50 protein-coding genes (1 of these 50 cut by a window edge) are annotated in these 57,671 nt (G+C 34.2%); 42 read left to right on the top strand and 8 right to left on the bottom strand.

Annotation, left to right across the window (positions count from 1 at the left end):
* Positions 1 to 1,722 (top strand): N-acetylmuramoyl-L-alanine amidase (locus CDIMF43_RS04335; RefSeq protein ID WP_162532910.1); only part of this gene is annotated, 1,722 nt, incomplete at its 5' end.
* A 59-nt stretch (positions 1,723 to 1,781) separates the two neighbouring features.
* On the opposite strand, the gene CDIMF43_RS04340 is transcribed toward CDIMF43_RS04335, so the two are convergent.
* A complete protein-coding gene (locus CDIMF43_RS04340) occupies positions 1,782 to 3,209 on the bottom strand; it encodes a flippase (protein WP_109841284.1) in 1,428 nt (475 codons plus the stop codon).
* A gap of 21 nt (positions 3,210 to 3,230) precedes the next feature.
* Entirely contained in the window at positions 3,231 to 4,064 is an 834-nt protein-coding gene (locus CDIMF43_RS04345; protein WP_074401343.1) for a glycosyltransferase, read from the bottom strand.
* 169 nt (positions 4,065 to 4,233) lie between these two features.
* Between CDIMF43_RS04345 and CDIMF43_RS04350 the strand changes: the two genes are divergently transcribed.
* The 13 genes from CDIMF43_RS04350 to CDIMF43_RS04410 all read left to right on the top strand — a co-directional run bounded on the left by CDIMF43_RS04350 (position 4,234) and on the right by CDIMF43_RS04410 (position 16,766).
* Positions 4,234 to 5,154: a glycosyltransferase family 2 protein gene (locus tag CDIMF43_RS04350; protein ID WP_109841285.1), complete on the top strand. Its 921-nt coding sequence runs from the start codon at positions 4,234 to 4,236 to the stop codon at positions 5,152 to 5,154.
* Positions 5,155 to 5,169: 15 nt separating this feature from the next.
* Positions 5,170 to 5,952: a glycosyltransferase family 2 protein gene (locus CDIMF43_RS04355; protein ID WP_109841286.1), complete on the top strand. Its 783-nt coding sequence runs from the start codon at positions 5,170 to 5,172 to the stop codon at positions 5,950 to 5,952.
* 87 nt (positions 5,953 to 6,039) lie between these two features.
* Complete coding sequence (gene rfbA, locus CDIMF43_RS04360; RefSeq protein WP_074401346.1) at positions 6,040 to 6,912, top strand: glucose-1-phosphate thymidylyltransferase RfbA; 873 nt, start codon at positions 6,040 to 6,042, stop codon at positions 6,910 to 6,912.
* A gap of 18 nt (positions 6,913 to 6,930) precedes the next feature.
* Positions 6,931 to 7,491, top strand: a complete 561-nt coding sequence (gene rfbC, locus CDIMF43_RS04365; RefSeq protein WP_074401449.1) for a dTDP-4-dehydrorhamnose 3,5-epimerase — start codon at positions 6,931 to 6,933, stop codon at positions 7,489 to 7,491.
* Positions 7,492 to 7,493: 2 nt separating this feature from the next.
* Positions 7,494 to 8,480, top strand: coding sequence for a dTDP-glucose 4,6-dehydratase (gene rfbB / locus CDIMF43_RS04370; RefSeq protein WP_074401448.1), 987 nt, complete (start codon positions 7,494 to 7,496; stop codon positions 8,478 to 8,480).
* Positions 8,481 to 8,549: 69 nt separating this feature from the next.
* The gene (rfbD, locus tag CDIMF43_RS04375) at positions 8,550 to 9,392 is read left to right on the top strand and encodes a dTDP-4-dehydrorhamnose reductase (RefSeq protein ID WP_074401347.1); all 843 of its coding nucleotides are present in this window, start codon (positions 8,550 to 8,552) and stop codon (positions 9,390 to 9,392) included.
* Positions 9,393 to 9,508: 116 nt separating this feature from the next.
* Positions 9,509 to 10,987 carry a nicotinate phosphoribosyltransferase gene (locus CDIMF43_RS04380; RefSeq protein WP_074401348.1) on the top strand — a complete coding sequence of 493 codons (1,479 nt, stop codon included), beginning with the start codon at positions 9,509 to 9,511 and terminating at the stop codon, positions 10,985 to 10,987.
* 110 nt (positions 10,988 to 11,097) lie between these two features.
* Complete coding sequence (gene nadE, locus CDIMF43_RS04385) at positions 11,098 to 11,925, top strand: ammonia-dependent NAD(+) synthetase (RefSeq protein WP_109841287.1); 828 nt, start codon at positions 11,098 to 11,100, stop codon at positions 11,923 to 11,925.
* A gap of 95 nt (positions 11,926 to 12,020) precedes the next feature.
* Positions 12,021 to 12,434, top strand: a complete 414-nt coding sequence (locus CDIMF43_RS04390) for a GtrA family protein (RefSeq protein ID WP_109841288.1) — start codon at positions 12,021 to 12,023, stop codon at positions 12,432 to 12,434.
* Between the two features lie 17 nt (positions 12,435 to 12,451).
* A complete protein-coding gene (locus tag CDIMF43_RS04395; protein ID WP_193553776.1) occupies positions 12,452 to 13,387 on the top strand; it encodes a glycosyltransferase family 2 protein in 936 nt (311 codons plus the stop codon).
* Positions 13,388 to 13,643: 256 nt separating this feature from the next.
* Positions 13,644 to 14,375: a glycosyltransferase family 2 protein gene (locus tag CDIMF43_RS04400; protein WP_074401351.1), complete on the top strand. Its 732-nt coding sequence runs from the start codon at positions 13,644 to 13,646 to the stop codon at positions 14,373 to 14,375.
* 169 nt (positions 14,376 to 14,544) lie between these two features.
* Positions 14,545 to 15,957 carry an O-antigen ligase family protein gene (locus CDIMF43_RS04405; protein WP_074401352.1) on the top strand — a complete coding sequence of 471 codons (1,413 nt, stop codon included), beginning with the start codon at positions 14,545 to 14,547 and terminating at the stop codon, positions 15,955 to 15,957.
* Positions 15,954 to 16,766, top strand: coding sequence for a glycosyltransferase (locus CDIMF43_RS04410; protein WP_109841290.1), 813 nt, complete (start codon positions 15,954 to 15,956; stop codon positions 16,764 to 16,766). Before CDIMF43_RS04405 ends, CDIMF43_RS04410 begins: the two co-directional genes overlap by 4 nt.
* 35 nt (positions 16,767 to 16,801) lie before the next feature.
* Here CDIMF43_RS04410 and CDIMF43_RS04415 read toward each other — a convergent pair whose 3' ends face one another.
* On the bottom strand, positions 16,802 to 17,419 hold the full coding sequence (locus CDIMF43_RS04415) for a TetR/AcrR family transcriptional regulator (protein ID WP_074401354.1): 618 nt from the start codon (positions 17,417 to 17,419) through the stop codon (positions 16,802 to 16,804).
* 267 nt (positions 17,420 to 17,686) lie between these two features.
* Here CDIMF43_RS04415 and CDIMF43_RS04420 point away from each other — a divergent pair, with 267 nt between their 5' ends.
* The 4 genes from CDIMF43_RS04420 to CDIMF43_RS04435 all read left to right on the top strand — a co-directional run bounded on the left by CDIMF43_RS04420 (position 17,687) and on the right by CDIMF43_RS04435 (position 24,670).
* The gene (locus tag CDIMF43_RS04420; protein ID WP_109841291.1) at positions 17,687 to 21,970 is read left to right on the top strand and encodes a 2-hydroxyacyl-CoA dehydratase; all 4,284 of its coding nucleotides are present in this window, start codon (positions 17,687 to 17,689) and stop codon (positions 21,968 to 21,970) included.
* Positions 21,971 to 22,069: 99 nt separating this feature from the next.
* Positions 22,070 to 23,209, top strand: a complete 1,140-nt coding sequence (gene nagA, locus CDIMF43_RS04425) for an N-acetylglucosamine-6-phosphate deacetylase (RefSeq protein WP_109841292.1) — start codon at positions 22,070 to 22,072, stop codon at positions 23,207 to 23,209.
* A 29-nt stretch (positions 23,210 to 23,238) separates the two neighbouring features.
* Complete coding sequence (locus tag CDIMF43_RS04430) at positions 23,239 to 23,943, top strand: glucosamine-6-phosphate deaminase (RefSeq protein ID WP_074401357.1); 705 nt, start codon at positions 23,239 to 23,241, stop codon at positions 23,941 to 23,943.
* A 13-nt stretch (positions 23,944 to 23,956) separates the two neighbouring features.
* Entirely contained in the window at positions 23,957 to 24,670 is a 714-nt protein-coding gene (locus CDIMF43_RS04435) for a GntR family transcriptional regulator (protein ID WP_074401358.1), read from the top strand.
* A gap of 20 nt (positions 24,671 to 24,690) precedes the next feature.
* On the opposite strand, the gene CDIMF43_RS04440 is transcribed toward CDIMF43_RS04435, so the two are convergent.
* Positions 24,691 to 25,773, bottom strand: coding sequence for an LCP family glycopolymer transferase (locus CDIMF43_RS04440; RefSeq protein ID WP_109841293.1), 1,083 nt, complete (start codon positions 25,771 to 25,773; stop codon positions 24,691 to 24,693).
* 137 nt (positions 25,774 to 25,910) lie between these two features.
* Here CDIMF43_RS04440 and CDIMF43_RS04445 point away from each other — a divergent pair, with 137 nt between their 5' ends.
* Positions 25,911 to 26,996 (top strand): glycosyltransferase family 4 protein, encoded by a 1,086-nt coding sequence (locus tag CDIMF43_RS04445; RefSeq protein ID WP_289847135.1) that lies wholly within the window; start codon positions 25,911 to 25,913, stop codon positions 26,994 to 26,996.
* A 70-nt stretch (positions 26,997 to 27,066) separates the two neighbouring features.
* Here CDIMF43_RS04445 and CDIMF43_RS13955 read toward each other — a convergent pair whose 3' ends face one another.
* The 3 genes from CDIMF43_RS13955 to CDIMF43_RS04460 all read right to left on the bottom strand — a co-directional run bounded on the left by CDIMF43_RS13955 (position 27,067) and on the right by CDIMF43_RS04460 (position 29,704).
* Positions 27,067 to 27,246, bottom strand: a complete 180-nt coding sequence (locus CDIMF43_RS13955) for an IS3 family transposase (protein WP_109841295.1) — start codon at positions 27,244 to 27,246, stop codon at positions 27,067 to 27,069.
* Between the two features lie 621 nt (positions 27,247 to 27,867).
* Positions 27,868 to 28,974, bottom strand: coding sequence for an LCP family protein (locus CDIMF43_RS04455; protein WP_074401362.1), 1,107 nt, complete (start codon positions 28,972 to 28,974; stop codon positions 27,868 to 27,870).
* 85 nt (positions 28,975 to 29,059) lie between these two features.
* Complete coding sequence (locus CDIMF43_RS04460; RefSeq protein ID WP_109841296.1) at positions 29,060 to 29,704, bottom strand: YigZ family protein; 645 nt, start codon at positions 29,702 to 29,704, stop codon at positions 29,060 to 29,062.
* 307 nt (positions 29,705 to 30,011) lie between these two features.
* Here CDIMF43_RS04460 and CDIMF43_RS04465 point away from each other — a divergent pair, with 307 nt between their 5' ends.
* The 12 genes from CDIMF43_RS04465 (at position 30,012) to pnpS (ending at position 44,752) form a co-directional block, all read left to right on the top strand.
* On the top strand, positions 30,012 to 30,875 hold the full coding sequence (locus CDIMF43_RS04465; protein WP_074401364.1) for a DegV family protein: 864 nt from the start codon (positions 30,012 to 30,014) through the stop codon (positions 30,873 to 30,875).
* Positions 30,876 to 30,961: 86 nt separating this feature from the next.
* The gene (locus CDIMF43_RS04470; RefSeq protein WP_109841297.1) at positions 30,962 to 32,317 is read left to right on the top strand and encodes an ATP-dependent helicase ComFA; all 1,356 of its coding nucleotides are present in this window, start codon (positions 30,962 to 30,964) and stop codon (positions 32,315 to 32,317) included.
* Complete coding sequence (locus CDIMF43_RS04475; RefSeq protein WP_074401366.1) at positions 32,311 to 33,003, top strand: ComF family protein; 693 nt, start codon at positions 32,311 to 32,313, stop codon at positions 33,001 to 33,003. The genes CDIMF43_RS04470 and CDIMF43_RS04475 overlap by 7 nt, the downstream gene beginning before the upstream one ends.
* A gap of 138 nt (positions 33,004 to 33,141) precedes the next feature.
* A complete protein-coding gene (hpf, locus tag CDIMF43_RS04480; RefSeq protein ID WP_034571442.1) occupies positions 33,142 to 33,678 on the top strand; it encodes a ribosome hibernation-promoting factor, HPF/YfiA family in 537 nt (178 codons plus the stop codon).
* Positions 33,679 to 33,959: 281 nt separating this feature from the next.
* On the top strand, positions 33,960 to 36,488 hold the full coding sequence (gene secA, locus CDIMF43_RS04485) for a preprotein translocase subunit SecA (RefSeq protein ID WP_074401368.1): 2,529 nt from the start codon (positions 33,960 to 33,962) through the stop codon (positions 36,486 to 36,488).
* A 96-nt stretch (positions 36,489 to 36,584) separates the two neighbouring features.
* A protein-coding gene (gene prfB / locus CDIMF43_RS04490; protein ID WP_135014770.1) for a peptide chain release factor 2 occupies positions 36,585 to 37,695 on the top strand; the annotation gives its coding sequence in 2 pieces (ribosomal slippage) (positions 36,585 to 36,656 and positions 36,658 to 37,695; 1,110 coding nt in all).
* 354 nt (positions 37,696 to 38,049) lie between these two features.
* Complete coding sequence (gene ftsE / locus CDIMF43_RS04495) at positions 38,050 to 38,736, top strand: cell division ATP-binding protein FtsE (protein WP_034571436.1); 687 nt, start codon at positions 38,050 to 38,052, stop codon at positions 38,734 to 38,736.
* Positions 38,726 to 39,613, top strand: a complete 888-nt coding sequence (gene ftsX, locus CDIMF43_RS04500) for a permease-like cell division protein FtsX (protein ID WP_074401370.1) — start codon at positions 38,726 to 38,728, stop codon at positions 39,611 to 39,613. Before ftsE ends, ftsX begins: the two co-directional genes overlap by 11 nt.
* A 51-nt stretch (positions 39,614 to 39,664) precedes the next feature.
* Positions 39,665 to 40,837: a C40 family peptidase gene (locus tag CDIMF43_RS04505; RefSeq protein WP_074401371.1), complete on the top strand. Its 1,173-nt coding sequence runs from the start codon at positions 39,665 to 39,667 to the stop codon at positions 40,835 to 40,837.
* A gap of 193 nt (positions 40,838 to 41,030) precedes the next feature.
* Positions 41,031 to 42,227, top strand: a complete 1,197-nt coding sequence (locus tag CDIMF43_RS04510) for a PDZ domain-containing protein (RefSeq protein ID WP_109841299.1) — start codon at positions 41,031 to 41,033, stop codon at positions 42,225 to 42,227.
* 36 nt (positions 42,228 to 42,263) lie between these two features.
* Positions 42,264 to 42,980, top strand: coding sequence for a response regulator transcription factor (locus tag CDIMF43_RS04515; RefSeq protein ID WP_109841300.1), 717 nt, complete (start codon positions 42,264 to 42,266; stop codon positions 42,978 to 42,980).
* Positions 42,977 to 44,752 (top strand): two-component system histidine kinase PnpS, encoded by a 1,776-nt coding sequence (gene pnpS / locus CDIMF43_RS04520; protein WP_233218291.1) that lies wholly within the window; start codon positions 42,977 to 42,979, stop codon positions 44,750 to 44,752. Before CDIMF43_RS04515 ends, pnpS begins: the two co-directional genes overlap by 4 nt.
* 334 nt (positions 44,753 to 45,086) lie before the next feature.
* Here the strand turns inward: pnpS and CDIMF43_RS13875 are convergent, their stop codons facing one another.
* Positions 45,087 to 45,215, bottom strand: a complete 129-nt coding sequence (locus CDIMF43_RS13875) for a hypothetical protein (RefSeq protein WP_255309222.1) — start codon at positions 45,213 to 45,215, stop codon at positions 45,087 to 45,089.
* Positions 45,216 to 45,489: 274 nt separating this feature from the next.
* On the opposite strand from CDIMF43_RS13875, the gene CDIMF43_RS04525 reads away from it, so the two are divergent.
* The 11 genes from CDIMF43_RS04525 to uvrA form a co-directional block, all read left to right on the top strand.
* Positions 45,490 to 46,356: a phosphate ABC transporter substrate-binding protein PstS family protein gene (locus tag CDIMF43_RS04525; protein WP_074401374.1), complete on the top strand. Its 867-nt coding sequence runs from the start codon at positions 45,490 to 45,492 to the stop codon at positions 46,354 to 46,356.
* Positions 46,357 to 46,511: 155 nt separating this feature from the next.
* Positions 46,512 to 47,411: a phosphate ABC transporter substrate-binding protein PstS family protein gene (locus tag CDIMF43_RS04530; RefSeq protein ID WP_074401375.1), complete on the top strand. Its 900-nt coding sequence runs from the start codon at positions 46,512 to 46,514 to the stop codon at positions 47,409 to 47,411.
* 200 nt (positions 47,412 to 47,611) lie between these two features.
* Complete coding sequence (gene pstC / locus CDIMF43_RS04535) at positions 47,612 to 48,532, top strand: phosphate ABC transporter permease subunit PstC (RefSeq protein WP_034571423.1); 921 nt, start codon at positions 47,612 to 47,614, stop codon at positions 48,530 to 48,532.
* Entirely contained in the window at positions 48,533 to 49,417 is an 885-nt protein-coding gene (pstA, locus tag CDIMF43_RS04540; protein ID WP_074401376.1) for a phosphate ABC transporter permease PstA, read from the top strand.
* 81 nt (positions 49,418 to 49,498) lie between these two features.
* Positions 49,499 to 50,266 (top strand): phosphate ABC transporter ATP-binding protein PstB, encoded by a 768-nt coding sequence (gene pstB / locus CDIMF43_RS04545; RefSeq protein WP_074401452.1) that lies wholly within the window; start codon positions 49,499 to 49,501, stop codon positions 50,264 to 50,266.
* A gap of 12 nt (positions 50,267 to 50,278) precedes the next feature.
* Positions 50,279 to 51,043, top strand: a complete 765-nt coding sequence (pstB, locus tag CDIMF43_RS04550; RefSeq protein ID WP_034571417.1) for a phosphate ABC transporter ATP-binding protein PstB — start codon at positions 50,279 to 50,281, stop codon at positions 51,041 to 51,043.
* Positions 51,044 to 51,069: 26 nt separating this feature from the next.
* The gene (phoU, locus tag CDIMF43_RS04555) at positions 51,070 to 51,738 is read left to right on the top strand and encodes a phosphate signaling complex protein PhoU (RefSeq protein ID WP_034571415.1); all 669 of its coding nucleotides are present in this window, start codon (positions 51,070 to 51,072) and stop codon (positions 51,736 to 51,738) included.
* A 121-nt stretch (positions 51,739 to 51,859) separates the two neighbouring features.
* The gene (locus tag CDIMF43_RS04560; RefSeq protein ID WP_109841301.1) at positions 51,860 to 52,168 is read left to right on the top strand and encodes an ArsR/SmtB family transcription factor; all 309 of its coding nucleotides are present in this window, start codon (positions 51,860 to 51,862) and stop codon (positions 52,166 to 52,168) included.
* Positions 52,169 to 52,182: 14 nt separating this feature from the next.
* A complete protein-coding gene (locus CDIMF43_RS04565; RefSeq protein ID WP_109841302.1) occupies positions 52,183 to 54,297 on the top strand; it encodes a heavy metal translocating P-type ATPase in 2,115 nt (704 codons plus the stop codon).
* 147 nt (positions 54,298 to 54,444) lie between these two features.
* Complete coding sequence (locus CDIMF43_RS04570; protein WP_074401379.1) at positions 54,445 to 55,086, top strand: HD domain-containing protein; 642 nt, start codon at positions 54,445 to 54,447, stop codon at positions 55,084 to 55,086.
* A 130-nt stretch (positions 55,087 to 55,216) separates the two neighbouring features.
* Positions 55,217 to 57,671, top strand: partial view of an excinuclease ABC subunit UvrA gene (gene uvrA / locus CDIMF43_RS04575; protein ID WP_074401380.1) — the 5' portion only. The gene runs 389 nt beyond the window's last position; 2,455 of the gene's 2,844 nt are visible here — the first part of the coding sequence; its start codon is at positions 55,217 to 55,219; the stop codon falls past the right edge of the window.

The following is a 57,671-nucleotide window of genomic DNA, read 5'->3' on the forward strand; positions in this document are numbered from 1 at the left end:
CCACACTATAAAAATAAGAATTCAGGTTTTAGTTACAAGTTGGATATAGGTAAAGTAAGTGAAGGAAAACACGTCTTCACAGTAAGAATGACAACTGGGAACGGACAAGTGGTCGAGAATAAATACAACGTTGAAAAACCTAAAGTAGATATATTAAGTTCGATTGATAGTCCACAAAGAAATGAAACGATTTCTGGAATCTATAAAATTAGAGGTTGGGCAATCGCAAGCGAAAAAATTTCAACAGTTAAAGTGGCTGTAGATGGCAAAGAAATGGGAATAGCTACGTATGGACTCCAAAGAGACGATGTCTATCATGCCTATCCCTCATTCAATCAAAAAAATGGAGGGTATGAGTATCAATTAGACACCTCAACACTTACTGGTGGCGACCATAAGCTAGAAGTGATTACAACAACCGTAAGTGGAAAAACAGCCACTTATCGTATTGATATGAAAATTTCAATTTTAACGTATAGAAGTCAATTAGATACCCCAAAAAATGGCGGATATATTTCAAAGAATCAATTAATAAAAGGTTGGGTTTTGAATAAAAGTGAAGTGAAATCAATTTCTGCTTCGATAAATGATACTTTTGTAGGAAATGCTTATCCAGAATACAATAATGCAAATAGTGGTTTTGAATTAAAACTTGCAAATGCCAACTTAAAAGTTGGACTGAATACGTTAAAACTGAAAATCACGTTTATGGATGGCAGTGAAAAAATAATTTCCACTACAGCAACTTATTCAGAAAATTTACTTCCTATCACAGGGTCAATTGATGAGCCTAGCGCCAATCAAGCGAACAATAGTAACGATATGTTAGTTCGAGGTTGGTTCTTAGCTGAAGAAGGAATTGATCAAGTGGATGTATATGTGGACAATGTCTATCAAGGCAAGGCTAATTATGGACAGCTTAGAACAGACGTCGCCAATGCGTATCCACAATATAAAAATTCAAACTCTGGTTACAGTTTATCTGTTTCAACTAGAGGATTAACAGCTGGTAAACACACCGTAAAAGTCATTGCAACATCAAATGTAAGTGGCACTAAGACCTATGAGCAAACTTTTCTTCGTGGAGGTCTTGCAGGTAGAAAAGTGTTCGTTGATCCAGGACATGGCGGCACTGACCCTGGAGCTGTTTCAGGTGGTGTTCAAGAAAAAGATTTGAATTTAAGTGTCTCTCTTAAAGTTCAAGCATTATTAGAATCAAAAGGCGCTGAAGTAATTATGTCGAGAACGGGAGATCAATTTATTCCGTTATCTACGATTTCATCAAAAGCAAATGCATCGAACGCAGATATTTTCGTCAGTGTTCATACAAATTCAGCTGTTGCAAGTGCAACTGGTATTGAAACCTATTCATATAGTGGAGCTTCAAGATCGTTTGGAATGTTTAGTCTTGATTTAGATAAGCAAAATGAATCATTAAGTGAAGGCGATTTTTCAACATTTGGTATTGATCGACTAACTCAAAGTGTAAAATTATCTGAGTTTGTACAAAAATCAATGGTTAATTCAACAGGTGCTGTAGATCGTGGAGCTAAAAAACAAGACTTCCATGTTATTCGTGAAACGAATATGCCTGCGATTCTAACTGAAATAGGGTTTGTCACAAATCCAAGTGAACGAGCTAAGCTTGTTACGGACTGGTATCAAAACCAATTAGCAACAGGTATCTTTAATGGTGTAGAGAATTATTTTAAAACAAATTAAAAAAACAACGGACATTCTAGTTACTAGAGTGTCCGTTGTTTTTTTATTGAATAGAATGATTAATTTCTTGAAAGTACTTTTCCAACTAAGGTATAAAATAATTTGTTTTTAGTAACAAGTAAGAGTGTAAAATACACAATTGCGCCAATAAAAATTTGTAAAATTAATCCCATTGTTCGTGGCCAGCCAAACAATGTTGGTAAATAATTAATAGAAAGAAACATAATGAAACCAAAAAATGCGTAGGTGAACGTGTTTTTTAAGAAAGAACCAAAATCAATAACTTTATAAACAAAGTAGATTTGAATAATTAGGCCAATTAATTCAGCAGCTAATTCGGCATATGATGTAGCGATACTGCCGTAACGACCTACAAAAATATAATTAATAATCAAGCTCAGGATTGCGCCTAGCGTTACTGAAAAAGTGTATTTTTTTGGTTGATTTGTTGCTAATAGCAATTGAACACCAAAAACATTGGCTAAACCAACAAGCAAAATGGAAGGAGCTAGTATTTTTAATACTGGAATGGAAGGTAAAAAATCAGCGCCAAGAAATAGTGCGATAAAGTCATCTCCGATAGCGAATAAACCGAATATAATAGGAAAAGAAATAAGGCAAACAAAACTTGCAGATACATCCATATACCTTCGTACTTGAACATGATTTTTATTGTCAAATTCATTAGCAATTCTAGGGAGAAAAACAGCACTTAAAGGAGTAATAAAACCAATGACCATTCGTACAATCTTACTTGCTTGGCTATAATAACCAACCTCTGTCGGTCCTGCAAATGAATTTAAAATGATTCTGTTTACATTTAAATAAATTTGAGAAGCTATTAAAGGTAAAAAATATTGAATCATTGGCCAAAAGTGATTTTTAAGTTCACTTTTTTGAGGTTTCATAAATTGGATATCTTTTAGTGCAAATTTCCATAAAACAATTTGACCAATAAACGCAGATAAACTGTTGATTAGTATATATTTCCATAAATCATCAGGACTTTTAATAAACAAAAAGATACAAATTAAAGTTACAACACGAACCATGATATTTCTAGTAGTGGTTTTTTTCAATTCTTCTTTTCCATAAAAATACCAAGAAATATCTAACAAAGAAGATCCGAGTGTAAATAAATGGATTAAGTAATAAACATGATTCTGTTTAACAGTACTAATAAAAACTAAGTAACAAAGTATAACTGCCACAGATGCTAAAAATTGAATGGTGTAGATGTTCCAAAAGACTTGCGATGTTTGTTCTTTTGATTTTGTTGTAGCAATTGCGCGACTTCCGTAATTGGCAACATTTAAAATACAAAAAATGGCGAATATTTGAACATAAGCCATAACAGAAGCATCTATTCCAATCATTTTATCTCCCAAAACCCTAGAAGTATACGGAAGAGTTACAATAGGAATTGCCGTAATTAATAGTTGATAGACTAATGAATATAAATAATTTGAAATCATTTTATTTTTCATAGCTGAGTGTTGCCTCCAATTCTATAGAGTGAAATATTTTTTGAGTGTATACATAAAAATTTTCTTGTCTTTAATTACAATGGATTGTTTTAACCCTTGGATTAATAAATGCTTTTTATAAGGTTTCAACAGGTTAGATTTGTAATTTTTATAGAAGGAAGATTCAGAGTCTAAGATACTGCGGTAACGATTGATAGTGATTTGTTCAAAATTTAAAATGGAAAGTTCATGCTGTAATTTTGAATGTGCCACCATAACCGATTTATTTTTTTCATAAATTTTATGGAATAACCAGTGGTCTAAATAATCCAATGGGAATTCATCTGTAAAGCCGTTAATCTCAGTTAAAAAACTGACACGCAAAAAACTTCCTGAATTAATCGCGGTAATCGGGTCGCTGTGAAGTCCTTCAGCAGGCCGAGGTTCGTTTAAGGGATACATAGTATTGGTTGCAACAGGTGAGACAATAACGTCATTAGAAACTACTTGTGGAACCATTGCTACAACATTTTCAGAAAAACTGTCAGCTGTATTTAAAAACTCATTAATATAAGTTTCTGATAACTCTGTATCGTGATCAAATAATAACAGCCAATCAAAATGATGCTCAACTGAATAGTGATACGCATAATTATAAGCATTAGATAAGCCTAAATTTCGCGCATCATGAATGTAGTGAACATTTTCTATCCCAGCAAGATCAGAGGACTGATCAATAGGGCCATTATCATAAACCGTTAACATGTAGTGCTGGAATTTTTCGTTAAAATGAGGGAAAAGTTTTAGGATAGATTGAATTGCAATTGAATCTATAGGTTTTAATTGATAAAGAACAATAATAATATTTAATTTCATAAATTGGATTCCTTTCTACTTTAAAGAGATAAATGGATTAAATCAACTTTCTAAGTATAGCATTTTATTGTTAAGAATATCTAAAAAAACCAACAAATAAAAAACTTTTTTTACTTAATGTGCTATTATGGAGTTAATTGATTTCTAAATATGTCTTGGAGGGAATAATTTGAAAAAAGTACAAATTTTATTATCTACGTACAACGGTGAAAAATTTGTTGAAGAACAAATTGAGAGCTTGCTAAATCAAGATTATAAAAACATTGATATTTTAATACGTGATGATGGGTCAAAAGACCAAACTAAGTCCATCATTAAACGTTATGAAATGAATTATCCAGAAAAAATAGTTGTCATGGATGACGACAATATTGGTGTGAAAAAAAGCTTTATGAAATTGATTGAAAAAGCATCAAAAGCAGCTGACTATGTTGCGTTTTGTGATCAAGATGATTACTGGGAACCTCAAAAAATCAGTAGACTAGTTGAAGTGATGGAAGCAGAATCGCAAGAAGTTCCATTGATGTATTTTTCAAAATTAAATATTGTTGACAGTCAATTAAACTATCTAAGACAAAGTCCTGATCCTGAGATGGGGATTGGGTTTGAAAATGCTTTAATTCAAAACATAGCAACTGGTTGTACGATGGGAATTAATCAAAGTCTATTGAATTTAGTTAAAAGTAGCATGCCAGATCCAGACCTGATTGTCATGCATGACGCATGGTTGTATTTAGTGGCGTCAGCATTTGGGAAAAATTTATATGACAAAGAGTCATACATTTCTTACCGTCAACATGAATCTAATGCTGTAGGCATGTCAACGAGTAAATTAAAAAGTGTCCAAAAAAGATATGAATACTTTAAAAAAGAACGAAAGACTAAACCTTATACAGCACAAGCGAACGAATTTTATAAATGTTTTTACAACCAGTTAGATTCTGACAAACAAAAATTAGTATATGCTTTTTTGTTTTCAAGAAAAAATATGATGCAACGAATGGCTTTTGTCAAAAAAACAAATTTGTATCGTCAAACTGAAATGGACACGAAAATATACAAAATATGCTACATTAAAAATTGGTATTAGGTAGGTTATGAAAAAATGGAAAAAAAAGTAGTTATTAGTATTGTTACTTATAACAGTAGACATATTTTTGATGTGTTAGATTCATTAAAAAGAGAGTTAGCCAATAAACCCAATTACCGAGTGGTTATTTTTGATAATCACTCGGAACCAGATTTTCAAAATAAGTTAAAAAAATACGCAGATATTGCAACAATTCATTTTAACGATGAAAATAAAGGATTTGGTTTTGGCCATAATATAAATTTAATGAATGCGCCGGAAGATTATTATTTAGTGTTTAATCCAGATATTCTATTTAAAGAAGAAGAGATTGTTAAATTAGTTCAATTAATGGAAGAAACGCCAAAAGCAGGAATCTGTGTTCCAAAAGTTTTAAATGATGATGGAACGACGCAATACATTGTTCGTCAGCGCTTTACTTTGTTTGATTATTTACTTAGATTTGTTCCATTCAAGTTTATTAAAAAGGTATTTGATAAACGTCTAAGGTCTTACGAATGTAGAGATTTATCAGAAACGAAGATTACAAAAGTAAAAAGTGGTTCAGGTTGCTTCATGTTGATTCGAGGAAGCCTTTACAATAAAATTGGTGGATTTGATGAGCGCTATTTTATGTATTTTGAAGACAATGACATTTGTTTAGAGACTTGGAAGAATGGCTATGAAGTCATCTACACCCCATTTGCAGAAGTGACTCATTTTTATGAAAAAGGTGCTCATAAAAGTAAAAAATTATTCTTAATTTTTATGAAATCAATGAGACAATTTTTCAATAAGTGGGGTTGGAAATTCTTTTAATTAAATTATTTGAAAATGTGAATTTAACAAATTTTAAAAATATGTTATACTAACGTGACGTAAAAAAAAATTAAGGGGTTGTAATTAGTGAAGGGAATTATTCTTGCTGGAGGAAGCGGTACACGCTTGTATCCATTAACTAAAGCAGTGTCAAAACAATTAATGCCGATTTACGATAAACCAATGATTTATTATCCAATGTCTACTCTAATGTTAGCAGGGATCAAAGATATCTTAATTATTTCTACACCAACAGATACACCAAGATTTGAACAATTGTTTGGAAATGGAAATGAATTGGGTTTAAATATTGAATATAAAGTACAAGAAAGCCCAGATGGACTAGCACAAGCCTTTATTTTAGGTGAAGAGTTTATCGGGGATGATTCAGTTTGCCTTATTTTAGGAGACAACATTTATTATGGTGGTGGAATGTCTAAAATGCTACAAAGAGCTGCTGAAAAAGAAAACGGCGCGACTGTCTTTGGGTATCACGTGAACGATCCAGAGCGTTTTGGAGTAGTTGAATTTGACGAAAACATGCGTGCAATGTCAATTGAAGAAAAACCAGAAGCTCCAAAAAGCAATTATGCAGTAACTGGTTTATATTTCTATGACAATAAAGTAGTTGAAATTGCGAAAAACATTAAACCATCTGAACGTGGTGAACTAGAAATTACAGACGTCAATAAAGCTTATTTAGAAGCGGGTGAACTTGAAGTTGAATTAATGGGACGTGGATTTGCTTGGTTAGATACAGGTACTCACGAATCTTTATTGGAAGCATCAACTTTCATTGAAACGATCGAAAAAAGACAAAACCTAAAAGTTGCTTGTCTAGAAGAAATTTCTTACCGTATGGGATACATTAATCGTGAACAATTATTAGAATTAGCGCAACCATTGAAAAAAAATGGTTACGGCCAATATCTATTACGTTTGGCAGAAACAAAAATTTAGAAAGCGTGGTTGGACAAAATGAAAGTAATCGATACTAAATTACAAGATGTTAAAATTATTGAAACACCTGTCCATGGCGATCACCGTGGTTTCTTTACAGAAAGTTATACTGAAGATAAATTTATTGCAGCCGGTATTCCGAATAAATTTATTCAAGATAACCATTCTTTATCAATGGAACCTGGCGTTATCCGTGGCATGCATTACCAAACAAATCCAAAAGCACAAACAAAATTAGTTCGTGTGACAACTGGAGCGATTTATGATGTATTAGTAGATATGCGTAAAGGTTCACCAACCTACGGACAATGGGAAGGGTATATTCTAAGCGAATACAACCACCGTCAATTACTAGTTCCTAAAGGTTTTGCGCATGGTTTTTGTACAATTACAGGTAATGTAAATGTTCAATACAAAGTAGATGAATTGTATTCACCTGAAAATGACCGTGGAATCGCATTTGATGATCCAGATATCGGGATTGTTTGGCCAATGAACAATCCAATTATGTCAGAAAAAGATACTAAGCATCCACAATTAAAAGATGCAGACAACAACTTTGTTTGGGAGGAAAAATAATGATGAACGTATTAGTAACAGGTGGAGCAGGTTTTATCGGAAGTAATTTCGTACATTACATGTTAGAAAATCACCCAGATTATAAAATTATCAATTTAGATTTATTAACTTACGCAGGAAATATCCACAATTTAGATGACGTGATGGACAATCCAAATCATGTATTTGTACAAGGAAACATTACAAATCGTGAATTAGTTCGTAACTTAGTAAAAACATACAACATTGATCATTTTGTAAACTTTGCTGCTGAGTCACACGTTGACCGTAGTATTTTAAATCCAGAAATTTTTGTTGAAACAAACATTCAAGGAACATTAGCTTTATTAGATGTTGCTAAAGAAATGAATATTGAAAAATATTTACAAGTTTCAACGGATGAAGTTTACGGTTCTCTTGGAGCAGAAGGTTACTTTACTGAAGAAACTCCTTTAGCACCAAACAGCCCATATTCAGCAAGTAAAACAGGAGCTGATTTATTAGTTCGTGCTTACTACGAAACTTATGGCATGAATGTCAATATTACGCGCTGTTCAAATAACTATGGACCTTACCATTTCCCAGAAAAATTAATTCCATTAATGATTACAAACGGTATGGATGGCGAACAATTGCCAATCTATGGTGACGGCTTAAATATCCGTGACTGGTTACACGTACAAGATCACTGTCAAGCAATCGACCTAGTTTTACACAAAGGTGTTAAAGGCGAAGTCTACAACGTTGGTGGACATAATGAACGTACTAATAACCAAATCGTTGACATTATTATTGAAAAATTAGGTTTGTCTCGTGACTTAATCAAGTATGTTGAAGATCGTTTAGGACACGATAAACGTTATGCAATTGACCCAACTAAATTAGAAACTGAACTAGGTTGGAAACCAAAATATACTTTTGATACTGGAATCGTCGAAACAATCGAATGGTATCAAAACAATGAAGCTTGGTGGAGACCTCTTCAAGAACGTGCAAATTTAAATAAATAAACGATACCTTAGAAGAGTTGTTTTATTTATAAAACAACTCTTCTTTTAATCAAGATGGAGGCGATGTAAATGTCAGTTTTAATTACAGGCGGAAATGGTCAGTTAGGTACGGAATTAAAAAAATTGTTAGATGAACAAGGTGTTTCTTATATTGCGGCAGATGCAAAAGAAATGGATATTACAAACGAAGCGATTGTAAATGAAACAATTTCTAACATTAAGCCAGATGTCATTTACCATTGTGCAGCTTATACAGCAGTCGACAAGGCTGAAGATGAAGGTAAAGCTCTAAATCAACTTATTAATGTTGACGGAACTAGAAATGTTGCTAAAGCAGCAGAAGCAAATGGAGCAACGCTGGTTTATATTAGTACTGATTACGTTTTCGATGGGACTAGTACAGATGAATATCCAGTAGATGCAACTCCAAATCCTAAAAATGAATATGGTCGTGCAAAATATGAAGGTGAATTAGAGATTGAAAAGTACATGTCTAAGTATTACATCATTCGTACATCATGGGTTTACGGTGAATTCGGTGGGAATTTTGTGTTTACTATGCAAAAACTAGCAGAAACACACCCAACTTTAACTGTTGTAAATGATCAATTTGGTCGTCCAACTTGGACACGTAATTTAGCAGAATTTATGACGTACGTTGTAAAAGAACATGCTGATTATGGCGTATATCATTTTTCAAATGATGATAGCTGTTCATGGTTTGAATTTGCTAAAGAAATTTTAAAAGATACTGATGTTGAAGTAACACCAGTTGATTCTTCAGCATTTCCTCAAAAAGCGATTAGACCAAAACATTCAATCATGGATTTGAGTAAAACAAAAGCACTAGGTTATTCAATTCCAACTTGGCAAGATGCTTTAAAAGCAATGTTAGATAGTGTAGCTAAATAATAAAAAGCAAAAAGTAAAAGATGAAATTTCGTTTACTTTTTGCTTTTTTTGTGGTTGTTTTTTTCAATATAAGGTATGATAGTATAAAATGTTTTAAGTTAGGAGAACCAGTTAAAGTGAATAAAACTTATTTAGATGACAGTTGGGCGCTACACACTGATCTTTATCAAATTAACATGATGAAAACCTATTGGGAATTAGGTAAAGCGGATAACCATGCTGTTTTTGAATGTTATTTTAGAAACAATCCTTTTGAGAATGGTTATGCAATTTTTGCTGGTCTAGAAAGAATTGTGGATTATATCGAAAAATTGAAATTTACAGATTCAGATATCGCTTATTTAAGAGAAGTTGAAGAATATCCTGAAGCTTTTCTGAAATATTTAAAAGAGTTTGAATTTAAAGCAACTATACGCTCCGTAGAAGAAGGCGAGCTCGTATTTAGTAATGAGCCCTTAGTTCAAGTTGAAGGATCTCTAGCGGACTGTCAGCTTATTGAAACGGCATTGTTGAATATTGTTAACTACCAAACTTTAATTGCTACTAAAGCAGCACGAATAAAAGCAGTTGTGGGATCAGATCCGTTACTTGAATTTGGTACAAGACGAGCACAAGAAATGGATGCAGCAATCTGGGGAACAAGAGCTGCTTATATTGGTGGATGTGACGCAACAAGTAATGTTCGTGCAGGGAAAATTTTTGGTATTCCAGCAAGTGGAACACACGCACACTCCTTGGTACAAGCTTACCGCAATGATTATGATGCCTTTAAAGCATACGCATTAACCCACACGGATTGTGTATTTTTGGTAGATACCTATGATACGCTAAAATCAGGTGTACCAAATGCCATTCGAGTAGCTAAAGAATTTGGAAATAAAATTAACTTTTTAGGTGTTCGTTTAGATAGTGGCGACATGGCTTATATTTCAAAACGCGTTCGTCAACAATTAGATGCAGCAGGATTTGAAGAGGTTAAAATATATGCTTCGAACGATTTAGATGAAAAAACAATTTTGAATTTGAAAATGCAAGGAGCTAAAATCGATGTTTGGGGTGTCGGAACCAAATTGATTACCGCCTACGATCAACCTGCACTTGGCGCTGTTTATAAGTTAGTTTCAATTGAAGACGAGTCAGGTGAAATGGTAGACACTATTAAATTGTCTGGGAATGCAGAAAAAGTTTCCACACCAGGGAAAAAACAAGTGTGGCGAATTACGGCTAACGAGGATGGGAAATCTGAAGGGGACTACATTACATTATGGAACGAACGTCCAGATCAAGCTGAGGAACTGTACATGTTCCATCCTGTTCACACATATATCAATAAAACAGTCGTGAATTTTGCTGCGCGTCCTTTACTAAAAGATATATTTATTGATGGTCGTTTAATTTATGCATTACCGAATCTATCTGAAGTGAAAACTTATGCAACATCTAATTTGGAATCACTTTGGGATGAATATAAGCGTAATTTAAATCCAGAGCCGTATCCTGTTGATTTATCTAAAGTTTGTTGGGAGCACAAAATGGCTAATATTGAGTTAGCTAGAGAGCAAGTGAAGATTCAAGAAAGATATTTTGCTAAATAGCAGCAAAAAATAAGAAACTAATGGGAAATTGCTTTTCATCTGTTCTTATAATTTATGGATAGTAAAATTATGATATAATTGTAAAGAATTCAAATAGGAGCTGATTGAACATGTCTGATTTACAAAATCAAATTACTGCTGAAATGAGAGTCAAATCGGTTATTGATCCAAAAGAAGAAATTCGTAAAAGTATTGATTTTTTGAAAAACTATTTAAAAAAATACCCGTTTTTAAAAACATTAGTGCTTGGTATCAGTGGCGGGCAAGATTCAACATTAACGGGAAAACTTGCTCAAATGGCGATTACGGAATTGAGAGAAGAAACTGGAAATGCAGCATATCAGTTTATTGCGGTTCGATTACCTTATGGTCAACAGGCAGATGAACAAGATGCGATGGATGCTATTGAATTTATGAAGGCAGATAAAATAAAACGAGTTGACATTAAACCTGCTGTAGATGCAAATATGTCTGTTTTAATTGAAATTGATGTTCCAGTTAGTGATTTTGACAAAGGGAATATTAAAGCAAGAGAACGAATGATTGCCCAATATGCTATTGCTGGAGCCTATCATGGAGCAGTCGTTGGAACCGATCACTCAGCAGAATCAATTACAGGGTTTTATACTAAATTTGGTGATGGTGGAACAGATATTAATCCGATTTTTAGATTAAATAAACGGCAAGGTCGTCAATTGTTAAAAGTATTAGGCGCTCCGGAACATCTGTATGCTAAGACCCCAACAGCTGATTTAGAAGACAATAAGCCAGGCTTAGCTGATGAAGTGGCTTTGGGTGTTACGTATGATGACATTGACGACTATTTAGAAGGAAAAAAAGTAGCTTCGGATGTCTCAGAGAAAATAGAAGGATGGTACTTGAAAACACAACACAAACGCCATCTACCTATTACTGTATTTGATGATTTCTGGAAATAACAAGATAACAATTGAAATAATAGCGACTTACGCTCTGTCTTAGCTGATGTGATTTAAGGCAGAGTTGTTTCTATGCTCGTAGAAAGGAAAAAAGAATGAAGCAGCTTTTATCAAAATATCAAGAACCAATCAACTACTTAGTATTTGGCGTACTGACAACTCTTGTAAACATTGGTGTTTTTTATATTTTTAATTCTATTTTTGGAATCAATTACTTAGTTAGCAATGGAATATCATGGATTGCATCTGTTGTTTTCGCCTTTTATACAAATAAGTATTTTGTTTTTAAAACACCTAATAATTCAAATAAAGCTTTTATTAAGGAATTGCTATTGTTTATTTGGTTTAGACTACTGTCTGGTGTGATTGATATGAGTTTAATGTATGTTATGGTTAGCTTGATGAATTTAGACCAAAATATGTCTAAAATCATTGTGCAAGTGATTATTGTCATTTTAAATTATGTATTTAGTAAACTATTTATATTTAAAAAAAGTAAAGGAGATTAATGATGAGTAAAAGTGAAATAATATCGATTGTCGTACCTTGTTACAATGAACAAGAATCACTACCTTTATTTTATAAAGAGTTAGAAAAGGTACGTAAAAATTTAATAAACGCAGATATCGAATACATTTTTGTTAACGATGGTTCAAAGGATAAAACATTAGACGTCTTGCGGGAATTAAACAATGAAGATCCAAAACGAATCAAGTATGTTTCTTTTTCTAGAAATTTTGGTAAAGAAGCTGGATTATATGCTGGTTTAGAGTATGCAACTGGAGATTATGTAGCGGTTATGGATGCTGATTTGCAAGATCCTCCTGAGATGTTACCGGCTATGTTAGAAGAACTTCGAGCAGGAGAATTTGATTGTATCGGTACTAGAAGAGTGAGCCGTGATGGGGAACCTCCAATTCGTTCTTTTTTTGCAAGACAATTTTATAGAATTATTAATCGTATTTCAGATACTGAGATAGTAGATGGTGCAAGAGATTACCGTTTAATGACAAGACAAATGGTAGATGCAATCTTATCACTAAAAGAATACAATAGATTTTCTAAAGGAATTTTTAGCTGGGTTGGATTTGATACAAAGTATTTGGAATATAAAAATCAAGAACGAGTTGCAGGAGAAACTTCTTGGTCTTTTTGGAGCCTATTTAAATATTCATTAGATGGAATTATTGCTTTTTCAGAAGTGCCACTGGTTATTGCCGCATTCTTAGGTTTCTTTTCTTTTATTGCCGCAATGATAGCTTTATTAGTAATAATTGTGAGAGCTTTGATTTTCTCAGATTCTGTTTCAGGATGGCCATCACTTGTGTGCTTTATACTAGCACTTGGAGGGTTACAATTGTTTTGTCTTGGGATATTGGGTAAGTATTTAGGTAAAACGTATTTAGAAACGAAAAATAGACCGATTTATATTGTGAAAGAACAAAGTTCAAGTAAAAACTAGTAGTCAATTGAAATAGAGATTTAAATTGATAATCATTAAGGTTAGCAAAAATTCTGTTTTGTACGTTCCTATTAATTTTAAGATTCGAGGTTTAAAGTTGCCTATTAAATTTATACAAAAATTGATAAGCGTATTAATTTGAAGATTTCTTCAATTTTAGTACGCTTAAAAAAATTGTAAATATTTCAGCTTGCATTGAAATTATGACGTTAAAAAGGTAAAATGTAAAATAGAAGAAAATTATGAGGTGAAATTAATGATATCAGTATGTATGGCAACTTATAACGGTGAAAAATTTATAGAACGCCAGTTAAATTCTATTTTGCCACAATTGAATGAATCAGATGAAGTCATTATTGTTGATGACAGTTCTAAAGATAATACAATTAATTTGATTGAAAAAATGCGAAAAAAAGATAATCGAATTAAATGGGTTCAAAACAATCCTAATTTAGGAGTTCTACAATCCTTTAATAAAGCAATTCATTTAGCTAAAGGTGATATTCTTTTTTTATGTGATCAAGATGATTATTGGTATGAAAATAAAGTCGAAAAAATAATGAGAGTGTTCAATGAAGATCAGTCTGTTTATTTAGTCAGTCATGATGCAGAAGTAAAAGATAATGAGTTTAATTTAATTGATGGTTCGTGGGATCATTACAATGGGAATAAAAAAACGAATAGTATCGTTCAAACAATTATTAAAAATAGCTATACAGGTTGTATGATGGCTTTTAAAAAAGAATTGCGTGATGATACTGCTGAGTTTCCTAAAAAAATTCAAATGCACGATCAATGGTTAGCTTTAGTAGCTATGAAAAATCAATACAAAATTATTAATTTAGAGGATAAGTTAATGGCGTATATTCGACACGGTGCTAATGTTACTGGGGAGAAAAGACCAGTTAGTGAAATGATTCAGGGTAGAGTGAATACCATGATGAGTATTTTAAAGTATAATAATCGAGTGGCTAAGGTGAAGGAATGATAAAAAAAATTAAAAATTTTAAGAAGGTTTCAAGTGAAACAAAATTCTTAATTAAATCAGGAAAAAGCTTTCTAATACCATATGCTTATTTACGTTATGTAACACAAAGTATCTTGGTTTTCGAAAAGGTATTTGACAAACGACTAAGGAACTTAAAGGAGTGTAAAGCATGACGAAATTTGAAAAGGTTTTGCTAAGTATTTTTTTCTTAGAATTATTTGCTGGCGGTGGGGGAAGGCTAATCAATATTTCAGTTGGACCACTTTCAGTTCGAATGATTTTATTTATTGTTTTAATGATTGTATACGGTGCTAGAGTATTGATGACAAGAAAAATTGTAACGACAGAGCACTTTTATTTAAAACAATATAAGTTATCCACAATTTTGATTAGTGGAATTGTGTTCTACTGTCTCCTATCCGCTATTATAGGAGTAGCTTATGGGCATCCAAAAGGTGTGGTAGTAAATGACTTTTTAAGAGTTGCTTACTTTGTGTCCTTCTTCCCGTTAGCTTATTATATTTCAAATAATCGATTTAAAATCAAATGGGTTAAGTCAATTTTTGATGTCGCTGCATTATTTATCATTGTTTTCACATTATCAATTGATATGGCCTCTATTTTTATGCAAAAAGATGTTTATTGGAAATTTTATAGTTGGATTAATGAACTGATTCCAGGAGAACTTGTTTTTCGTTTAAACGCAACTGGCGTCTTTTACAAAGGTCACTATTTCTTATTTTTCGCAGTTGTTTTTGCATTGTATAAAATAATTAGAGGGAATTCTACTTTAGTAGAAAAAGTTGTTTTTTTCTTAGGTATGACGTCAATTTACTTTACAAGAGCAAGAGGGTTAATTTTAGCTTTAGTCTTTGTAGTTTTATTTTTGATATTTTATTCATTAATAGAAGCTTTTTTTGTGAAAAAGAAAATATTTAAAAAACCGGATTTTATATTAAATATAAAAAAATTGAGCCAAAAATTAGTTTTAATGTTGGTAGTATTAGCTAGTTTATTTTTGATTTACTTTAGCATATCAAGTACCCGAGCGGGAGATGTTCAAACAGAGATTCCACAAACAGAAATCAAAAAAACTGATAAAAAAACAAGTAATGAAATGACAAAAAAAGAGAAAAAAAAGGCGGATAAGTCTAATATTGATAGTGAAGGAAAGCCTTATACTGGAGATATCAGAGTCTACTTTATCAAAGATTCATTGCGTATTCTCAATAGTAGACCAATAAATTGGTTAGTTGGAAATGGCTATGGTACTGAGATTGGCGGAAGATTAACAGGAATTGAAATTTCATTTTTAGATATCTTGGTGGAACAAGGAATTATTGGGGTTCTATTATGGTTATTGGTTTCGTTAGCGCCGTTTTACTTTTATTATGGATTCCAAAGAAAAGGTGAAAGCAGTTATCTAAATGTAGGCTTATTAGCAGGAATTGCTGGTATGTTATTGTTAACGAATACAAATCCGTTTATCAATAGCCCAATTGGAATTGGATTTTTAGTAATTGTACTTGTGATTGGATTTAATCGACCTGTTGAGCATGCTATGAGAGGATTGAAAAAATGATTACCGCAATTGTAGTTCTCTATAAAATGAAACCTGAAGAATCAAAAACCTATCAAAATTTGCTTAAGTATACACAACAATATCCTGAAGTGATTGAAAATGTTGTGATTTATGATAACAGTCCTACTCGTTGTGAAGAGGTTTCTTTGCCAGAAGGGTATAGCTATGTTCATGATAGTACCAATGATGGTTTGGCTAAGGCTTATAATTATGCTTTTGAAGTTGCTAAAAAGGCCCAATCAAAGTGGTTGTGGTTGTTTGATCAAGATACGGATTTAGAGAATACATTTCTGGATTTAGCTATTCAAGAAGCTCAGTCAGAGAGTAAGGAAAAAATAGCCTCAATAGTTCCTTACATTCGTTCTAATAATACAATTGTGTCTCCAGTATTTGCAGATACGATTCGGCCACTAGTAGGAGAATTGCCTAAAATAGGATTGCAAAGTAAAAAAGTAATGGCGATTAATTCAGGTTCACTAGTTCGTATTGACTTTTTAGAAAAAATAAATGGATTTAACTTAGAATTTCCAATTGATTATTTGGATCATTGGTTTTATCATCGAATTTTTGAAGAAGGGTATACGGTGGATGTGATTAATTGTACCATCGATCATGAATTGTCATTAATGACGCCTAAAGATATTTCGGATGAACGTTATTTACAAATTTTAACTTATGAAAAAAAGTATTATGAAAATTACAATCAAGAGCTTTTTCCAGCCTATAAAAAACATTTAAAAAAACGTTATTTGAAAAATTTGCTGGTTGATCGAAAAAAAGCTAAATTAATTGCTAAAATGATGAAATAGAAAAAAGGAGTGAACCTTGTGTTCACTCCTTTTTTCTATTTCACCACTTCAATCCCCAAAACAGTCAAATGCCCATTCCCAACAAGCTTAATCAATAAATGAGCCATCTGTTCTGGTGGGAAATCACTATTGCTATTTAGCCACCAATGTACCATGCCAATAAAAATTGAACTCATGTATTCGATGATAAAGTCAATTGGTACTTCAACATCATTTTCAGTAATTTTTAATTTTGAAAAAATTTCGTAGTAGTGTTGCTCTAATAACCAATTAATTTTTACTTTCATAGAATTAGCAGCAGGGCCATCTGTCAAAATTTGATAGAAGACTCGGTTTTTTTTAATTTCTTTAAAGACTTGTGTAATCATAAGCTCTAATTTTTTTAACTGAACCCGATTGCCGTTTTCTAATAATTCCGGATCTAAAACTTTGGTAAAAGCCTCCATTGCATACAAAAAAATTTCATCATATAATGCACTTTTGTCTTTAAAGTGAGCATAAAAAGTTGCACGATTAATCATTGCCTCAGTTGCAATATCTTGGATGGTAACTGCCTCATAGCCTTTTTCTTCGACTAATTGAACAAAAGCATTGAAAATTAATTTTTTGGTTCGTAAGACACGTAAGTCTGTTTTTTTAGATGGATTTTTCATTTTTGTCTCCTTCTGTAAAAAAAAATTAGGAATAACCAACAAAAAGATAATGAGTGTTGCTTATCCCCTGAAAATAAGGAAGTTGCTGGTTGATTTAATAGATCAGTAAATTTATACTATTTATTATCTACAGAATATAGCATATCAGACATGTCGTTCTTTATTCAACAAACTGTCTATGAACTTTTAAAGCGACAAGTGAAATAATGAACAAAATATGACAATTGAGAAATAATTGAGAACTGGTTTATTTAAGGGGGACTAAAAATGGAATTACTACGAGCGGGAATAGATGTGGGATCAACAACTGTTAAGTTAGTCATTATAGATTCTAACACTAACGTACTTTTTTCGAAATATGAGCGTCACTACTCGGATGTTAAGGCAGCTAGCTATCGTATTTTAAAAGAAGCTAGTCAATCGTTAGGGGAGTATTCTTTAACCATGATGATTACAGGATCAGGTGGCATGGGGCTGTCTGAATTACTAGAAATAGAGTTTGTTCAAGAAGTAATCGCATGTACAAGAACGGTTGAAGAACTGATTCCAGAAACAGATGTGGCAATTGAATTAGGCGGAGAAGATGCTAAAATCACCTTTTTTGACGGTGCCTTAGAACAACGCATGAACGGAAGCTGTGCAGGAGGAACTGGGGCTTTTATCGATCAAATGGCAAGCCTTTTAAAAACGGATGCAAATGGCGTTAATGAGTTGGCTAAAAATTATACAACGATTTATCCCATTGCTTCAAGATGTGGTGTTTTTGCGAAAACCGATGTTCAACCGTTGATTAATGAAGGAGCCAGACCAGAAGATATTTCAGTCAGTATTTATCAAGCGGTAGTCAATCAAACGATAGCAGGACTTGCTTCAGGACGTAAAATTCGTGGGAAAGTAGCTTTTTTAGGTGGACCACTTTTCTTTATGAGCGAGCTTAGAAGACGTTTTATTGAAACGTTAAATTTAAATGAAGAGGATATTATTTTCCCAGAAGACCCTCAATTATTTGTGGCTAAAGGTGCTGCATTTTATTCAGAAAAAACACACCCCCGTACGCTTAATCATTTGCTGAAACGCTTTGAAGAAGCGGATGAAGAAAGTATGAAACCAAGTGATACATTGCCAACTTTATTTGAAACAGAAGAAGACTTAGCAGAATTTAGAAAGCGACACAATCAATCGAATGTTGTTGAAAAAAATATTAGCGAGCATCATGGTGTTGCTTTTTTAGGAATCGATGCAGGGTCAACTACGACCAAAGTCACCTTAATTAATCCTCAAGGAGAGTTACTATTCAAATTTTATGGAAATAATGAAGGCCAACCACTAGAGATGACGATGAAGGTATTAAGGGAACTATACTCAAAATTACCGAAGGATGTATTTATTGGAAAAACGGCAATTACGGGTTACGGTGAGCACTTGATTAAGAATGCCTTAAAAGTGGATATTGGTGAAGTTGAAACAGTCGCGCATTACAAAGCAGCCAATCGTTTTCAACCAGGAGTCGACTTTATACTAGATATTGGCGGTCAAGATATGAAGGCTATGACGATTAAAAATGGTGCCCTATCCTCTATTCAACTAAATGAGGCTTGTTCCTCAGGTTGTGGTTCATTTATTGAAACATTTGCGAAATCATTAAATACAAAAGTAGAAGAGTTTGCATTGGCTGCAACGAAATCAAACTATCCCGTTGACCTAGGTTCTCGTTGTACCGTTTTTATGAATTCAAAAGTGAAACAAGTTCAAAAGGAAGGGGCTACAATTGGGGATATTTCGGCAGGACTTTCATATTCAGTAATTAAAAATGCACTATACAAGGTTATTAAAATCAAGCGTCCAGAAGATTTAGGAAAAAAAATCGTTTGCCAAGGTGGAACTTTTTATAACGAAGCCGTGCTTCGTGCATTTGAATTGATTAGTGGCAGAGAAGTGATACGACCAGATATCGCAGGTTTAATGGGTGCATATGGTTGTTCTATTTTAGCGATGGAAGCTTATGTTGAAGGGGATGTTTCGACAATTTTGCCATTGGAAGAGCTTAAAGAATTTACTTCAGAAAAAGAATTTACCCATTGTGGTTTATGTGAAAATAATTGCATGCTAACAGTGACTATTTTTAACGATGGCCGTCAATTTGTTACTGGCAACCGCTGTGAACGTGGTGCTAGAATTAAAGTCAAAAAAGAAGACAAGAAAATCAATTTAATTGATTACAAATACAAACGTTTATTTAGCTACAAGTCGTTACGCAAAAAACAAGCAACAAGAGGAACGATTGGTTTGCCAAGAGTGCTTAATATGTATGAAAATTATCCTTTGTGGCATACTTTTTTTACCCAACTTGGTTTTCGAGTGGAGCTATCGCCTCGTTCTAACAAACAGCTTTATGAGCAAGGAATGGATACCATTCCAAGTGATACAGTTTGTTACCCAGCAAAATTAACTCATGGTCATATCCAAGCATTAATTGACAAGGGAGTTTCTTTAATCTTTTATCCAGGTATTATTTTTGAACAACAGGAATTTAAAGAAGCAGAAAATCAATTTAATTGTCCTATCGTTCAATCTTATCCAGATGTTATTCGCAATAATGTTGATGAAATTCGTGAAGGTCTTGTAGATTATCGAAATCCATTTTTAAATCTTGGCAATCCTACCTCTATGGCAAAAGTCTTAGCTGAAACATTTAAAGACTTAGGAATTTCAAAAGAAGAGATTGACGAAGCGTTGAAAAATGCGTTCATAGAATTAAAACACTTTAAGCAAGACATTCAAAATAAAGGCGAAGAAACCTTAATGATGCTAAATATGAAAGGTGAAAAAGGCATCGTAATGGCAGGTCGCCCTTATCACCTTGATCCAGAAATTAATCATGGAGTGGCAGATGTAATCACCCAAGAAGGTTTCCATGTCTTAACGGAAGACAGTATTTCTCATTTAGGAGATGTTGCGAACTTACGAGTCGTCAATCAATGGGTTTATCATGCTCGTTTATATGCAGCAGCTCGAGTGGTTGCAAAGTCATCCCAATTAGAAATGATTCAATTGAATTCATTTGGCTGTGGATTAGATGCAGTAACGACTGATCAAGTCGAAGAAATCATGGAACAAGCTGGTAAAATTTATACCGTTCTAAAAATTGATGAAGGAGCTAACTTAGGAGCCATTCGAATTCGAATTCGTTCTTTGAAAGCTGCCGTTAGAGAACGAGGAACCCTTCGCTTAGACAACATTAGCGCTGAATTAACAGAAAAGCCACCTGTTGTTGAAAAAATTCAATTTACCAAAGAAATGAAAGCCAAGCATACCTTATTGATGCCAATGATGAGTCCTATTCATCAAAATGGACTTTTTGATGTTGCATTAAGAGCATCTGGCTATAACGTAGCGTCTCTACCTGCAATGGATAAAGGGGCAGTTGATGAAGGTCTAAAATTTGTAAATAATGATGCTTGTTATCCCGCAATTATTTCGATTGGTCAACTAGTTGAAGCTTTACAGAGTGGCGATTATGATATAGACAATGTCAGTGTAATGATGACCCAAACAGGCGGAGGGTGTCGTGCTACAAACTACATCCCATTACTTCGAAAAGCCCTTAAAGATTCCGGATTTCCTGATATTCCAGTAGTTTCCATTTCTATGGGAAATCAAGGAGTGGAAAGTAACCCAGGCTTTACCTATGATATCAAGATGCTAAAACGAATTTTAGTCGCAGCTATTTATGGAGACTTATTCGAGCGAGTTGTCTATCGCACAAGACCCTATGAAGTTGAAAAAGGCAGCGTGGATGCCTTACACGAAAAATGGTTAAGGAAAGTTAAAACAAATGTTGAAACGGGTTCAATGAGAGCCTTTAATAAAAATATGAAACAGATTATTCACGACTTTGATACGATTCCTTTAACTGATGAAATCAAACCACGAGTAGGTGTTGTAGGAGAAATCCTAGTAAAATATTCACCGACTGCTAATAATGATTTGATTCGTTTATTAGAACAAGAAGGTGCAGAGGCGGTTGTTCCAGATATTATCGGCTTTATGAATTACAGTTTGTATAATCAAATTTGGCGTTATGAAAATATGGGGATTCCTTATAAAACAAAACTAATCTCTCAAGTTGCGATTAAATTAATTGAAATGTGTGAAAAACCGATGGACAAGGCTTTACGCAAATCAGAACGTTTTGACGGCATTCACTCCATTTATGATTTGGCTGAAGGAGCATCGAAAGTTTTATCGATTGGAAACCATACAGGAGAAGGCTGGTTCTTAACAGGTGAAATGATTGAGCTTTTAAAATCAGGTGTCAATAACATTGTGTGTATGCAGCCTTTTGGATGTTTGCCAAACCATGTTGTAGGAAAAGGTGCAATAAAAGAGTTACGCAGACAATACAAAGATGCCAACATTGCTGCAATTGATTACGATCCAGGAGTTTCAATTGTTAATCAACTAAATCGAATCAGATTGATGCTTTCAACAGCCACTAAAAATATTGAAAAAGATCCAGAAGCGTTAAAAAAAATGCAAAAAATAACTTAAACAAAGAACCACTTTAATAATTAAATTAAAGTGGTTCTTTGTTGCAAATTTGGTCTATACCAGTTATAATTGGACTATACCAAATACGAGGTGAAGAAAATGAGTACAAAAGTGTTGAAACATGCAACGATTTATACAGGCGAAGGAAAGATTGAAAACGGATTTGTACGATTCAATAAAGAAATTTTAGCAGTAGGTGAAATGAAAGACTTTACCGACGAGCCAAATGATGAAATTATTGATGCAACAGGAAAAATCATCGTTCCAGGTTTTATTGATGTTCATAGCCACGGCGGTTACGGCTGGGATGCAATGGACGGAAACGCTGACGAAATTGATGCAATGGTTAAAGACATGCAAAAAGAAGGAATCACGTCTTATTTTGCGACAACAATGACTCAATCACACGAAAACATTTCAAAAGCAATGGTAGCAATCAAAGAAGCAGCTAAACGCAACCCCATTATTCAAGGAATTCATTTAGAAGGTCCTTTCGTATCAAAAGTCTTCAAAGGTGCTCAACCTGAAAAATACATCGAAGTTCCAGATGTAGCAGTTTTTGATGAATGGAATCAACTAAGTGGCAATCGAATTCGCTTAGTAACATACGCACCAGAAAACAGTGATGCTTCTGCATTTGAAGAATACTGTGTTGAACACAATATCGTTCCATCAATTGGCCACAGTAACGCAACTCGTGAACAATTATTAACCTCAAAAGCTTCTCATATTACACATTTATACAATGCACAACGGGGGTTACATCACCGTGAACCAGGTGTTACGGGACATGCTTTCTTAGAAGAAAACATTTATACAGAAGTCATTGCTGATGGATTCCATATTCATCCAGATATGATCAAGTTAGCCTATTTAATCAAAGGCGCAGACCGTATTGAACTTATTACAGATTCAATGCGTGCAAAAGGAATGCCAGAAGGCGAAAGCGAGCTTGGCGGACAAAAAGTAATCGTGAAAGATAAACAAGCACGCCTTGAAACAGGAAATCTAGCAGGTAGTGTTTTAGAATACCAAGATGCTTTCCGTAACATGATGGAATTTACAGGTTGTTCAATTGAGGACGTTGTAAAAATGACATCAGGCAACCAAGCAAGAGAATTTGGATTGACACAAAAAGGAGCTATTGCTGCTGGAAAAGATGCAGATATGGTACTCTTTGATAAAGATTTACACATCCAAGAAACAATCAGTTTAGGCAATAGCATTCAAGCAAAATAAAATATAAAAAGTAAAAGGTGGATATTACGTTGGACATTATTATTGTAAAAGATCAAGAAGCAGGCGGGAAAAAAGCATTTGAATTAATCAAAGAAGGAATGGAAAAAGACGCTAAAGTATTAGGCTTAGCAACTGGAAGCACCCCTATTTCATTATACAAGGAAATGACAGCAAGTGACGTTGATTTTTCGGATATGATTTCAATCAATTTAGACGAATATGTTGGTTTAAGTGGAGAAGATACACAAAGCTATCGCTATTTCATGAACGAAAACTTATTCAATCAAAAGCCATTTAAAGAAATGTACGTTCCAAATGGCATGGCAGATGCTGAAACAGAATGCAAACATTACGACGATATCATTGCTGCTAATCCAGTTGATATTCAAATTTTAGGAATCGGTGGCAATGCCCATATCGGTTTTAATGAGCCAGGAACACCATTTGATTCAACAACACATAAAGTTGCTTTAACAGAATCAACAATCGAAGCGAATACACGTTTCTTTGATAAAGCAGAAGATGTGCCGCGTTTTGCTTATTCAATGGGGATTGCATCAATTATGGCTGCTAAAAAAATTATTTTAATTGCTTATGGTGAAGGTAAAGCAGAGGCAATTAAAGCAACGATTGAAGGAAAAGTAACCGAAGAAGTACCAGCAAGCATTTTACAAAACCATGAAAATGTTGTTATAATTATGGATGAGTCAGCAGCGAAATTACTTCAAAAATAGGAGTGAACTAATTATGGGGGCAAGCACACCTGTTTATATTCAAATTCATAACCAAATTCGCAAAGAAATTGAAGAAGGTAAGTGGGCTGTGGGCGAAAGAATTCCCTCAGAAAGAGAGTTATCCACTTTTTTTAAGGTTAGCCGAATGACCTTACGACAAGCCATTCAAACGCTTGTGGACGAAGGAATCTTAGAACGTAAAATTGGTTCAGGAACTTTCGTTGCACGTCAAAAAGTTCAAGAGCAGATGTCTGGTATTGAAAGTTTTACCGATATTATGCTTTCTCAAGGAAGAAAACCTACAAGTAAAACGGTCTCTTATCACGTGAAACCTGCAAGCTTTAGTGAAGCTGAAAAACTTCATTTAGAAGAAGCAACTTCTGTTTTAAGAATGGAACGTATTCGTTATGCAGATGGCATTCCAATTTGTTTTGAAGTAGCCACAATTCCATTTTATTTAGTAGAGACATTAAGCAAGCAAGAAGTGACGCGTTCTCTCTACAAAACATTGGAACTTGAAAAAGGGTTAGTGATCGGCCGTGCTGAACAGACTGTTTCAGCTATGCTAGCGTCAGAAAAGATCTCAGAGTATTTAGATATCAAAAGAGGCGAAGCAGTGCTTAGATTGAAGCAAATCAGCTATTTTGTAGATGGAAAACCTTTTGAGTATGTAAGAACGCAGTATGTAGGAAATCGTTTCGAATTCTATTTAGAAAAAAATAATTAAAAAAAGAGTACGCCCCTAGATTAATTAGGGTCGTACTCTTTTTCAATTGCAGGTGTTTGATTATCATCATAAGTTGCTTCAACAGTAGATGATTCGAGAGTTGCCTCTGAATTGGAGTTCATTTCACTTGTAGATGGGGCTAAATTAAGGTGAGCTTGTAGCTCTTGTTGAATGGAACTAAGGGATTCATTTGTTGGTTCCCATACGTAAACTTCTTGACCGTAAGAAGGAATATAGTAAAGATAGCTGTCTTTACCTTCTAAATTCAAAGTTTCAATATTTTTTGCAACGGAGCTGTAATTATTGAGTAAATCCCAAAGTTCACTACCTGTAAAGTTTGTTTCTACATTCTTACCAACAGCTTGAAAAATCGAATTAAAATTAGTTAAGCTAGTGATACTCAAACCTTTTTCAACGATTTTTTGAATGACTTCTTTTTGTCGTTCTTGTCTTCCAAAATCACCAGCAGGATCTTGTTTTCGCATGCGGGCATATTGGAGTGCTTGATTTCCATCTAAACTGTAACTTCCTTTATCCAAAGAAACTCCATCTAATTCAAAGGGATACTCATTTACCACATCGATTCCACCAACTGCATCAACTAAATCTACCATGCCTTCCATATTAATTTTTGCATAGTAATGGATTGGAATGCCTAAATATTTTTCTACAGTTTGAACAGCTAAGTTGATACCTCCGTAGGCATAAGCCGCATTGATTTTGTCTTTTCCTTTGTTTTGAGGAAGATTAACAAATGTGTCTCTAGGAAGTGAAATGAGTTTAACACTGTCTAGTTTTGGATTAACAGTAGCAACTAAAATCGAATCACTTCGACCACTATCTTCAGGGCGCTCATCAACACCTAAAAGTAAAATAGAAAAAGGCTCTTTATTTTTTAATTTAACAGGTGCAGGTCTAGGATTTGTTGAAGTAGAGGTCAAGGATTCTCCTTGAATATCGTTTAGAACTTGATTAGTAGCTAGTGCGAAATATGTAAAATATCCAATAACGGCTAGTAGTACACAAGAGAAGATACTAATTAGAATTATTTTTCGTTTCTTTTTTTTTCGTTGTTTTTCGGCTTTATAACGGTCGGCTCTCATTAAATTTCTCCTAAATTTTAATTATTTATTAAGTGTAGATGATTTTTGAAGAAATTGCAATTGTAATTTGAAGTTTTAATTTGTATAATAGACTTGGAGTAAACCGATAATGAAAGTAGGTTCTTTTAATGTATAATATGTTTCATATTGTTGTTATGTTAGTAGCAACGATGATTCTATCACTGATACTAACACCATTGGTTAGAAAATTAGCTTTTAAAATAGGAGCAACAGATAAACCTGATGCTAGAAGAGTGAATAAAAAAGAGATGCCTACAATTGGCGGACTTGCAATTTACTTAGCCTTTTTCATTTCAATGTTTTTTATGTTACCGATTCCTTTTGAGCAAGTATTCCCCATTTTTATCGGTGGAACATTAATTATCATAACTGGGATTATTGATGATATTAAAGAATTGAGCCCAAAAATGAAATTGTTAGGGATCGTTGCTGCAGCACTAGTTATTTACTTTTATGCAGGTATTCGAATGGATATGGTAACGTTACCTATTATAGGCTCGTTTAATTTGGGGATTTTCAGTTTCCCTGTAACAATTATTTGGATATTGGCCATTACAAATGCTGTGAATTTAATTGATGGATTAGATGGTTTGGCAACGGGGGTATCGATTATTGCTTTATCGACAATGGGCATCATTGGTTACTTCTTTTTAACTGTTGCAAGCATAAATGTTCCAATCATGATTTTTGCATTAGTTGCGGCATTAGTTGGGTTTCTTCCTTATAATTTTTATCCAGCTAAGATCTTTTTAGGAGACACAGGAGCTTTATTTTTAGGGTTTATGATTTCTGTGATGTCACTGCAAGGATTAAAGAATGTTACCTTTTTATCAGTAATTATACCAGTTGTAATTTTAGGTGTTCCAATCACAGATACGATTTATGCAATGTTACGAAGATATTTGAATAACCGTCCTATTTCTAGCGCGGATAAAATGCACTTACACCATCGCTTAATGTCTTTAGGGTTAACTCATAGACAGACGGTGTTGGCAATCTATAGTTTAGCAGTTATCTTTTCATTTATTGCACTGTTGTATAAAATTTCAACAGTTTGGGGATTGGTTCTATTAACGATTAGTTTACTAGTTGGATTAGAATTATTTGTAGAACTAATAGGATTAGTTGGTGAAAATCACCAGCCGCTACTTTCCAGATTTAAAAGATTTGCTAAAAGAAATAATAATTCAGATGAAAAATAAAAAAGAATAAAAGAGAGCATCCTTAAGGGCATGCAACTACTTTTTGACACGATTTAAAAAGAGTATCTCATTAGGTCATCTTTTTCCGGCAATTTACTGGTGAAAGACGATTTAATTTCGTTAAGATTCGTTTATTATTCCAAAATGTAATGTAATTTTCAACCATATCAATTACTATATGATTAGAATCAATAGGTTCTTTGTTAATGTAGAATATTTCAAACTTTAGTGAGGAATGAAACGATTCTATTGGTGCGTTATCTGAGGGCGTCCCTTTACGGGGGACATCCTTTGGATAACGTTTTTTTGCGGTCTATTTCAAAAAAATCTTTTGAAATGTAGACTGAACCTTGATTGCTATGTAAAATTGCTTTTTGGAAATTTCTCAATTTGATTTAAGGTATCTATATCTAATTTAGTATCTAGATGATCTGAAATTTTATAGACGACAATTCACTAGTAAAGGCATCTATGATTGTGGATAAAGAGAGCATAGATTTACCAAAAGATAGATAAGGAATATCAATAGTCAAGTTACGAAGAGGTTTATCCACTACCCAATCCTTATTAATCACATTTCCAAAAGTATTATATGGATTAACAGGCTTTTTAAATTAATACCATTCCATTCGTATTTACGCATAATTCTATACCATGAATTTTAAATTCTTCACGAAATGAAGTTGCACTTTCACTAGTAAGAAATCGTTCAATAATTTGAATCTTTAATTCAACAGGATATAAATTATATTTTGACATCAGAAAACACCTTCAAATTTATTTTACCAAATTTGAGGTGCTCTTTTTTAGTTGTATCTAATTGTAGTGGCAGTTCCCTTCAGTAGGTTGCTCTTATTTATTCTTATTTGAGTTATCCCCCATAGTAACTAGAGGAACTGTCCATTTCAGAGCTATCACTCTCATAATTTCCAAGTCCATTTGTTTTGAATTCATAATCAGAACTGTCAGTTTCATTTTTACTATCTAGTCCCATTGAAACTCTTAAACGATGACTGACAAAGTCAACACTGTCAGGATATAATTCAACCATACTTGCACCATCTAATGTAAAGTCTGTCCAATCGAATACATAAGAATTGAATTTATAAGTACCGTCAATTCCTGTTTGAGCGATAGAAAGCATTTCATTGAATTTTAAATTGGTCCGCATATTAGAACCAGCTGCTTTGATTACATTTGAGTATTTAGTGATAGAACCAGCGGACATCGCTTTATCAACAATGGCTTTTATAATTAATTGTTGACGCTCCCCACGTTTAACATCATTATCAATATGTCGAGTTCTTGCAAGTGCAAGTGCTTGTTCACCATTTAAATGTTGTCTGCCTTTTTCTAACGTTACTTCACCATTGCCTAACGTATTGGTATCAGTGAAAGAGACAGGAACATCAACTTCAATACCACCTAGCGCATCAACAATTTCTAGAAAAGAGTCGAAATTGAATGTCACATAATAATTAATAGGGACGTTTAAAAAGTTTTCAACGGTTGCAATACTCGCTTCTTCTTCACCATAAGTATAGGCAACGTTAATCTTATCTTTACCAGTAAATTTTTTTGATTTAATATCCGTATAAGTATCACGTGGGATGCTTACCATGTTAATTTCGTGTGATTTTGGATTGATTGTTAAGTAGATTAAGGCATCCGTTCTTGCACTGCCAAGTTGTCTAGCGGAATCATCATCGATTCCCATGACCAAGATTGAAATCGTATCTTCAATAGGATTTATTTTTACGGTTTTTCCGTTTTTTGTAATGGTATTATTGGTTCCAGATAACTCATGATATGAATCATCTATTGTTTTTTTAGCTTCTGCATATAATTTAGCTCCATAAGTAACAGCGGCCAAAATTAATACTAATAAAGGAATCAAAATAATTAAGGTTAAGTTTTTTTTCTTTTTCTTCCGGTTTCGAGGGGAAGAAGATACAGGTTCTAGGTTATTTTTTTTCACAGTCATTCTCCTTATAAGTGTACTTCGCTAAAAATAGTCTTTATTATTTTATCATGAAAGCCGTTGCTGAAAACGTAAGCTTTTATTAAGAAGGAGTATCAATTCTTTTTTCACAATAACTTTTGGATCCGATTTTGAATGAAAGTTGACCATTTAAAAGATTAGTCAATTCTTCTTTTATTTTAGTTATGCACAGCTCGCTAACAAAAAACGAAACAACTACTTTTTCAGTATAGACGATGTCTTTAATCATATAGTGCTCTTGGTTTAAAAAGTATTCAAGTTTTCCTGAATCAGGATAGGCAACCGTAGCCGAAATTTCAGTTTGTAAACTTTTTTCAACGATACCCAACTCTTTAATAGCCGTGCTGACAGATTTACTATAAGCACGAATCAACCCACCTGCGCCAAGTTTTGTACCACCAAAATAGCGAGTTACAACAACAACAACATTTTTTAATGCCATTTTTTTTAAAACTTCTAACATTGGGACACCGGCAGTGCCACTTGGCTCCCCATCATCATAAGCACGTTGATGTTCATCATGATCCCCGATTAAATAGGCTGCGCAATTGTGGTTGGCTTTCCAGTGGTCTTTTTTGATAGCTTGAATAAATTCATTTGCTTGTAGTTCGTCAGTAACTCTTTTTGCATGGCAAATGAAGCGAGATTTTTTAATTTCAATCTCAACAACGCCATCTTGATAAAGGGTTTGATAAGTTTGCAACATATAGAGTTCCTTCCTCTAACATAATCTTAATTTACATTATAAACGAAAAATGTGAGGAATGTTAGTAGCTATTGTTAAGAATATCAGTTTTTTATAGGAATAAATAGAGTTGAATTGAAATGAAAATAATTTGTAAAGAATGTAATAAAAAGCTCATTTGCTTAAATCGTTAAAGTAGAGAACCTTTAAAACAAAAAAATCTTATTTTTAATAAGACGAGTGTCAAAAAATGTGCTATAATTAATCCTTGAATATAATAATAACGCTGAAAATGTAACGATACATGAGTAAATAGTGGGGTGGAAAGTTGAAAATTGCAATTGTAACAGATAGCACTGCTTACTTAACACAGGAGCAATATAAACAAAATAACATTTACATGTTGCCACTTTCCGTTGTGGTAGGCAATGAAGTTTACCGAGAAGAAGTTGATATCACTAGTGAAGAGTTTTTTGAAAAAGTTCGAAATATGGAAAACTTACCCACCAGTTCTCAACCTACAACTGGAGAAATTGTCACATTATTTGAACAATTGGCTAAAGATTATGATGCTGTAATTAGTATTCATTTATCTAGTAAAATAAGTGGAACGTATCAAAATGTCGCAGGTGCTGCTTCAATGGTAGAAGGAATTCAAGTTTTTCCATATGATTCTGGTATTAGCTGCATGGCGCAAGGATATTTTGCGTTAGAAGGAGCGCGCATGGCGAAACATGGCGCTACTGTCGAAGGAATTTTAACTGCATTCGAAGAGATGCAAAAAACTCTTAGAGCTTATTTCATGGTAGATGATTTAAATCATTTAGTCCGTGGGGGCAGATTATCTAATGGTGCTGCTATTTTAGGATCAATGTTAAAAATTAAACCTATTTTGCACTTTGAAGATAAAGAAATTGTGGTGTTTGAAAAAATTAGGTCATCAAAAAAAGCATTAAAAAGAATTGAAGGTATGCTAGTTGAAGATAGTGAAAAAGGCTACCCAATCGTAGCGACCATCATTCATGCAAATGCTGAAGAAGAAGCTTTAAAATGGAAGAAGCATTTAGAAAAAACGTTGCCAACGGTTCGTTTTGAATTAAGTTATTTTGGTCCAGTCATTGGGACTCATCTAGGTGAAGGTGCGCTAGGGATGGCTTGGATTGAAGATAGAACTAGAAGTCATCCTTATTAAAACAAATTTAATAGCAATTATTTTTTGAGTCGATAGAAAATCTATCGACTTTTTTTGCGTATAGTTTTATTTAAAGGAGGAGTATTATGAGAGAACTACTTTTTGGAAGACACTTATTAAAAGAGGAGATGCATCCGCTAGTACCCTCATCCATGATTCCCAATCTTATTGTAGACAGTGGATTTCAAGAGGAATTTGGAAGTCAAACTAGTTGCAATCGTTGTGGAGAAACAAATGAAAAGAAACGTCAAGTAGCGCCATGCGTCTGTAAAAAAACTTGCTATTACTGCACCAGTTGTCTTCAAATGGGAAAGGTTAAAAAATGCAGTTCGTTATTTTCAATTGTTGAGCCGAATCATTTTCCTTCTAATCAAACCAATCTTTTAACGTGGCGAGGAGAGCTTTCTATCCAGCAAGCAATGGCTTCGAATGCCATCAAAGAAGCCGTTGCTTTAAAAACAACTCATTTAATTTGGGCGGTGACAGGAGCTGGAAAAACAGAAATGATTTTTGCTGGAATTGAAGAGGCATTAAGTCAAGGCAAACGAGTATGCATTGCTTCACCAAGAGTGGATGTTTGTCTAGAATTAGCACCACGATTAAAAAGTGCCTTTAGTCATACACCAGTGGCCGTATTATATGGAGCTAGTGAAGAAAAGTATGAGTATACACCTTTAGTCATTGCGACCACACATCAATTAATGCGATTTAAAGAAGCTTTTGATGTAGTGATTGTTGATGAAATTGATGCTTTTCCATTTCACTCAGATAAAGGACTTCATTTTGCTGTTAATAAAGCTGTGAAAAAAGAAAAAACATTGATTTATTTAACTGCGACACCAACTAAAAAAATGCAAAAAGAAATTGCCAGTAACCAATTAAGAGCTACCATTTTACCAGCTAGGTACCATGGATATCCTTTGCCAGAGCCTACAGTACATTGGGTAGGTGATTGGAAAAAACACTTGACACTCAATAAAATACCAAAAAAATTAAAACACCTACTAACAAAACTAGTCCACAAAAAAAGACGCTTTCTCTTATTTGTTCCACAAATTGATCTTATGGAAAAGTTAGCGGAATTGATTCAAGAATGTTTCCCGAGCCAATTATTTTTAAGTGTATATGCTGCTGACGAAAAAAGAAAAGAAAGTGTTTTAAAGATGCGGGAAGAGAAGTTAACAGGTTTATTAACAACTACGATTCTTGAAAGAGGTGTGACCTTTAGAGATATTGATGTGCTTGTTTTAGGCGCAGAAGACCAAACGTTTACTGAATCATCCCTTGTACAAATTGCAGGAAGAGTTGGCAGACATCCCGAATTTCCTAGAGGAGAGGTTCAATTTTTGCATTATGGACAAACTAAAGCCATGAAAAATGCGATAAAACAAATAAAAAAAATGAATCAACATGCTAAAAAGAAAGGATTGTTAAAATGCTAGAATGTCTTTTTTGTGGACAACAAGAAATAAAAAAGCTGACGTTAAAAGAAATTTTATTTTTTACTAAAGCGACACAAGAAAATTTATGTAGAAAATGTAAAAAAGAGTTAATTCCTTTAAAACAATTTCTTACTTGTAAAGGGTGTGGTCGCAAAGCAAAAAAAAGAGACCTGTGTGCAGAATGTCTAAAATGGCAACTTATTTATCCAGAAGTTGAACTAAGGCATGTGGCGTTGTATGAATACAATTCATTGATTAAAGAATGGATGGAAAGATTTAAATTTCAAGGAGACTACCGATTAAGAAATCTGTTCAATGAAGAAGTGAAAACTAATTTAAAAATAGATAAAAAAAACATTATTGTACCGATTCCAATTAGTGAAACCAGTTATCAAAAAAGAGGATTTAATCAAGTAACCGCCATTTTAAAAGCAGCAGAAATTCCATATACAAATTGTTTAGCCAATGAAACAAACCAACTAAAACAGTCTAGTAAAACGAGGAAAGAAAGATTAGAAATGAAGCAGCCATTTCAGTTGGAAAGTGAAAAAATTAGTTTTATCAAAAATCAATCTCTTCTAATTGTTGATGACGTATATACAACAGGCAGAACAATCCTATATGCAAAGGATATATTAATGAAAAATGGAGCTAAAAAGGTTAGTAGTTTTTCAATTGCTCGATAAAAAAAGAGAATTGTAGCTTATTTTGTTTGTCAATTAAAGCGCTATCCTTTATAATTGAATTAAGGATAACATCGTAGTGAGTGGTCCCTATGATGTTCCACATTCTGGCATATCGTCAGATGAAAGGGGAGAGTGTTTATGTTTAAATATAATGTCCGTGGCGAAAATATTGAAGTGACTGGGGCAATCCGCAGTTACGTTGAAAAAAAAGTAGGGAAATTGGAGAAATATTTTAGTGATACACCAGATGCAACTGCACATGTGAATTTAAAAGTATACTCTGACAAAACTGCTAAAGTAGAGGTAACCATTCCACTACCATATTTGGTTCTACGTGCAGAAGAAACCTCACCTGATTTATACGCGAGTGTGGATTTAGTAGTGGACAAATTAGAAAGACAAATGCGTAAATATAAAACTAAAATCAATCGTAAATCTCGTGAAAAAGGGTTTGATTTTATCGTTCCCGACGAAGCAACCCTTGACTCTCAAGGAGAGCTTGATATCGTTCGTACAAAACGAGTATCACTAAAACCAATGGACAGTGAAGAAGCTGCCCTACAAATGGATATGTTAGGACATAATTTCTTTATCTTTGAAGACGCTGAAACAAACGGTACAAGTATTGTTTATCGTCGTAAAGATGGAAAATATGGCTTGATTGAAACGAATTAAATAGAAACGCCCAATCTTTATTTTTAAGATTGGGTGTTTTTTTATGGAAAAATAAAAAAATACCTCTAAAAGGCGCTATAAAGAAACTTAGCAAAGTCAATAATGAAAACATAACGATTATGTCTAAAAAAAGGTTCCAATTATCAATAACAAGTGATAAAATTAAAAAGATAGCACTTACCAGCTAATAAGGGTATAATTATTTGAGATAAATAGAATTTTAGATAAATCTTAAACTAAACTAATAAAAATAGAATGAACAACAAAGAGGAGAAAGATTGATGGCAAATTTTTTAAAAAATTTAATTGAAAATGACAAAAAAGAAATTAAGAGTCTAGACAGATTAGCAAATAAAGTAGAAGCATATGCAGACCGCATGGCAGCTTTAACAGATGAAGAATTACAGGCGAAAACACCTGAATTTAAAAAACGTTACCAAGCTGGCGAAACATTGGATGATTTATTACCAGAAGCTTTTGCAGTCGTTCGTGAAGCAGCAAAACGTGTCTTAGGTCTTTACCCATATCACGTGCAATTAATGGGCGGTATTACTCTTCATAAAGGGAATATTCCGGAAATGAAAACAGGTGAAGGTAAAACGTTAACCGCAACAATGCCCGTGTATTTAAATGCTCTTGCAGGCGAAGGTGTGCATGTTGTAACGGTAAATGAATATTTAGCTAGTCGTGATGCAACTGAAATGGGTGAATTATACGAATTTTTAGGTTTAACTGTAGGGTTGAATTTAAATTCTAAAAGCGCCGAAGAAAAACGTGCAGCATACGCATGCGATATTACTTATACAACCAATAATGAATTAGGTTTTGATTATTTACGGGACAACATGGTCGTATACCGTGAACAAATGGTACAACGTCCGCTTAGCTATGCAATCGTGGATGAAGTCGATTCAATTTTAATTGATGAAGCCAGAACACCGTTAATTATTTCAGGACAAGCTGAAAAATCAACTGTTCTTTATACAAAAGCAGATCAATTTGCTAAAGGGTTAAAAGCTGAAGTAGACTACACAATTGATGTACAATCTAAAACAATTGGATTAACAGAAGAAGGTATGGTAAAAGCAGAACGAGCATTTGGTGTTGAAAACTTATATGACATCGACAATACAGCGTTGATTCACCATGTGGATCAAGCATTACGTGCAAATTATATCATGTTACTAGATATCGATTATGTTGTTCAAGACGGTGAAGTATTAATCGTTGACCAATTTACTGGTCGTATCATGGACGGTCGTCGTTATTCTGATGGACTACATCAAGCGATTGAAGCAAAAGAAGGCGTAGAAATTGAAAACGAGTCAAAAACAATGGCTAACGTTACCTTCCAAAATTATTTCCGTATGTATAAAAAATTAGCAGGAATGACTGGTACTGCTAAAACAGAACAAGAAGAATTCCGTGAAATCTACAACATTCAAGTAGTAGAAATCCCAACAAATAAACCCATTATTCGTGATGACCGTCCGGATTTATTATATGCAACATTAACAAGCAAGTTCAATGCTGTTGTAGAAGAAATCAAAGAACGTCATGCAAAAGGTCAACCCATCTTAGTGGGGACAGTTGCTGTTGAAACGTCTGAATTGCTTTCAAACCTTTTAACAAAAGCGGGTATTCATCATGAAGTTTTAAACGCAAAAAATCACTTTAAAGAAGCTGAAATCATTACAAGTGCTGGTCAAAAAGGCGCTGTAACAATTGCAACCAATATGGCTGGACGTGGTACCGATATTAAACTTGGTGCAGGGGTACTTGAAGTTGGTGGATTGTGTGTTATTGGTACAGAGCGTCATGAATCTCGTCGTATCGATAATCAATTACGTGGACGTGCAGGTCGTCAAGGAGACCCTGGTGTCACTCAATTCTATTTATCATTAGAAGATGAATTAATGAAACGTTTTGGTTCAGAACGTATCCAAGCAATTCTTGAACGTATGAAAGTTCAAGATGAAGATATCTTGATTCAAAGTAAAATGATTTCACGTCAAGTTGAATCGGCTCAAAAACGTGTTGAAGGAAATAACTATGATACACGTAAAAACGTATTAGAATATGATGATGTAATGCGTGAACAACGTGAGATTATTTATGGACAACGTTTAGAAGTCATTATGGCGGAAGAATCATTAAGAAAAATCACAATTCCAATGATTAAGCGCACAATTGATCGTATGGTTGATGTGAACACACAAGGACCAAAAGAAGAATGGAACTTACAAGGAATTCATGATTTTGCAACTTCTGCAATCGTTCACGAAGACAGCCTGAAAGTAAGTGACTTAGAAAATAAATCTCCAGAGGAGATCAAAGCACTCTTACTAGATAAATCTGAAAAAATTTACCAAGCTAAAGAACAACAATTAAACAGTACAGACCAAATTCTTGAATTTGAAAAAGTAGTTGTTTTACGTGTCGTTGATAGCAAATGGACTGACCATATTGATACAATGGATCAATTAAGACAAGGTATTGGCTTAAGAGCATACGCTCAAACAAATCCATTAGTAGAATATCAAGCAGAAGGATTCAAGTTATTTGAAGAAATGATTGCAGCGATTGATTACGATGTTACTCGTCTATTAATGAAATCTGAAATCAGACAAAATCTTCAAAGAGAGCAAGTTGCTCAAGGAACTCCTGCTCGTTCATCAGGTGATGGAGATGTTGTTGAAGCAGCAAAATCAAAACCAGTTAAAGTTGAAGATAAAATAGGACGTAATGATCCATGTCCATGTGGCAGTGGTAAGAAATACAAAAACTGTCACGGAAAAGGTAAAGTTTAAGAACTAAATTAGAGCAAAGAACACGATTTGGTTGCGACCAAGTCGTGTTCTTTGTTAAAATAAACTGGAAATAGGAACACTAAGGAGAGAAAAATGATGGAATTAAGTGAAATCAGAAATAATCTAGCCAAAGCAACAGATAAAATTGCAGGCTTTGGGAGGTCTCTTTGACTTAGAGACAATGGAACAAGATATTGCAGAACTTGATAACAGAATGACTGAACCTGGTTTTTGGGATGATGGAACCAAAGCACAAGGAGTTATTAACGAAGCCAATAACCTTAAAGAAAAATACAATCAATTTAAAGAATTATCTCAAACCAAAGAAGACTTAGAGATGTTGTTGGAAATGGTAAAAGAAGAACCAGACGAAGAGTTAGAAAAAGAACTAGAAGACAACTATCAAGAATTTCAAAAAGATTTAGATAAATATGAATTGGATATGCTTTTAAGTGGGCCTTATGATAAAAATAATGCAATTATAGAATTGCATCCTGGAGCAGGTGGCACAGAGTCACAGGATTGGGGAAGTATGCTGCTTAGAATGTACATGCGCTGGGCTGAAAAAAAAGGCTTTAAAGTAGAAACACTTGATTATCAAGATGGGGATGAAGCCGGCATCAAAAGTGTCACCTTGTTAATTAAAGGACACAATGCTTATGGGTATTTGAAAGCTGAAAAGGGGGTTCATCGTTTAGTGCGTATTTCTCCATTTGATTCAGCAGGAAGACGCCATACATCATTTGTCTCAATTGATGTCATGCCAGAAATTGAAGATGCTGAAACGGTAGCCATCAATAGCGATGATTTAAAAGTAGACACTTATCGAGCAAGTGGTGCAGGTGGACAGCATATTAATAAAACTGATTCCGCAGTTCGAATTACTCATATTCCAACAGGGATTGTTGTAGCCAGTCAAGCGCAACGCTCACAATTGAAAAATAGAGATCAAGCCATGGGAATGTTAAAAGCAAAACTATATCAATTAGAATTAGAAGAAAAAGAAAAAGAACTAGCAGAAATACGCGGCGAACAAAAAGAAATTGGTTGGGGTTCGCAAATTAGATCCTATGTATTCCATCCCTACTCAATGATTAAAGATCACCGAACAAACTATGAAACAGGAAATGTACAAGGAGTTATGGATGGAGATTTAGACCCATTTATAGATGCTTATTTAAAGAGCACCATGTTAATAAACGAATAAAAAAGAAAAAAGTTGTCACATTAGGCAATTTTTTTCTTTTTTATTGTTACAATGGTAAATATCGGAACCCAAAAAAAGGAGGTATATTGTTTGAAAGTGGGGATTCTCGCTGAAAAAATACATAAATTCAATAATAAAATGAACTATTTTGTTTGGCAAAGGAAATTCATCTCTAATAAGACAATTCATTACATTTTCACCTCACATTGAAATATATTTGTAAAGAAAATACAACAGACTTAAATGTATATAATGCTATAATGGATAAGCGTTGGGAAAAGTATAACTAATGAATCCTAATTTAGTAAGAAACACCTGATAATGATAGCAAAACTAGAAAAGTAAGGTGATTATATGATAGAAATGTTGAATGTCTATAAAAAATATCCAAATGGCATCACAGCTGCAAATGGTTTAACCGTTCGTATAGAACAAGGTGAATTTGTTTATGTAGTTGGTCCAAGTGGAGCGGGGAAATCAACCTTTATAAAAATGATGTATCGTGAAGAAAAAGCTTCAAAAGGCAGTATTAAAGTAGGAGATTTTGATCTTGTAACAATGAAAGATCGTGACGTACCATTCTTAAGACGTCATGTGGGCGTTGTTTTCCAAGATTTCAAATTATTACCAAGACTAACTGTCTATGAGAATATTGCATATGCAATGGAAGTTGTTGAAAAAAATCCTAAAATTATCAAAAAACGTGTACTAGAAGTTCTTGATTTAGTTGGATTAAAACATAAAGTTAGAATGTTTCCAACAGAGCTTTCTGGAGGAGAACAACAACGAATTGCGATTGCAAGAGCGATTGCAAATATGCCGCGAGTATTGATTGCAGATGAGCCAACGGGTAACCTTGATCCAGATACATCATGGGAAATCATGAATATCTTAGAAGAAATCAACAATCAAGGCACAACAGTGGTAATGGCAACTCATAATAGTCAAATCGTAAACGTTGTAAAACACCGTGTCCTAGCGGTTGAAAATGGACGAATTGTCCGAGATCAATTGGAAGGGGATTATGGTTATGAAGGTTAGAACGTTTAAGAGACACGCTGTTGAGAGTTTAAAAAGTTTAAAAAGAAATGGATGGATGTCTATTGCAGCAGTCAGTGCTGTAACCGTTACTTTACTATTAGTAGGTTCATTTATCTCAATTCTTTTAAATGTCAATAAGTTGGCAACGGATGTTGAAAATGATGTAAGTGTTCGTGTTTACATTGATTTAGCAGCTACTAAAGAACAAAAAGATACACTAAAAACAGATTTAAAAAAGTTATCTAATGTTGATAAAATCGAGTATTCAAGTCGTGAGCAAGAATTAGATAAAGTAGTCGGAAGTTACGGATCAGAATTTAATCTATTCGGTGGCGACGACAATCCATTATTTGATGTTTATGTCGTAAGTACTGAATCACCAAGAGATACTGAAAAAGTAGCTAAAGCTGCTGAAAAATTAGACAATGTCGCTAAAGTCAATTACGGAGGCGCACAAGCTAAAAAATTATTCAACTTTGTTTCAGCCGTTCGAAATATTGGTGGAATTATTATTATTGCATTATTATTAGTTGCAATGTTCTTAATTTCAAATACCATTCGAATTACAATTTTATCTCGTCGTACTGAGATTGAAATTATGAAATTAGTCGGTGCAACAAACGGATTTATCAGATGGCCATTCTTCTTAGAAGGAGCTTGGATTGGGTTCTTCGGAGCAATCATTCCAATTGCAATCTTAAGTTTTGTTTATGTAGCAGCTTACGATTTTGTAACAAAAGTCTTACAGGGAACATATTTTGCATTACTAGCACCACAGCCATTTTTATACCAAATTGGTGGATTACTATTAGCTCTCGGTGTTTTCATCGGAGCCTTCGGATCATTGCTTTCAATGAGAAGATTCTTAAAAGTATAAATTAAACAAAAAAATAAAAAAATCATAAGGGTCAGATAGGAGAATAACTACGTGAATAAGAAAATCATAACTTTAGCAGTCATTGGAACAATCGGGTTAGGAACATTGGTAGCACCTTTTAGTGCATCAGCATCAGTTGATGAGGATATTACCAAAGCATCATCAAAAGTAACTGAAATTTCTGGTAAACAAGCAGATGCTAAAAAAGAATTAGCTAGCGTAACAGATTCTATTACTGAAAATGAAGCATCAGCAAAAGATTTAGTTGCTGAAATGCAATCAACTCAAAATGAATTAAAAACATTAAAAGCTGATATTGATACTTTAAATGAAAAAATTGCAGGACGTGAAGATAAGTTAAAAGAACAAGCGCGTACCATTCAAGTCAATGGAGATACACAAAACTATCTTGATTTTGTATTATCTGCGGAGTCTTTAAGCGACGTTGTTGGACGAGTTGATGTTGTTTCTCAAATGGTTTCAGCTAACCAAACATTAGTGAAAGACCAAAAAGCAGATCAAGAATCAGTAGCTGCTAAACAAAAAGAAACTGAGAAAAAAGCAAATGAGCAAACAATGTTAGCTGCTAAATTAGAAGCGGCTAAAGCTAGCTTAGAACAACAAAAACTTTCAAAAGAAGCCGTTGTTGCTTCACTTGCTTCAGAACAAGCTTCTGCAGAAAGTGAAAAAGCTACTTTCTTAACTCAAAAATCAGATGCTGAAAAAGCTGCTAAAGCAATTCAAACGGCAAATGAAGCAAAACCAGTTGCTGCAGCATCAAACGTAAGCAATAATGAAGCACCAACACCTGTATCTAACGGTTCAGCACCAGTTGCTAAACCAACAGCACCTGCTGCTGGCGGACGTTGGGGAACAGTTAGTGCTGCTGCTTACGGCGTTGCAGGCACACCATACTTATATGGTGGAACAACAACTGCTGGATTTGACTGCTCTGGTTTCACAATGTATGCATTTGCTGCTGCAGGTGTCAGCCTACCACGTGTTGCAAGTGCACAATATGCTGCAACAAGTCGTGTTTCTCAAGCAGAAGCACAACCTGGTGATTTAGTATTCTTCAACCAATCTGGCTCAATTGATCACGTTGGAATTTACATTGGCAACGGCCAATTTATCGGTTCTCAAAGTTCAAGTGGAGTGGCTGTAGCGTCAATTTCGCCATACTACTGGGCTAAATACCTTGTTGGTTTTGGTCGCGTAAACTAAAAATTTCTTAATTATGTAATAAATAAACCTATCCCTTATGGTTGGTACCAATGAACGGCGTAAATATGCACCGTTCATTGGTATTTTTTTGTTTTATAGTAGTTTATTTCAAAATAAAAGATTATTTCGTGATTATCTGCCAAGTATTTGCTAAAATAGAAAGTAAGTGTGATGAAAAGGAAGGATGAAGTTTATGGGAGAGTGGATTAAGACGATAGTAATGATTGTCGGATTATTTTTTATTCAGCCATTATTTATTATAGGAATTATTTGGTCAATCGGCATGAGCTTAAAAAGAATTCGAACAGAGAGAAAAACTTATCGAGTAGCTATTTTTAAAGAATGGTTTGAGGTGAAAAACTTTTTATTAATGGGACTACTTCCAGGGGTAGTTGTTTCGTCAATAGTGACGATTATTGGAGTACCGTTGACAATTGAATGGATTATTTGTTACCAACTTTCAACAATCATTCTTTTAATACTATTTGGAACGCGTTATATTCATCCAATCATCACGTTTCCAGTGACGGCGTTACTTTTAATTGTAGCCAATGGAATACTGGAAACTAATTCATCAAGTGGTTTAAACCTAATGGGTTATCATATCGATCAGTTGAATTTTTTCAATGATCATTTACTTATAAATGGTTTAGTTGTAATGTTCCTAACGTTACTTGTAACTATTTTTAGTTTAAGATTTTATAAAATGAAGCAACTATCTCCTGAATTTCTAAAAACAAGCCGTGGTAAATGGGTGGGAAGTTATTTTTTAAAACCTTTTTGGGTATTTCCTTTACTAACAATTGTACCAGGAAGTTTATTTACTGCTGTGTTTGATTGGTGGCCCGTCTTTTCGATTGGAAATCAAACATATACCGTATTATTTTTACCAATTTTAATAGGGTTACAATTAAAAGTTCAAACTCAAATTCCCCAACAAGCTTTAAACCTTGTTGTTAAAGATTTAATGATAGTAACAGGTGTATTAGTTGGTTTGATTGGCCTTAATATTGTTTGGCCAGCCTATACATGGATTAGTTATTTAGTTATTTTCATAGGAGCTATCGTTGTATATTTACGTCATCGCAAGAGAGAACACAGTTGGTCTTTCTTATATGGAACAGATGACGAAGGCTTAAAAGTACTTGGAATTCGCCCAGAAACACCAGCGGCTAAAATGAAGTTGACTGTTGGGGACACAATCGTGACTTGTAATGATCTGCCAATAAAAACAGAAGATGATTTTTATCAAGCACTAAAAATAAACAGCGCATACTGTCATTTAAAAATTAAACAAATTGATGGCGAGTACCGATTAGAGCAAACAGCCATTTATGAAGATTCGCCACATGAAATTGGTGTAGTGACAATTCCTGAAAAACTAATTTAACTAAAAGAAACAATCAAGTTGGAGGCTAATCTTATTATGAAAAGAGTTTTAATTGTTGATGATGAAGAGTCTATTTTAACCCTGCTAGCGTTTAATTTAGAAAAAGCAGGTTACGACGTTCAAACAGCAACAGATGGTTTAGAAGGCTATGAATTAGCACTAAAAAATAAATATGCTTTTATTATTTTAGATTTAATGTTGCCTTCAATGGATGGAATGGAAGTTTGTAAGAAATTAAGACAAGAAAAAATAGAGACACCAATTATGATTTTAACAGCCAAAGACGACGAGCTGGAAAAAATCATTGGTTTAGAGCTAGGTGCAGATGATTATATGACAAAACCTTTTAGCCCACGTGAAGTTTTAGCGCGGATGAAAGCCATTATGCGACGTGTGCATTCAAAAGGAAAAGTTGAAGAAGAAAAAGAAAATTTAAAAGAAGAACTAGTTGAAATTACGATTGGTGAAATTAAAATTTTCCCGGAATTATACGAAGTAATCGTGCGAGAAAAACCAATAGAAGTTACGCCAAAAGAATTTGAGTTATTGTTATATATGATGAAACGAGTAAATCGAATTTTAAGTCGTGAACAATTATTAGATGCAATTTGGAACTTTGATTACGCTGGAGAGACTCGAATTGTTGATGTTCATATTAGCCACTTAAGAGAAAAAATTGAATTAGATACAAAAAATCCAGCTTATATTCGGACCGTTCGTGGTTTTGGATACAAGTTTGAGGTTCCTAAATGATGAAAAAATTACAATTTCGTATTTTAGCAATTTTTATTTTACTATTTAGCTTGCTAAGTTTATGTATTGGAATTTTTTCAAGTTCATTATTGAAAGAATATGCTCTTGAAACACAAAGTAGCCAGTTAGTTGAAAACGCTAAAACAATTCGTAGTTTAATTGATCAAACCAAGTTAGATACACGTAACTTTGGTGAAATAAAACAACAATTGAACCATATAGAAAAACATGACAATGAACGAATTACATTGATAAGCCTTGACGGGACAGTGCAATATGAATCTGATAAGACTAATAAAGTGATCGAGAATCATTTGAAACGACCTGAAATTCAAGAAGTTCTAAAAGGCAAATCAGAGGCTATTTCAGAACGTTCGAGTACAACCTCTAAAACAACGCTTTATTATGTTGCGGTGCCATTAACCAATACGTCAGGGCAACTAGTAGGTGTATTGCGATTATCTAAGCCAATTGCTGAAATGACACAACTAAATAAGCAAATTAAACTTTCATTGTTCATCTTTATTATTGGTGTCATGATTTTGGGAATTATTTTAACCTTAGTCACTACTAAAAGAATTGTGAAGCCTATTGAAGAAGTAATGAGTGTTGCAACCGATTTATCTGAAAATCGTTATCACAATCGATACAATGGCAAAGGATACGGTGAAATTGCTGAGTTAGGTTCAGTTATCAATCATCTAGCGAACAGCCTAGAAGATCAAATGTTTGAAATTGCTCAAAACGATGAACGAATCAATAGTCTCATTAATCATTTGGTTATTGGGGTTATGCTGTTAGACGATGAACGAAAAGTTCAGTTGATGAACCCTGCAATGGAAGGCATCTTAGGAGAAAAACTAACTGATTTGTTAGGGAAATCCTACGTAGAAGCGACTAAAAGTTATGGTTTAAGTCAAATTATTGAACAAGGTTATCGACAAAAGAAACCTCAAAATAATGAAATTTATTTTTATTATCCAGAAGAGCATATTGTGGATGCCAATATTGTGCCAATCACAGGTAAAAATAAAGGCGAATTGAATATGATTGTTTTGTTATATGACATTACTGAAATCCGAAAACTGGAAAAAGTTAAAAGTGATTTTGTTACCAATGCGTCTCACGAGTTGAGAACACCAGTTACAGCTTTAAAAGGATTTTCTGAAACTTTATTAGACGGAGCGATGGAAGATAAAACGGTTTTAAAGCAATTTTTAGAGATTATGTATACGGAAAGCAGTCGCTTAGATCTTTTAGTTAACGATATTTTAGAATTGTCCAAACTAGAACAAAAACAAGTTCCATTAAAAATTGAACAAATTAATGTTCAGGAAGCAATTCTATCAAGTTTTAGATTAGTAAAAAAAGAAGCAGAACAAAAGAAAATGTCGTTAATTCTGACGGATACAGAAATTACCTATTTAAATGGGGACATCAGTCGATTAAAACAAATTCTTACCAATTTAATCAGCAACGCCATTGCCTATACCGGAATAGGTGGGGAAATTGAAGTGACGGTTACCAAAACTTTAACTGAAGCGATTATTGAAGTAACTGATAATGGGATGGGAATACCAGAAGATGAATTAGACCGAATTTTTGAGCGTTTTTATCGAGTTGATAAAGCTCGAAGTCGAAATTCAGGTGGAACAGGATTAGGTTTATCAATTGTAAAATATTTGGTTGAAAATTTTAATGGAACGATTGAAGTAACCAGTAAACTTGGGTTAGGCACCACCTTTACAGTTCGATTGCCGTTTCAAGATTGAAAAAAGTCATTAAAATAGGCACCTATTTTAATGACTTTTTTTGTATAAAATAACAATATAATAAAATAAGGTTTTTAAATAGAATCAAAGCAGAAAAAAAATAAGCCTCAATTTAGTTTAATTGAGAGGGTTTTTTTAGAAATATAATAAAAAGAGCAACGATAAGTAACTAATAATAAAATAAATCAAATGAATCACATACTAATGGAAATGAACGAGTAATGCCAATAGTATAAAATAACATTAAAAAATAAAAAAGACTCTCTTTTTAAGAGAGTCTTTTTAAAGGGGAGTTAAATAAATAAGTTGTTACAAAAATCGTGTAAGTAGTTATTTATTTTTTTGATGAAACTTTCTTGCTGTCTGTTTTACTTGAATGAGCTGTTGTGTTTTTAGCGTAAAGGGGCGCCTTTTTCACAATCGATTCAATTAATCCATCAACAAAACTTTGATTTTTTTCCATGCTCATGATTCCTCCTTAAGAAAAAGATTAAAGCATCTATCAGTTGTGTAACTTAGAATAACATAAAAAAATTAAAAAAACAAAATAAAAACACAATCACAAAGCGTTGTAAAATAAGATGAGAATAACTATTTATTAATAGATAGAACAAAGAGGTGAGCTTATTGTAAATCGCCTTTACATAAAATTTACAAAAGGAGAGAATAGATTTTACAATGTTAAGGTATGATAGAGATGAATTGTCTGATTAAGATAAAAAGGAGGTTTTATTTAGATGAAATTAAAAAAAACTGCCCTTCTAGTATTTCTTTCTTCCCTATTTTTAGTAGCAGCATGTGGAGGAAAAGGTGTTGACCGCGGCGAATCAATTACTGTAGTTGGTTCTTCAGCTTTACAGCCCCTCGTGGAGGCAGCAGGTGAAGAATTTGCAACTGCTCATTTAGGTAAATTTATCAATGTTCAAGGTGGCGGAAGTGGAACAGGCTTAAGTCAGGTTGCAAGTGGTGCGGTAAATATTGGAAATTCAGATGTATTTGCTGAAGAAAAAGAAGGCATTGACGCGGCTGCACTAGTAGATCACAGAGTAGCGGTTGTTGGGATTACACCAATTGTGAATAAAGGCGTAGGAGTAAAAGAATTAACTAAAAAAGAATTACAAGATATTTTTACTGGAAAAATCAAGAATTGGAAAGAAGTAGGCGGAAAAGATTTAAAAATAGTTATTTTAAATCGTGCAACAGGAAGTGGAACACGCTCTACTTTTGAAAAATGGGCCTTAGACGGCAAAGAAAGTATCCAGGCTCAAGAGCAAGATTCAACAGGCATGGTGCGCCAAATTGTAGGAGATACACCAGGAGCTATCAGTTATGTGGCATTTTCATACGTCAATGATACGGTTAAAGCTCTATCAATTGATGGCGTGGAACCAACAGATAAAAATGTGACAACAAATAAATGGACGATTTGGTCTTACGAGCATATGTATACTAAAGGAGAGCCAACAGGATTAACAAAGGATTTTATTGAATTCATTTTATCACCTGATATTCAAAAAACAGTTGTAAAAAAATTAGGGTACCTACCTTCTGCTGATATGAAAGTAACAAGAACCGTCGATGGAGTTGTCAGTCCAATTGAGTAGCCCTTTCCTTACAAAGCGAAGCGAAACTTTACAAAGAGATACACAAAGCTTACACAAAAAGAAATCAAAATTAATATTCAAACCTTAAGATAAAGTTGTGGACGAGAGAAAAATAAAAGGACGTCTAACATTGCTTTGGAAAAGGATGGATAATGATGAAAGTTAATAACTTAGCAAAAGTTGTTTTCACAGTAGGTTTAGGTTTAACATTAGTAGCTTGTGGAGGAAATAAAACAGATTCATCAGCAAGCTCACAATCAAGCGAAAAAAATAGTGCACCAACAGAAACAATTACTGCAGTGGGTTCAACGGCTTTACAACCGCTAGTAGAAGCTGCTGCAGAAGAATATTCAACAGCCAACCCAGGGAACACGATTACCGTTCAAGGTGGCGGAAGTGGAACTGGATTAAGCCAAGTATCAAACGGCTCCGTAACAATTGGAAACTCAGATGTATTTGCTGAAGAAAAAGAAGGCGTAGATGCTAAGGCTCTTGTTGATCATAAGGTTGCCGTTGTAGGAATGGGACCTGTTGTGAATAAGAACGTAGGCGTTAAATCAATCTCTAAACAACAACTGATTGATATCTTTACTGGAAAAATTACCAACTGGAACGAAGTGGGGGGTAAAGATCAAAGTATCGTTGTTTTAAATCGTGCAAGCGGAAGTGGAACACGAGCGTCTTTTGAAAAATGGGCATTAGATGGACAAAAAGCAATCCAAGCCCAAGAGCAAGATTCATCGGGTGCTGTTCGTAAAATTGTTTCTGAAACACCAGGAGCAATCAGTTACTTGGCATTCTCTTATTTTGACGACAGTCTTTTAGCGTTATCTATTGATAACGTAGAACCAACTGAAAAAAATGTAGCAGACAACTCTTGGACGATTTGGTCTTACGAGCATATGTATACAAAAGGCAAACCGTCTAAAGATGTTCAAGCATTCTTAGATTATATGCTAACAGATGAAGTTCAAAAAGGCGTTGTTAAAAAATTAGGTTACCTTCCAATCAGTTCAATGAAAGTTGAACGCAGTCATGATGGAGTAATCAAATAGACTAAGAAATTTAGTTTAATGAGAAAAGGCGGCTGAGGGTTTTAGCAGTCGTCTTTTCCATTGACTAAAAAACGTCAAAGTCGTAATTTAAAGAGATTTCCAGTATTATTTACTTAAGTGAGAGCCTTAGGGTAAATCAAAAAGGCTGTTTGATAGCAAGACCATTATGTTGTGAGACATTCAATAAAGGAGGGTTTCTTTTGGAAGAAATTCATGAACGACTGTTAAAAAAATCAAAAAAGTCAAAATTAGAAACAATTGGTAAAAGTATTAGCTTTATCTGTATTGCCTTTATCGTGTTAGTTGTTGCATCAATTTTATATTTTGTAGCAAGTAAAGGAATCGCTACATTTACTACCAATAAAGTATCCCTTTGGGCGTTTCTAACGGGAACCGTTTGGAATCCAAGTGCTAAGGGAGCAGACGGCCAACCACTTGTTGGCGCGTTACCAATGATTACAGGTTCTTTTGTTGTAACGTTGCTTTCAGCAATTGTGGCAACACCCTTTGCATTAGGAGCAGCTATTTTTATGACAGAGATTTCACCAAAGACAGGAAAAAAAGTTTTACAGCCTGTTATTGAGTTGTTGGTGGGGATTCCTTCTGTTGTTTATGGTTTTATTGGCTTAACAGTGATTGTTCCATTTGTACGAAATACATTTGGTGGGAGTGGGTTTGGGATTTTAGCAGGAACCTTTGTCTTATTCGTTATGATTTTACCAACGGTAACAAGTATGACTGTAGATGCACTAAATTCAGTTCCAACGCATTACCGAGAAGCATCATTGGCGCTAGGTGCTACAAGATGGCAAACGATTTATAAAGTTGTTTTGCGTGCTGCGGTACCCGGTATTTTAACTTCAGTTGTTTTCGGGATGGCCCGCGCTTTTGGTGAAGCCTTAGCCATTCAAATGGTTGTAGGGAATGCAGCCTTAATGCCAAAAGATTTAGTATCACCGGCATCAACTTTAACGAGTATTTTAACAATGGGAATGGGAAATACAGTCATGGGATCATTAGAAAACAATGTCCTATGGTCATTAGCACTTATCCTATTAGTGATGTCATTGATTTTCAATATTGCCATCCGCATGATTGGTAAAAAAGGAGCTGTTAAATAGATGAATGCCAAAAGAGCAGATAAACTTGCAGTTAGCATTTTATATATTATTTCTGGAATAATTGTATTGATTTTATTCAGTTTATTAGCGTTTATTTTATGGCGCGGAATTCCTCATCTTTCATGGGACTTTTTAACAAAACCAGCAAAAACATTTGAAAAAGGTGGCGGAATAGGAATTCAACTATTCAATTCCTTCTATCTTTTGATTTTAACAATGATAATTAGTATTCCTATCTCGTTAGGAGCAGGAATTTATCTCTCAGAATACGCGAAGAAAAATTGGATTACTGATTTTGTTAGAACGGCAATTGAAGTATTAAGTTCACTGCCTTCAATTGTAGTCGGACTTTTTGGTTTTTTAATTTTCGTTGTACAATTAGGGTTTGGTTTTTCAATTTTATCAGGTGCCCTTGCATTAACTTTATTTAATCTTCCACTTTTAACTAGAACGGTAGAAGACTCTTTACGTGCGATTCCTTCCACTCAAAGAGAGGCTGGCCTAGCACTTGGTTTATCTCGTTGGGAGACCGTTACGCGCATCATTACACCAGCTGCATTGCCTGGTATTTTAACTGGGATGATTTTAGCAGCCGGACGTGTTTTTGGTGAAGCAGCAGCGTTAATTTATACAGCGGGTCAAAGTGCACCAGCTTTGGATTTTACAAACTGGAATCCGTTATACATTGCAAGTCCATTAAACCCACTACGTCCAGCAGAAACATTGGCTGTTCATATTTGGAAGGTAAATAGCGAAGGCATTATGCCTGACGCAGCGGCTGTTTCAGCTGGGGCATCAGCAGTATTAATTATTGCAGTACTTCTGTTTAATTTCCTTGCTCGTTTCCTTGGAAAATGGATTCATAAAAAAGCAACATCTGCATAAGAGCGAACTAGAAAAAGCTACGATTAAGGAGTGAATAAATTGCTAGAACAACAAAATCAGCTTGAAACCAATATTTTTAAAATGGATCGCGGGCAAGAAGTAGCTTTAAAAACCAATGATCTCCATGTATGGTATGGTCAAAATGAAGCCATTAAAGGTGTTTCTTTAGAATTTGAAAAAAATAAAATTGCTTCATTAATTGGCCCAAGTGGCTGTGGGAAATCCACTTATTTACGTGCTTTGAATCGAATGAATGATGAAATTTCGGGTACTAAAGTAACAGGTGAAATTATGTATCAAGGAATTGATGTTAATGCAAACAACATTGATGTTTACGAAATGCGTAAAAATATCGGCATGGTTTTTCAACGTCCGAACCCATTTAGTAAATCAATTTATGAAAACATTACATTCGCATTAAAACGTCATGGTCTAAAAGACAAGCATGAATTAGACGAAATAGTTGAAACCAGTTTAAAACAAGCAGCTCTATGGGATCAAGTCAAAGATAATTTGCATAAAAGTGCATTAGCATTATCAGGTGGACAACAACAACGTTTGTGTATTGCTAGAGCCATTGCGATGAAACCGGATATACTATTACTAGATGAGCCCGCAAGTGCACTAGATCCAATTTCAACGAGTAAGGTAGAAGATACGTTACTTTCTTTAAAAGAACAGTACACAATTGTAATTGTGACGCATAATATGCAACAAGCTGCTCGTATCAGTGACTATACAGCCTTTTTCTACATGGGAAATGTGATTGAATACGATGAAACTAGAAAAGTCTTTACACGACCTAAGATTCAGTCGACAGAAGACTATGTATCAGGACACTTTGGATAGGAGGAATCAAAGGTGAGTGAAAAAAATTATGTAATTGAGTCACGAAATGTTCATTTATACTATGGAAAAAATGAAGCCTTAAAAGGCATTTCATTAGATTTTGAACCTAAGGGAATTACTGCTTTGATTGGTCCAAGTGGTTGCGGGAAATCAACGTATCTAAGAACTTTAAATCGAATGAATGATTTGATTCCAAACGTTACAATCAATGGAACGGTGCTGTTAAAAGGCGAAGATATCTACGGTCCTAAGATGGATACGGTTAAGTTAAGAAAGCAAGTTGGAATGGTTTTTCAACAGCCAAATCCTTTTCCCTTCTCTATTTATGACAATGTTGCCTATGGGCTAAAGATTGCAGGTATGAAAGACAAAGCGAAGATGGATGCTATTGTAGAAGAGAGCTTAAAAAAAGCGGCAGTCTGGGAAGACGTTAAGGATAAGCTGAATAAAAGTGCCCTCTCATTATCTGGTGGGCAGCAACAACGTGTGTGTATTGCAAGAGTATTGGCAGTGGAACCAGAAGTCATTCTATTAGATGAACCAACAAGTGCTTTAGATCCCGTTTCAAGTGGAAAAATCGAAAATATGTTGCTAGAATTGAAAGAATATTATACCATGATAATGGTAACCCACAATATGCAACAAGCGTCACGTATTTCAGATAAAACCGCATTCTTTTTACAAGGAGATTTAATTGAATTTGGAGATACAAGACAAATCTTTACAAATCCACACGAAAAAGAAACCGATGATTATATTTCTGGACGCTTTGGTTAATTAAAAATAATGAGGAGGAATTATCCGTGAGACGAGTTTTTGAAGAGGAATTAAATGACTTACACTTGCGTTTTTCTGAAATGGGCATGATGGTAAATGAAGCCATCTATAAATCGGTTAAAGCTTTTATCAATCACGATAAAGAGTTAGCAAAAGAGGTTATTGCTAATGACCATTTCATTAATGAACGTGAATTAGATTTAGAAAAAAGAAGTTTTGAAATGATAGCCTTACAACAACCGGTTACAACCGATTTAAGAATTATTGTAACGGTTATGAAGGCGAGTTCAGATTTAGAGAGAATGGCGGATCATGCAGTAAGTATTGCGAAATCAACTATTCGAGTAAAAGGAAACAAACGCATCCCTGAAATTGAAGCAGAAATTGCAGATATGGCAGATAAAGTAAAAGTGATGGTAGAGGAAGTTTTAGAAGCTTACGTAAAAAATGATTCTAAGAAAGCCAAAAAAATCGCAAAAATGGATGGCGAAGTTGATTTATACTTCAAGCAAATCTATAAAAGCTGTATTGAAGAAATGAAAGCCAACTCAGAAATCGTTGTTGGTGCTTCAGATTATATGTTAGTTGCAGGTTACTTAGAACGTATTGGTGATTATGTTACCAATATTTGTGAGTGGATTGTTTACCTTTCTACTGGAAAAGTATCTGAATTAAATACAACAAATAAAAAATAAAACGAATGGCAAAAGTTAGCAAGTTTAACTTTTGTCATTTTTTTGTTTTGACTTGAAATAAAAATAAACATATGATAATATAAAAATATGAACAGACGAACATTTGAAAAGAGGGAAATAAATGACTTTTGAAAATAAAAAATTAACGGATCAAACAATACAACGCGTCAGTCAAATTTTCAAAGTATTGAGTGATCCCACTCGGATTTCAATCTTATACTTATTAGAAAAGCAAGAACTTAACGTAGGAGCGATTGCCCAATGTTTAGGGATGGAACAATCAGCAGTCTCACATCAACTTAGAACTCTAAGAACCGCTAATTTAGTCAAATCAAGACGCGATGGCAAAACAATTTACTACAGTCAAGATGATGAACACGTATTAGATTTACTAACTCAAGCAGTAAAACATACCAAACATATTCAATAGAAAGGGTGAGAAAGATGAAAAGATATCCAGTCAAAGGATTAGATTGCGCCGATTGCACATTAAGGCTAGAAACCCAGATCAATCGTTTAGAAAATGGGACAGATGCGAAATTAAACTACACAACAAGTACTTTAGTGGCTTCAGAAAACTTAGATTTAAAAGCTGTTGAAAAAATATTAGCAACTGAAAATGCTCGATTAGTAACCTCAGTTCAAAATAATCAAGAAGAGGATCATGGAGATCACGAGCACAATCACGAAGATGGAGATACAAAGATGGTGATTACAAAAGTCATTATTTCAGTTATCCTCCTACTAATTGGAATTTTTGTAGAAGATAATGGGCAAACCTATTTTTCACTAGCTTTGTATTTTGTAGCAACCGTTCTAAGTGGATGGCCAACTTTCAAACAAGGAGCAAAAAACCTCACACGGTTTACCTTTAACATTGATACTTTAATGACCATTGCATTAATTGGTGCGTTTGCTATTGGTGAGTATCGAGAAGGAACCTTGGTTGCAATTCTCTTCGGTGTAAACGAATGGCTTGAAGGATTGGGAATGATGCAAGCTCGAAAATCAATGGAGAGTCTTTTAAATGTTCAACCTAAATTCGCAATGCGGGTAAAAAATGGAATTGAAGAAAAAGTTTCTATCGACCAATTAGCAATTGGCGATGTGGTAAAAGTCATTGCGGGTGAACAAATTCCTTCTGATGGGATTGTCCTTAAAGGGACAAGTTCAGTCAATGAAAGTGCCATTACAGGAGAGTCTGTCCCTGTTGAAAAACAGATTGATGCAACGGTTTTTGGCGGAAGCATTAACAATGATGGAACGTTATTTATTACGTTAACAAAAGCGTATCAAGACTCCGCATTAGCCAAAATTTTAAATTTAGTTTATGAAGCACAAGAAACGAAAACACAAACTGAACTATTCATTAACAAATTTGCTAAATATTACACACCGTTGATTATGCTCCTAGCAGTGCTCGTAATGATTGTTCCACCTTTATTCTTAGGAGCTGAGTGGATGCCATGGTTATACGAAGGATTGGCAGTTTTAATTATCGGTTGTCCATGTGCACTAGTCCTTTCTTCTCCAATTGCTTTAGTAGCAGGTATTACAAAATCAGCTCGCATTGGTATTTTGATTAAAGGAGGCAATCACTTAGAAACACTTGGTCGCTTAGAAACAATTGCATTTGATAAAACAGGAACTTTAACAGAAGGAAAACTGGCTGTGAGTGATGTTAAAGTATATCGTCCTGAATTTTATCAAATTAGTCGTTTAATGGAACAAGAATCGATGCATCCAATTGCTAAAGCAATTGTTAGCTATACCTTAGAAAACAATTCGCAAGAAGACTCGCTACAAGTTGAAGAGTTGGTAACAGTAGCTGGTAGTGGATTAACTGGTAAAATAAAGGATACTCATTATTTCCTGGGAAATGAACGTCAAATACCGGAAGAGCTTTTAACAAAAGAAATCAAAAAAGACATTGAATATTTTAAAGAAAATGGACGTACCTTAGTGATTACAGCTAGTGAAACAGAAGTTTTAGGTATCTTTGGTTTAACCGACAAAATCAGAAGTGAAAGTAAAGAAATCATTTCTGATTTGCATAAACTAGGAATGAAAAAAGTTGTAATGCTCACAGGGGATCACGAAAAAATTGCAGAAAGTGTTGCAAATGAACTAGGAATCGATGAAGTTCATAGTTCATTATTACCAGAACAAAAACTTGACTTAATTGACGAACTATCAACGAAAGGGATTACAGCAATGGTTGGAGATGGTGTGAACGATTCACCAGCCTTAGTAAAAAGCGATTTAGGCATTGCGATGGGGAAAGGGACAGATAGCGCAATTGAAGTTGCGGATGTTGTTTTGATGCAAGACCACTTAGGTCGCTTGCCAGATGCGATTCGAATTGCAAAATTAGTAAAAAAAATTATTCGAATCAATATTTCGATTGCCTTAGGATTAAAAGTAATTGCGTTGCTATTAACTATTCCAGGTTGGTTGACACTATGGTTTGCGATTTTAGCTGATATGGGTGCAACAATATTGGTTACGTTAATTAGTTTGACTATCTTATTACCAATGAGAAAACTAGGCAAAAAATAAACAAATTCGATCACTCACTTATTTTAGTGAGTGGTCCTTTTGGTATTTTGTCGATAGACTTGCTATGATAAATAAGTGAAACTATACAGAATCAGTAAAATATGATAGGATAATAAAAATTTACCAAAAAGAAAGGATGATGTGAGAATGGGAATGCATCAATACATTAAAAGTTTAAGCGATTTAGAAAATATAATTCGGTGTCCAGGGAAGTTTAAATACGAAGATCATTCAGTTGCGTCGCATTCATTTAAAGTAACCCAAATTGCTCAATTTTTAGGTACTGTAGAAGAGCAAGCAGGGCAAGAAATCAATTGGCGCTCGCTATATGAAAAAGCCTTGAATCATGATTATACCGAGTTGTTTATCGGAGATATTAAGACTCCAGTCAAATATGCAACGCCTGCGTTAAGAGAAATGCTAGCTGACGTAGAAGATTCAATGATGGAGAATTTTGTGAAAAAGGAAATTCCTGAAGAGTTTCAAGCTGTCTATTTAGAACGTTTAAAAGAAGGAAAAGACTCCTCGTTAGAAGGACAAATTTTATCTGTTGCAGATAAAGTCGATTTATTATATGAATCATTTGGCGAGATTCAAAAAGGAAATCCAGAAAGTGTATTTACAGAGATTTATGAAGAGTCATTGAAAACAATTTTGGAGTTTGACCATTTAGCCAGTGTAAACTATTTCTTAGAAGAAGTACTCCCAGATTTGTTGAGTGGCAACTTTACGAATCAAGAACAGCTCCAAAAAATATCAAAAAGAATTTTAAATAAAACAAAATTATGAACAAACGTTCCCTAAATGAATTGTTTTGTGATATGATAGAAGTAACTAAAATAGGAAGTCTAATGCTTCCTATTTTTTATGAACAAATTTTTCCAAAAAAACTTAAATAAAAAACAAAGGAAGTAAACAAATGGCAAATGATAAAATTACCGTTCATGGCGCACGTTCTCATAATTTAAAAAACATTGATGTTACGATTCCTCGTGATAAGTTAGTCGTTTTAACTGGACTTTCAGGATCTGGAAAAAGCTCACTGGCATTTGATACTTTGTATGCAGAAGGACAAAGACGCTATGTTGAAAGCTTGTCTGCATATGCACGGCAATTTTTAGGCCAAATGGATAAACCAGATGTAGACAGCATTGATGGACTAAGCCCTGCTATTTCAATCGATCAAAAAACCACTAGTCGAAATCCGCGTTCAACTGTTGGAACAGTCACTGAGATCAACGATTATCTGCGTTTACTGTATGCTCGAGTAGGGCATCCAATTTGTCCAAATGATGGAACCGAGATTACCAGCCAAACCGTTGAACAGATGGTGGATCGTGTGTTAGAGCTACCTGAAAAAACAAAGATTCAAATATTAGCACCTGTTGTTGTAGGAAAAAAAGGACAACATAAAAAAGTATTCGATATGATTAAACGAGAAGGTTATGTTCGTCTTCGTGTCGATAAAGAAATGTATGATATCTCTGATGAAATCGAGCTTGAAAAAACCAAAAAACATGATATTGATATTGTCATTGACCGTATTGTTGTTAAAGAAGGCATTCGTTCACGTTTATTTGATTCATTTGAAGCAGCATTGCGTTTGGCAGAAGGTTACGCCGTTGCAGATGTGATAGGTGAAGAAGAAATTTTATTTAGTGAACACTATGCATGTCCTTATTGTGGCTTTACAGTTGGAGAATTAGAACCTCGTTTATTCTCTTTTAACGCACCATTTGGAGCTTGTCCAGAATGTGACGGCTTAGGAATGAAATTAGAAGTTGATTTGGATTTAGTTATTCCCGATAAAAAGAAAACACTTAGAGAAGGCGCCATTGCTCCTTGGAATCCAATTAGTTCTAATTATTACCCTCAAATGTTAGAACAAGCCTGTCTTCATTTTAAAATTGATTTAGACACACCTTTTGAAAAATTGCCAGAATCAGCAAAAGAGTTGATTCTGAATGGGTCAGATGGTAAGTTATTTCACTTCCATTATGAAAATGATTTTGGTGGGATTCGTGACGTGGATGTTCCTTTTGAAGGCGTTGTTCGCAATATTTCTCGAAGACATGATGAAACCAATAGTGATTTTACAAGGGAGCAAATGCGTACGTATATGACGGAGTTGCCTTGTCAAACTTGTAACGGTTATCGTTTAAATCGCCAAGCGTTGTCTGTTAAAGTCAATGGAACGGATATCGGACAAGTTTGTGAATACGCAATTGGAGATGCTGTTGAATTCTTTGACCATTTAACATTGTCCAATCAAGAAGAAATGATTGCAAAACCCATCTTGAAAGAAGTTCATTCACGATTAAGATTTCTGGAAAATGTCGGATTAGACTATTTAACGTTAAGTAGAACTGCGGGCACATTATCTGGTGGAGAAGCACAAAGGATCCGGTTGGCTACACAAATTGGTTCAAATTTGTCAGGAGTTCTTTATATTCTTGACGAACCCTCTATTGGTCTTCACCAACGGGACAACGATCGCTTGATTGGTTCCTTGAAAAAAATGCGAGATTTAGGGAACACACTAATTGTTGTAGAACATGATGAAGATACCATGCGTGAGGCAGACTATTTAATTGATATCGGACCTGGCGCTGGCGAACGTGGTGGGGAGATTATGGCTGCCGGGACACCAGCAGAAGTCGAAAGAAATCCCAATTCTTTAACAGGTGAGTATTTATCGGGTAAGAAATTTATTCCAATCCCAGAAAAAAGACGGAAAGAAAATAAAGGGAAAATACGAGTTACTGGCGCTACGGAAAATAACTTGAAAAACTTAACCGTTGACTTTCCAATTGGACGTTTTGTTGCGGTTACTGGTGTGTCAGGTTCAGGAAAAAGTACACTAGTAAATAGTATCTTGAAGAAAGCTTTATCAAAAGAACTGACACGAACAAAAGCGAAGCCAGGTAAGTTCAAAAAAATAACAGGCTATGAAGAGCTAGAAAAAGTAATTGATATCGATCAAAGTCCAATCGGCCGTACGCCAAGGAGTAATCCAGCGACATATACCAGTGTATTTGATGATATTCGTGATTTATTTGCACAAACGAATGAAGCGAAAATTCGTGGCTATAAAAAAGGCCGTTTTAGTTTTAATGTAAAAGGTGGCCGCTGTGAGGCTTGTCGTGGAGATGGAATTTTAAAAATTGAGATGCATTTTTTACCAGATGTTTACGTTCCTTGTGAGGTTTGTCATGGAACAAGATATAATTCTGAAACATTAGAAGTTCATTATAAAGGTAAGAATATCTCTGAAATTTTAAACATGACAGTTGAAGAAGCCGTAAAATTCTTTGAGCATATTCCAAAAATCCATCGCAAATTAGCAACGATTGTGGATGTTGGATTAGGCTACG

Origin of the sequence: Carnobacterium divergens (assembly GCF_900258435.1) — a bacterium.
GTDB classification, from domain to species: Bacteria; Bacillota; Bacilli; order Lactobacillales; family Carnobacteriaceae; genus Carnobacterium; species Carnobacterium divergens_A.

Coding starts and splice junctions, on each gene's coding strand:
- CDIMF43_RS04340 (WP_109841284.1), bottom strand. CDS start 3,209: ATGAAAAATAAAATGATTTCAAATTATTTATATTCATTAGTCTATCAA.
- CDIMF43_RS04345 (WP_074401343.1), bottom strand. CDS start 4,064: ATGAAATTAAATATTATTATTGTTCTTTATCAATTAAAACCTATAGAT.
- CDIMF43_RS04355 (WP_109841286.1), top strand. CDS start 5,170: ATGGAAAAAAAAGTAGTTATTAGTATTGTTACTTATAACAGTAGACAT.
- rfbC (WP_074401449.1), top strand. CDS start 6,931: ATGAAAGTAATCGATACTAAATTACAAGATGTTAAAATTATTGAAACA.
- rfbB (WP_074401448.1), top strand. CDS start 7,494: ATGAACGTATTAGTAACAGGTGGAGCAGGTTTTATCGGAAGTAATTTC.
- rfbD (WP_074401347.1), top strand. CDS start 8,550: ATGTCAGTTTTAATTACAGGCGGAAATGGTCAGTTAGGTACGGAATTA.
- nadE (WP_109841287.1), top strand. CDS start 11,098: ATGTCTGATTTACAAAATCAAATTACTGCTGAAATGAGAGTCAAATCG.
- CDIMF43_RS04390 (WP_109841288.1), top strand. CDS start 12,021: ATGAAGCAGCTTTTATCAAAATATCAAGAACCAATCAACTACTTAGTA.
- CDIMF43_RS04400 (WP_074401351.1), top strand. CDS start 13,644: ATGATATCAGTATGTATGGCAACTTATAACGGTGAAAAATTTATAGAA.
- CDIMF43_RS04405 (WP_074401352.1), top strand. CDS start 14,545: ATGACGAAATTTGAAAAGGTTTTGCTAAGTATTTTTTTCTTAGAATTA.
- CDIMF43_RS04410 (WP_109841290.1), top strand. CDS start 15,954: ATGATTACCGCAATTGTAGTTCTCTATAAAATGAAACCTGAAGAATCA.
- CDIMF43_RS04415 (WP_074401354.1), bottom strand. CDS start 17,419: ATGAAAAATCCATCTAAAAAAACAGACTTACGTGTCTTACGAACCAAA.
- CDIMF43_RS04420 (WP_109841291.1), top strand. CDS start 17,687: ATGGAATTACTACGAGCGGGAATAGATGTGGGATCAACAACTGTTAAG.
- nagA (WP_109841292.1), top strand. CDS start 22,070: ATGAGTACAAAAGTGTTGAAACATGCAACGATTTATACAGGCGAAGGA.
- CDIMF43_RS04435 (WP_074401358.1), top strand. CDS start 23,957: ATGGGGGCAAGCACACCTGTTTATATTCAAATTCATAACCAAATTCGC.
- CDIMF43_RS04440 (WP_109841293.1), bottom strand. CDS start 25,773: ATGAGAGCCGACCGTTATAAAGCCGAAAAACAACGAAAAAAAAAGAAA.
- CDIMF43_RS04445 (WP_289847135.1), top strand. CDS start 25,911: ATGTTTCATATTGTTGTTATGTTAGTAGCAACGATGATTCTATCACTG.
- CDIMF43_RS04460 (WP_109841296.1), bottom strand. CDS start 29,704: ATGTTGCAAACTTATCAAACCCTTTATCAAGATGGCGTTGTTGAGATT.
- CDIMF43_RS04470 (WP_109841297.1), top strand. CDS start 30,962: ATGAGAGAACTACTTTTTGGAAGACACTTATTAAAAGAGGAGATGCAT.
- CDIMF43_RS04475 (WP_074401366.1), top strand. CDS start 32,311: ATGCTAGAATGTCTTTTTTGTGGACAACAAGAAATAAAAAAGCTGACG.
- hpf (WP_034571442.1), top strand. CDS start 33,142: ATGTTTAAATATAATGTCCGTGGCGAAAATATTGAAGTGACTGGGGCA.
- secA (WP_074401368.1), top strand. CDS start 33,960: ATGGCAAATTTTTTAAAAAATTTAATTGAAAATGACAAAAAAGAAATT.
- ftsE (WP_034571436.1), top strand. CDS start 38,050: ATGATAGAAATGTTGAATGTCTATAAAAAATATCCAAATGGCATCACA.
- ftsX (WP_074401370.1), top strand. CDS start 38,726: ATGAAGGTTAGAACGTTTAAGAGACACGCTGTTGAGAGTTTAAAAAGT.
- CDIMF43_RS04510 (WP_109841299.1), top strand. CDS start 41,031: ATGGGAGAGTGGATTAAGACGATAGTAATGATTGTCGGATTATTTTTT.
- CDIMF43_RS04515 (WP_109841300.1), top strand. CDS start 42,264: ATGAAAAGAGTTTTAATTGTTGATGATGAAGAGTCTATTTTAACCCTG.
- pnpS (WP_233218291.1), top strand. CDS start 42,977: ATGATGAAAAAATTACAATTTCGTATTTTAGCAATTTTTATTTTACTA.
- CDIMF43_RS13875 (WP_255309222.1), bottom strand. CDS start 45,215: ATGGAAAAAAATCAAAGTTTTGTTGATGGATTAATTGAATCGATTGTG.
- CDIMF43_RS04525 (WP_074401374.1), top strand. CDS start 45,490: ATGAAATTAAAAAAAACTGCCCTTCTAGTATTTCTTTCTTCCCTATTT.
- CDIMF43_RS04530 (WP_074401375.1), top strand. CDS start 46,512: ATGAAAGTTAATAACTTAGCAAAAGTTGTTTTCACAGTAGGTTTAGGT.
- pstA (WP_074401376.1), top strand. CDS start 48,533: ATGAATGCCAAAAGAGCAGATAAACTTGCAGTTAGCATTTTATATATT.
- pstB (WP_074401452.1), top strand. CDS start 49,499: ATGGATCGCGGGCAAGAAGTAGCTTTAAAAACCAATGATCTCCATGTA.
- CDIMF43_RS04560 (WP_109841301.1), top strand. CDS start 51,860: ATGACTTTTGAAAATAAAAAATTAACGGATCAAACAATACAACGCGTC.
- CDIMF43_RS04565 (WP_109841302.1), top strand. CDS start 52,183: ATGAAAAGATATCCAGTCAAAGGATTAGATTGCGCCGATTGCACATTA.
- CDIMF43_RS04570 (WP_074401379.1), top strand. CDS start 54,445: ATGGGAATGCATCAATACATTAAAAGTTTAAGCGATTTAGAAAATATA.